The sequence below is a fragment of the Streptomyces sp. NPDC032745 genome (assembly GCF_055579465.1).
The window spans coordinates 196967-253811 of the sequence record NZ_JBVING010000005.1 but is presented as its reverse complement, the minus strand read 5'-3'; the positions used below and the strand labels follow the sequence as shown (position 1 = coordinate 253811).

Here is a 56845-nt window from a genome sequence, read left to right as displayed (position 1 = left end):
GGCCGATCGCAGCGAAGGCGGGCCCACGGCGGCCCCGTTGCCCCCCGAACGGCCCAGGGCCGCCTGTATCGGAGGAGGCGGAGCCGGTGCCGGTGGCTGCGGGAGCGGAGGGAGCGGAGGGAGCGGGTCGAAATGACCCCGCTCCCGGGGGCGTTGACCGAGGCCGGGGTCATCGGCCCGGTGAGCGAGGCGTAGCGCCGCCGACTGGCAGCGCTACGCGTCCCGGTCGGCTTCCTTCGCCGCGCGTTCCAGCCGGGCCCGGTGGCCCTCCCAGTAGGCCGCGTCCCCGGGGGCCACGCTTTCGGACCCGACGCGCAGCCCCACGGTTGCGTCGACGAGTTCCCGGACGATGTCCGCGTGGCCGGCGTGCCGGTCGGTCTCGGCGATCAGGTGGACGAGGGTCCGGTGGAGCGTCACCTCGCTGCGCGCCCCCCAGGGCACCCGGCCGACCGCGTCGAGGGCCAGCGAATCGATCGTCCGGTCCGAGTGGTCCCACACCCGGCGGTACAGTCCGACGATCTGCTCCCGCGTCTCGTCGGGCCTGGCCCACAGGTCGGAGTTCGGCTCGGCGTTGCCCGTGATCCACAGCCCCGGGGCCTCGAACGGCCGCCCGAAGGCCTCGCCGAAGTACACGGCCTCGGCGCTGGTCACGTGCTTGACCAGCCCCAGCAGATTGGTGCCGGTCGGGGTCATGGGGCGGCGGACGTCGTATTCCGACAGCCCTTCGAGCTTCCACAACAGGGCGTCGCGGGCGTCCTGCAGGTATACGCGGAGGTCGTCCTTGGGATCTGTTCCGGTCATACCGGCAGTCTGCCGCCCACGTGACCTGCGGTCACCGCAATTGTCCACGGCTCGAGACGACTTGGCGCGGCCGGCCCGGCCGGAGAACGCGTTCCGGCAGCACGGGCTGCGTCATGGGCGGCGTCGCAGCGAGGGGATTTCGATCACCCGGGGCTGCGAGGGGCTCGTGAGGTGAGTACGGTCTGCCCATGCAGATCGACGGAGCCGGCAGGCAGCAGCGGGGGCATGTTCTTCTCATAGCGGGCGACGCCGCCGTACGGCGGCGGGCGGTTCAGGTCGCGCCCAGTGCGAATCTGGCCGCGCTCGGGGTGCTGCCCGCGTCGGCGCTGCTGAACAGCCAGATCCCGACCGACACCACGTACCTCGACGGGGCCCGCGATCCGAACACCGTGCTCATGCGGCTGCGCACCGCCGCCGCCACGCCGGGGCCGCTGCTCGTCTACCTGTCGGGGCGGCTCACCCTCGACCGCCGCGGGCACCGCCTCCACCTCGCGCTGGCGGGGACCACGGCCTCCACCGTCCGCTACACGGCACTGCCTTGGGACTGGCTGGGCACCGAGCTCGGGGCCCGGTCCGCCGGGCCGACCGCGGTGGTGCTCGACCTCGTCGCAGACAAGTCCGCCTGGCCGGTGCTCCAGGAGTACGGGAGCCTGCCCGCCCCGCCCTCCGCCGAGGTGTACGGGGTGGTCGTCCCGCCCGCCTTCGTCGGCGGAGCGGACCGCGTGAGCCCGTACACCCACCACTGGATCGACCAGCTGCGCCGCAGCCCCACCCGCCCCGCCAACCTCCAGCTGCACGCCTTCGCCGTCGGAGCCGCTGCCCTGCCGCCCGGCACCCTCGTCCTGCCGGCGACGCGCGAGCTCAGCGCGTCCGCCCCCCAGGAGCAGCAGGTGCAGCAGGTGCAGCCGGAACACGTGTCGGATCCCCGGCCGCACATCCACGCCCTCGCCTCCGGCGGTCGGCACCAGGAGGCGGCCACGCTCGCCCAGGCCTGGGAGCAGCACGTCCTGCAGACCCACGGGTACACCTCGCCCGAGGCCACGCACTGGGCCGAGATCCGCGCCGACCTCGCCCGGATGGCCGGAAACTACCGGTCGGCGACCCAGCTGTGGATCAACGCCGGGCGCACCCGCCTGGAACACCAGCCGCCGGACGCCCCCGAGGTCCTCGCGGCCGCGGCGGGCGCCCTGTACTGCTGGACCCAGCTCAAGGACCAGGCGGAGGCCCGCGACGCCGGCCCCGAACTCGTCCGCCTGCTGCGCGCCCTGCCGAGCCTCGAACCGCGCCTCCTGCGGCTGACCCAGCAGCGGCTGGAGGTGCTGGAGGGCAGCCGCTGAGCGCAACACCCTTCAGAGCCGCTTGCGGGCCAGCAGGAAGCCCTGGGGGGATTTCTCGTGGTCCGCGGGCTGCCGCACCAGGCGGGCCACCTCCTCCAGGCCCGCCCCGGCGAGCAGGCCGGCGATCAGCTCCGGCGGGGTCCAGTACACGTCCAGGTCGACGGGGTGCCCGTACGCGTGCTCCAGCCGGATCTTCTCGTCGCCTGCCTTGAAGGCGATCAGCAGGTGGCCGCCCGGTGCGAGCACCCGGGCGAACTCGGCGAACAGCGGCGGCAGTCCACCCGGCGGGGTGTGCACCGTCGAGTACCAGGCCAGGACCCCGCCGAGCACCCCGTCGGCCACGTCCAGCGCCGCCATCGAGCCCACCTCGAAGCGCAGGCCCGGATACGTCCGCCGGGCCACCGCCACCATCGCCGGGGAGAGGTCGACGCCGAACGTCCGTACGCCGAGCCCGTCCAGATGGGCCGTCACGCGCCCCGGGCCGCAGCCCAGGTCCGCGACCGCCCGGGCCGCGCCGCCCTCCTCGCCGCGCACGCACTCGGCGAAGGCCGCCAGCATGGCCCGGTCCAGCGGCTTCCTGGCCAGCTCCGCGCCGAGGAGCCGGGCGTAGTCGACGGCGACGGCGTCGTAGGACGCCCGTACGGAGTTCAGGTCCGAGGTCTCCTTCATGCTCTGTGACACTAGCCCCGCCGCCCCCGCCCGTCGGCCCGGGCCAGCGGATTGTCCAGCTCCGCCCACTGGTCGCCGGGGATTCCGGGGCTCAGCCGCATCAGCGTCAGGGCCTTGGTCGGCAGCGGCGCCGTCAGCAGGGCCTCGGTGTCGGCGGTGGCCGGGAGGCCGGCGGCCTCTGCCAGCGCCTCGCCGAAGGCCGCCGCCGAGCCCGTCGTGGCTCCCAGGGTCCCGGTCAGCAGGGAACCGAACAGTTTGCGCCGCAGCAGCGTCACGTCGTCGGTGACCAGCCGGCCCGACAGCGGCGGCACCGGCAGACCGTGCCGGACGAGCCGGTCCGGGCTGATCCGGATGTCGGCGAGATCGCGGTAGACCAGCCGCAGCGGGGCCCCGGCCGGGGACAGGACGACGAGGAGGTTCTGGCCGTGGGCCTCCAGCGCCACCCCGAGATCCAGCACACGCAGACACACCGAGAGCGCGAGCCGGGCGAATTCGGCCCGCCAGGACGCCGAGCGCGCGAACGGCGACAGGGCCAGGGCCGCCACCGGCGCGATCCACTCGCCCGCAGCGGCGTCCGCGTACACCTCGGGCGGCTCGCGGAGCACCGCCGCCAGGTCCGGGCTGTGCGCGGTCGCGGCGCCGAGGGTCCGGGTGATGTGCAGCCGCCCGTCGAGCCGTTCGGACAGGGCCTGTGCGAACGCGGACACCGCGGCCGCCGTCTCGATGGAGTACTCCGAGATGTCCCGTACGGAGGAGGTCAGCCGGGTGCTCAGCGCCGTCTTGACGTGCGCACCGCCCGCCACCGGGGCCAGGGTGCGCAGGGCCATCAGAGGATGCGCCGCGAAGCCGGGGCGCAGGGCCCCCGGCCCCCGGCCCGCCTGTTTCAGGACGTGTTCCGCCTGCCAGGGGTGTACCGGCAGCAGGAGCCGGCCGCCCTCCCGCAGCTCGGCCGGCCAGGCGCCCGTGACCAGGCACTCCTCGGCCCGAACGGCGGCCAGCGCCAGCTCGACCACCGGCCGGTGCTCCGGCGCGTACGCCAGCTGCTCGGCCACCGAGAATCCGGGCCGGGAGCGGCAGTTGGGGTGGTACGGATGCCCGTCGACCACCCGCTGCTCCCACTCCCAGCAGGCCTGCGGGGCCGCTCCGTCCGCCGTCGGCCGTCCGGCCCGGGACAGCGCGAGCGAGGCCGTGCTGTCGTCCAGCTCGGCGGCGAAGGCGTCCCCGTGCGGCACCCCCAGCGCCGCCACCAGCCGCCCGGCCTGCCGGTACGGGGCGCCGTCGAGCAGCACCTCGGACACGTAGGGGTCGGTCGCGTACGGGTCCGGCAGAGGGCCCTCCAGCCGTCTGCCCCCGGACAGCAGGAGCGTCAGCCCGCCGGGCCCGCGCTCCCGGCGCTCCACCCACGGCAGCGGTTCGAAGGCCAGCGCCCGCCACAGCCGGGTCAGCACGGCGGCCCGGGCGCCGCCGAGCGCGGCTCCGTAGGCGGCACCGAGCGCGGGGCGCACCTCGGCCAGTTCGGCGGACACGGCCTCTTCGGCCGGGGAGGCGGGAAGGTTCATGCTGGGGTCCAGGGCCCTGTTCCTCTCACGGGTGACGTGATGATCACTTCATCATCGCGGATACTGAAGATCACGGCCGGTGGTACGCCCCGCGAACTCCCGGCGCATTGGATGGACCGAATGGAATCCGTGGACCTCAACGCCGCAGCCGACGCGTACGCCGGCACCCCTCTGCTGAACTGCCTGCTGCGGGAAGCGGCCGATCCCGCAGAGGAGCCCCATGCCACGACGGACGATGCCCGCGCGGGGCGCGTCCACCGGCTGCGCGGCAGCGGGCGGCTGCTGCGGGTACGGGGCGGGCGCCGGCCGGTACGCCCCGAACTGCGCACGGCGGAGGGCTGGCATCCGCTCAGCCACACCGAGCTGGTCAAACTGACCGCCGACGAGCTGCACCGGTACACGGGCGTGGCGAACGACGAGCTCCCGGTCGAGATCGCCGACAGCCGCGAGGCCGTCGCCGCGCTGCTGGCCGCCCGCGCCGCGGCCGCGCCCCCGCAGGACCCGTACGTGCTCTCCGAGCAGTCCCTGGTCATGGGACACCCGTACCATCCCGCCCCCAAGGCCCGGGGCGGCGCGCCCGCCGCGAGCTGGCTGCCGTACGCCCCGGAGGCGTACGCCCGGTTCCCGCTGGTCTTCCTCGGGCTGCGCGAGGACCAGGTGGCCGAGGAGGGCGGGCCGGCCGCGGCCGGCGCGATCGACGCACTGGCCGGGCTGCTCGACGGACCGCGCCCGCCGGCCGGGTACCGGCTGCTGCCCGCGCATCCGTGGCAGCTGGACCTGGTGGACGGCTCGGCAGCCGTACGCGAGGCCTTCGCCGACGGGCGGCTGCTGAGGCTCGGCCCGGGGCGGCTCCCGGCCTGGCCGACCGCCTCGATCCGGACCCTGTACGTACCCGGCGAGCACGAGCACGGCCGTGATCTCTTCGTGAAGTTCAGCCTCGACGTCCGGATCACCAACGACGTGCGCCGGCTGTGGCGGCACGACCTGCTGAAGCTGCGCCGTACGGACGCGGCGGTCGAGGCCGGGTTCGCCGGCCTGCGCAGCTCCGGGTCCAACGCCGTCTGGCTCGCCGACCGCGGCTACCGGACGGCGGCCTTCGCCTTCGAGGAACTCGCCGTCCTGGTCCGCGACGGCCTGCACGCGCAGGTGGAGCCGGGGGCCACGCCCTTGGCGTCCGCCGCGCTCGCCGAGGGCTTCGCGGGCAGCCCGCTGGCCGCGACGAGCGATCCGGCCGGCTGGTGGCGGGCCTATCTGCGCCATGTCGTGCCGCCCGTACTCGACCTGTTCGCCCGGCACGGCGTCGTACTGGAGGCGCACCTGCAGAACACCCTGGTCGCGGTCGACGCCCAGGGCATGCCGGTACAGGCCCTGTTCCGGGACGCGGAGGGGGTCAAGCTCCTGCCGGACGTGGAGCGCGAAGCCGCCTGGCAGCGGCTGGTCTACTGCCTGGTGGTCAACCATCTGACCGAGGTCGCCGGAGCCCTCGCCGAGGAGCATCCGGACGCGGCCGGGGCGGTGTGGCCGGCGGTGCGCGAGGAGTTCCTGCGCTACGACGCCGAACGCGGCCTTCCCGAGATCGCGGAGCTGCTCTCGGCCCCGGCCCTCCCGGCCAAGACGAACCTGCTGCTGCGCTGGACCCGCGCCGACGGCGCGGACGCGCGCTACATCCCGCTCCCGAACCCGCTGCGCGGTTAGTTTCCGGAGCCGTCGGCGGCACTGGCGTCGGGTGTCGCGGTGTCGCGGTGTCGGGGCGTCGGGGTGTCGGGATCCGGCCAAGGTGGGCCGGGATCCCGGAGCCATCTCACTGAGAGGTATAGACCAATGCCAGGTTGGGCGGGCAGACCGAGCAGTCCTTGACCACCCGTCAGAGGAGAAGCCATGCCCTCCCCTTCGCGGGGCGGCGGCCCGGCCGCCATGCCCAAGTACCAGCGGATCGCCGCAGCGCTGCGGCGCGAGCTCGAGCGCGCCGCGAACCCCGGCGGCAGACTGCCCTCCGAACGCACCCTGGCCGCCCGCTACCAGGTCAACCGGCAGACCGTCCGGGCCGCGCTCCAGCACCTGCGCGAGGACGGCCTCGTCGTCACCGAACGCCGGGGCACCCGCTCGGCTGTCGAGGCCCCGGCCGAGCCGCAGCGCAGAGCGGTCGTACACGCGGCCGCACCCGGCGCCGGACCGGCCGCCGCGTCGGCCGCAGCAACCTCTGCCGGGCACGCTGCCGCACCCGTTGCCGCGCCCGCCCAGAGCTGGCTCACCCTGGTCACGGTGCCGCCCTCGCTCGCCGCGCTGCTCGGCATGCACGGCGGGGACCGCACCCTGGTCCACCACCGCCGTGAGTGCGGCCCGTCGGGGGAGACGCTCCGGCACGCCGTCACGTACCTCTGCCCGCGCGTGATCGCCGAGAGCCCCGAACTCGCCCGCTACCGCGACCGCTCGGCCGTTCGCGACGAGGACCTCGGGCCGCTTCACCGGTGGCTCGAGCGGGCCGCCGGGCAGGGCCGGGTCGCCGAGACCCTCACCATGACCCGCAGCAGCCACCCGCCGGCCGCGGCTGCGATGTGCGGCCTGACCGTGCGCCGCACCCTGCACGACGGCACCGGCCGGCTGCTCGCCGTCACCGACCTGGCCTTCCCCACCTGGGACCGGCTGACCTTCCACCGGGACCGTGAGGCGGCCGGATTCCGCGTCACCTGAAACCGGACGCTCAGAAGCGCAGGGCCCATGCGTCGATGTAGCCGGTGTAGCCCGCAAAGGCGTCGTACACCCGCAGCTTCCACACGCCGTTGGCGGTCTCCGACGAGGCGTCGATCGCGATCACCCCTCTGAGGTCGGCGTTGCCCCAGCCGGTGTAGCTGTCCTTGACCGGGTACACCGTGCCGTCGGGCGCGATCACGTCGACCTGGAGCGTGCCGGAGTCCGGGTGCTTGATGTCGAGCTCCACATCCAGCTGTGCGGGCGCACGTCCGGCGATCCCGCTGACCGTGACCGGGGATTCGACCGGCTCCAGGTCCTCGACCGGGAAGTCCGAGGTGTTCGCGAAGCGCGGCCCGGGCACCCGGTTCGGCGCCGTCCCCACGTACAGGAGCCGGTCGGGCGAGCCCGGTCCGGAGTCGACCATCGAACCGGTCGTGGCCGCCGCGGTCAGGGCGCCCGTGACCTGGCCGGGCGTGGCCGTACGGTGGTCGGCGAGGTAGAGCGCGGCCGCACCCGCCACGTGCGGGGAGGCCATCGAGGTGCCGGACATGGTGGTGCTCCAGTCGTCTCCCCAGAAGACCGCCGAGGTGATCGAGTCGCCCGGGGCGAACAGGTCCACCAGGGGGCCGTAGTTGGAGTACGAGGCGCGCGCGTCGTAGTCGTTGCTCGCCCCCACCGTGAGCGCCGCGGGCTCCCGGGCGGGGGAGTGGGTGGAGGCGTCCGCGCTCTGGTTGCCCGCTGCCACCACGTACGTGATGCCGGAGGCGACGGAGTTCCGTACGGCGGCGTCCAGCACGTCGTCGGGGTCGCCGCCCAGGCTCATGTTCGCGACGGCGGGCTTCACGGCATTGCGGGTGACCCAGTCGATCCCGGCGACCACCTGCTCCGTGGTGCCCTGGCCCGACCAGTCGAGCACCCGGACGGACACGAGCCTCGCCTTCTTCGCGACGCCGTACGTCGTGCCCGCGAGGGTCCCGGCGACGTGCGTGCCGTGCCCTTGCAGGTCGTCGGCCTCGTAGTCGTCGTCGATGGCGTCGTATCCGTACGAGGCGCGCCCGCCGAAGTCCTGATGGCTGATGTTGACGCCGGTGTCGATGACGTACGCGGTCACGCCCTGCCCCGCCGAATCGGGATACGTATAGCTCCCGTCGAGCGGGAGCCTGCGCCGGTCGATCCGGTCGACACCCCAGGACGGCGGGTCCGGCTGGGTGGCGTCCAGCCGCAGTCTCCGGTTCTGCGCGACCTCGGCGACGGCGGGGTCCGCGGCGAGCCGCCGGGCCTGCCGCTCCGACAGTTCGACGGAGTACCCGTTGAGCGCGGCGTCGTAGGTCCGGCGGATCCTGCCGCCGAAGCGTGCGACCACCTCCCGGCCCTGCGTCGTACGGGCGCCGGCGCGGGCCGGGTTCAACAGGACGAGGTAGCTGCCGGCGACGGCTCCGGGTGCGCCGGCGTACCGGACGGTCCCCTCGGGCGGGCTCGCGGCGGAGGCGCCGGTGTCCGCGCCGAGCGCGAGCGCCGAGGCGAGCGCGAGGACGGCGCCGCACCGTCGCCATCCGAACCGCCGTAGTCCTCTTGGTCCGCTTCGTTCGCTTCGTCCGCGCGCTCCGAGTAATCGGTGCAGTCCGTGCGATCTCGTGATCATTCGGCTCGATCCCCCCTGGCGTCGTCCGCTCAGACTGGGGCGCCCCGGAGCCCCGCACAAGGGAGTGCACGCAGGTGGAATCCGACCCGCCGGTCGCGCGCGCACGCGGATGCGCCTCGCGTGCGCGCGCGAGTAAACGGACGGCCGCATTTCCGGCAATTCTTGACGTATAAGCTGAAAGAGACCACCATCTACGGCAGTCAAGGTCCCGCGCCGCAAGCCGACAAGCCCAAGGAGCGAACCCCATGCCCGCCCCTGCCCCGTCCTCCACTTCCGAAACCGTCACAGTCGTCCCCCGTCCGCGCCGCGGCATCCAGGCCGCCCGGATAGCGGACCTGCCGCGGATCGAGGAGCCAAGGGAGGTAGCCCCCGCCGATGCGAGGGAGCTCTCACGGGTGTTCTTCCGGCGGCTGCACGAACTGCCCGAGGGCACCCCGGAACACCAGTACGTGCGCAACGCACTCATTGAGATGAACGCCTCACTCGTCCAGTACGCCGTCCGCCGCTTCCGCGGCCGGGGTGACGGAGGCGACATCGAGGACATCGTCCAGGTCGGCACCATCGGCCTGATCAAGGCGATCGACCGGTTCGACCCGGCCCGCGAGAACGAGTTCGCGACCCTCGCCATGCCGTACATCACAGGTGAGATCAAGCGTCACTTCCGCGACACTTCCTGGGCCGTCCGCGTCCCGCGCCGGCTCCAGGAGCTGCGCATCGACATAGCCAAGGCGAAGGAGCAGCTGACCACCACGCTCGACCGCTCGCCCACCGTCGCGGACCTCGCCGACCACCTCAGCCTCTCGGAGGAGGAGGTCATAGAGGGTCTCGTCGCCGCCAACGGCCACACCAGCGGCTCCCTGGACGCCCCGCACACCGCGCATGCCGAGCGGGGTGACGGCTCGGCCGACGGCCACACCCTCGCCGACGTCATGGGCGAGGAGGAGCCGGCCCTGGAGCGCGTCGAGGACATCCAGACCCTCGCGCCGCTGCTGGAGCAGCTCACCGACCGCGAGCGCCGCATGCTGCAGATGCGTTTCGGTGAGGAGCTGACCCAGGCGCAGATCGGCGCCGCGCTCGGCATCTCGCAGATGCAGGTCTCGCGCCTGCTGACCCGTCTCCTCGCGCACCTGCGCACCTCCATGCTGGAGGACCCCGGCCCGGCGTGAGGTGGATCACCTCGGCGTTTACCCCGGAACGCCCTGGGCACCCGCGGATCCGGAGCGGACCCTTCCGCCGGCCGTGACACGGCCGGCGCGGGGGCGGGCGGATCCCGTACCGCTCCACGGCTGCGCCCGGCCCCACCGGCCGGGCGCGCGCCGTTCCCGGTACGACCCGCGAGGTGTATGTGTCCACGCTCCAGGCCGAGCACGTCTACAAGGTGTTCGGAAGACGACCCGGCGACGCCGCTGCTGCGGTCCGCGCGCTCCGAACCGGCGCCGGCCGCGACGAGCTGCGCGCCGACGGTACGACGGCCGCTGTGATCGACGCCTCGTTCCGCGTCGAGCCCGGCGAGATCTTCGTCGTCATGGGTCTGTCGGGATCCGGCAAGTCCACGCTGCTGCGCATGCTGAACGGACTGCTCGAACCCACCGAGGGGCGCATCCTCTTCGACGGCCAGGACCTCACCTCGCTATCCCGGCGTGAGCTGCGCCACGTTCGCTCCACCAAGATCAGCATGGTTTTCCAGCACTTCGCGCTCTTCCCGCACCGCAGCGTGCTCGAGAACGCCGCCTACGGGCTGGAGGTGCAGGGCGTCCCCCGCGCCGACCGCGAGCGCCGCGCCGCCGAGGCACTGGAGCTGTGCGGGCTCGCCGGCTGGGAGGCCTCCTGGCCGGACGAGCTGTCCGGCGGCATGCAGCAGCGCGTCGGCCTCGCCCGCGCCCTGGCCACCGACGCCGACCTGCTCCTGATGGACGAGTCCTTCAGCGCGCTGGACCCGCTGATCCGCCGCGACATGCAGGACCAGCTGCTCGAGCTCCAGCAGCGGCTCAAGAAGACCATCGTGTTCATCACGCACGACCTCAACGAGGCCATGCGCCTCGGCGACGGCATCGCCGTCATGCGCGACGGCCGCATCGTCCAGCAGGGCACCGCCGAGGACATCCTGACCCGCCCCGCGGACGACTACGTCGCCTCCTTCATCCAGGACGTCGACCGCTCCCGGGTGCTCACGGCCGACGCCGTGATGACCGCCCCCGTTGCCGGGAGCTGCGCCTGCGGCTGCCCCAGCGTCACCGCCGACACCCCGCTCGCCGACCTGTGCGCGGTCAGCGCCCGGGTCCCGCACCCCGTCGCCGTCACGGACGACGCCGGGGTCGTCGTGGGCTCCGTACCGCAGGACCGCCTCGTCGCCTTCATCGGCGACGAACAGCGCGCCCCGGTGCGCTGCGCGGAGGTGGCCGCCTGATGCCCCGCCTGCACCTCGGCTCCTGGGTCGACAGCGGAGTCGACTTCCTCCAGCGCCACCTCTCCTGGCTGTTCGACGCCGTCAGTGCGCTCGTCACCGGCCTGTACGACGGCATCCACGCCGTGCTGGACGCGCCCGCCCCGCTGCTGTTCGCCGGCATCCTCGCCGTCGCCGCCTGGTGGCTGCGCGGGCTGCTCGCCGCGCTCCTCGCCTTCGCCGGCTTCGCACTCGTCGACTCCGTCGGCCTGTGGGCCGACGCGATGTCCACGCTCTCCCTGGTCCTGGTCGCGACCCTCGTCACACTCGTGTTCGCGGTCCCGCTCGGCATCTGGGCCTCCCGGTCCGACCGGGTCAGCGCCGTCCTGCGGCCCGTCCTGGACTTCATGCAGACCATGCCGGCCATGGTCTACCTGATCCCCGGCATCATCTTCTTCGGCGTGGGCGTGGTGCCCGGCATCATCGCGACCATCATCTTCTCGCTGCCGCCCGGCGTCCGGATGACCGAGCTCGGCATCCGCCAGGTCGACACGGAACTCGTCGAGGCGGCCGACGCCTTCGGGACCACCCCGCGCGACACCCTCGTACGCGTCCAGCTGCCGCTGGCCCTGCCCACCATCATGGCGGGCATCAACCAGGTCATCATGCTCGGCCTGTCCATGGTCGTCATCGCCGGCATGGTCGGCGGCGGCGGGCTCGGCGGCGCCGTCTACCGGGCCATCGGCAACGTCGACATCGGCCTCGGCTTCGAGGCGGGCATCTCCATCGTCATCCTCGCCATGTACCTGGACCGGATGACCGGGGCGCTGGGCCGCCAGGTGTCCCCGCTCGGCCGGCGCGCCCTCGCCAAGGCGCAGGCCGCCACGAGCGGCGCCGCCAAACTGTGGAACCACCGCCCCCAGCCCGCCTACGCGGTCACCGGCGCCGTGGTCCTCGCCCTCGTCGCGGGCGGCCTGAACACCTTCGGCGGCTCCGGTCAGCCGGCTGCGGCCGGGGCCGGCGGCATCGGCAAGGGCCGCAAGATCAGCATCGGCTACATCCCCTGGGACGAGGGCATCGCCTCGACCTACCTGTGGAAGGAGCTCCTGGAGCGCCGCGGCTTCCAGGTGGAGGCGAAGCAGCTGGAGCTCGGCGCCCTGTTCACCGGGCTCGCGGGCGGCCAGGTCGACTTCCAGACCGACGCCTGGCTGCCGGTCACGCAGGCCCAGTACTGGGAGAAGTACGGGAACAAGCTGGACGACCTCGGCTCCTGGTACGGACCGACCTCCATCGAACTGTCCGTCCCCTCGTACATGAAGGACGTCACCTCCCTCGCCGACCTCAAGGGCAAGGGCGGCGAGTTCAAGGGCCGGATCATCGGCATCGAGCCCAGCGCGGGCGCGATGGGGATCCTGAAGGGCAAACTGCTGCAGGAATACGGCCTCGACGGCGAGTACAAGGTCGTCGACGGATCGACCCCCGGCATGCTCGCCGAGCTCAAGCGGGCCTACGAGAAGCAGGAGCCGGTGGCGGTCGTGCTCTGGTCGCCGCACTGGGCGTACGCCTCGTACGACCTGAAGAAGCTCGAGGACCCCAAGGGGGTCTGGGGCCAGGGCGACGGCATCCACACCCTGGCCCGCAAGGGCTTCGCCGCCGACGAGCCGGAAGTGGCCTCCTGGCTGCGCTCGTTCAAGCTGACCGAGGCCCAGCTGACCGGCCTGGAGGCGAAGATCCAGGAGGCCGGCAAGGGCAAGGAGCAGCAGGCGGTCCGCGCCTGGCTGACGGAGCACCCGGAGATCGCGAAGGCCGCGTGACCCCCGCGAGCCCGTGAAGACGCCGACGCCCGGTGGGCAGTACGCTCCACCGGCCGTCGGCGTCTTCGTTCGCCCGGGCGGACGGCTCCGCCGACGGACAAGCCGGCCGGTGTCTGCGACGCCGACGCGTCAGTCGTCGTGGCGTGCGCGCAGGCGGGAGCCGGGCCTCAGTGGCGGGAGCCGAGTCGGTTCGGCGGGTCTGCACGGGGAACGCACCCCTGACCAGCCGAGATCCTGGAGGATCGGTCCGTGCCCCGGAGGGGCGGTCCATGGCACAGTGCCAGGAGCACAACCGCCGGACCAGGGAGCCCCCATGCGCGAACCGCACCCCATGCCCCGGCTCGCGTCCGCCCCCGCGGGCCCGGCGGAGCCGAGCCCGCTGCCGCGCTGCCCCGAGTGCGCGAGCGCACCGGAGCGCATCTCCTGGCGCCAGCGCCCGGGACGGCCGGTGGTGCTGGTCTTCGACCCCTGCGGCCACCGGTACACCTCACCGGCCCCGCCCGTCCTGGCCGTCACCCCGCCGCCCGAAGCGTACGGGGGGCCCGTACCGGTCAGCAGGTGAGGAACGCGGCGATCCGCTCGGCGAACGCCTCCTCGCCGACGATCTCGATGCCCGCCTCCTCGGCCTTGGCCACCTTGCTGCCGGCCTTGGCGCCCGCCACGAGCAGCGTCGTCCGCCCCGATATGCCGCTCGCGGACTTCCCGCCGGCCCGCTCGATCAGCTCGCGCACCTTGTCCCGCGTGTCGTACGCCGCCAGCGCACCCGTCATCTTCCCCGTGACCACCACGCACTGACCGGCCAGCGGACCCTCGGCGCCCTCACCGCCGACAGGGCCCTCCACCTGCGGCTCGACGAGGTTGACCCCGGCCGCGGCCAGCTTGTCGATGACCGGTCCAAGCGATGCGACCTGGGCGACGATCCCGGCCGCCTTGGTGTCGCCGACCAGTTCGACCTCCGTCATCGCGGCGGCATCGGCCGCCCGGATCGCCTCCATCGTCCCGAAGTGGCGGGCGATCCGCCGGGACATGCCCCGCCCCGTGCCGACGACCCCGAGCGCGCAGAACACCCGGGCCAGCGGCCTGCCCTTGGCGGCCTCGATCTGCTCCAGCAGCTTCACCGCCCGCTTCTCGCTCCCCGCCGCCTCCGCGAGCGCCGCGTGGTCCAGCCCGAACAGGTCGGCCACGTCACGGACCCGGCCGGCCTCGACCAGCGCCCGTACGTACGTCTCGCCCAGGCCGTCGATGTCCAGCTGGTCGCGCCCGGCGGCGTACAGGATCGCGGCGATCCGCCCGCAGTCGGCCGGCTGCGCGCACCGCCACCGCTCCTGGCTCCGGTCGATCTCCCCCTGGCACCCGGGGCAGACGGCCGGCAGCTCGATGGCCCGCTCCCCGCCGGTGCGCAGCTCCACCACCGGGGCCTCGATCCGCGGGATGATGTCGCCCGCCTTGTACACGGTCACGGTGTCGCCCAGCCGCAGGCCGCGGCGCTCGATGTCGGCGGGATTGTGCAGCGTGGCGTGCCGCACCACCGAGCCGTCTATCTCCACCGGCTCCAGCACGGCGGTCGGCGCGAGCACCCCCGTGCGGCCCACGGCCCAGGTCACGTCCAGCAGCCGGGTGCGCCGCTCCACGGCCGCCAGCTTGTACGCGGTCGCCCAGTGCGGGTGGCGCGAGCCGGTCCCGGCCGCGGTCTGCTCGGCCAGGGCGTCCAGCTTGACGACGACCCCGTCGATCCCGAAGGGCAGCCGGGCGCGCAGGGCCGCGATGCGGTCGACGTGCTCCTGCACCTCGGCGACCGTGGCCACCACCGTCAGCCCCGCCGGGGTGGCCGCGGCCGTCTGGACGCCCGCGGCGGCGACGAAGGCCATCACCTCCGCATGCGTGCTCCCGGGCAGTACCGCGGGGCCGTCGGGGCCGTCGAGTTCGACCGCCCCGAAGGCCCAGAACGTCATCTCCACCGTGTACGGGCGGCCCTTGGCCCGGAGGGTGCCGGCCGCGCCGTTGCGCGCGTTGGAGAACGCCCCGGCGCCGTGCGCGGCGCGTATCTCGTTGGCCCGTTCGAACTGGGCCGTGGTCAGCAGGACTTCCCCGCGCACCTCGAACGAGACGTCCGAGGCCAGCCGCTCGGGCAGCCCGACGATGGTCCCGATCGCATGGGACACGTCCTCGCCGCTCGTCCCGTTGCCCCGGGTGACGAGCTGGACCAGCCGGCCGCCCTGGTACCGGGCCGCCAGCGAGGCCCCGTCGAGCTTCGGCTCGACGACGAAACCGCCCGCGACCGGTGCACCCAGCCGGCGAACCACCGAGGCCTCCCAGTCGAGCAGGTCCTGCGGGCCGAACGCGTTCGCCAGCGAGAGCATCGCCGCCGTGTGCGCCACCTCCCCGGCCGGCACCGCGCCCCCGGCCACCTTCCCGGTCGGCGAGGCCGGGTCGACGTGCTCCGGGTACCGGTCCTCGTACGCCTGTATCAGCGAGACGAGGAGGTCGAACGAGGCGTCGTCGAGCGGTGAATCGCCGGACCCGTAGTACGCGGCGGAGGCCCTGATGGCCGTACCGATCGCGTCGGCGTACTCGTCGCGGGTGGTGAGGGCGGGACCGGCAGGAGCGGTGGTGATCGTCATGCTCCGATCCTCGCGCAGGGGTCTGACAATGCCCTGTGCCCTCGAGAGCTACGGGCGGATGACGATCGTGCTGACGGTGCCGTTGCCCCAGACGGTGGTGTTCATCATCATCCGGCCGTCCAGCGAGGCCACGGTGAACTCCGGAACGAAGCGGTCGGTGAAGACCCTTGCGAACCCACTCCTCAAGAGAGCCACCTCGCTCCTGACCAGGTCCCAGCCATCGGTGAGCCGGATCCTGAACCACAGCAGGCAGGGCTCATCCTCCGGATCGCCCCCGATGGCCTCCAGGGTCGCTGCCAGGAGAAACTCGCGGTTGCCGTCCAGGAGCCCGTGGTCGGTGGCCATCCGGTACCAGCTTGAGTTGACCTTGTCGGCCATCTCCGAGGCATCCACATCGGCGACCTCGTCCGGGTGGGAGTCGAAGCGTCCGTGCTCGGGCCCGGCACTCGCGGGTGAGTGGTGCGGCGGCAGCGGTGGTAGCTGAACCTCTCCCCGGACCCGCTCGATCAAACGAAATCCGGCGGGCATGAGCAGGTTGCCTATCTCGGCATCAGTGAGAGTCACAGTGGCACGGTAGGTGCAGGTGACGTCGCTGGGGTCGGAATTCTGGCGCGGTCTCAGAGATGGGGCCGGGCTGGGATGATCTCCTGGTTCGCACGGACGCCGTCTCTCTGGAGGCGTGCCTGGAGGTCTGCGTTCCGCGACTGCGTGGGCTCGGCTTGGTGATTCCCGATAGACGGCGCGGTCCACGCGGGCAACGAGCCCTGATCGGGCTTCCCGAAGGGGCATGGTGGGACTGGTGAGGCACCTCCCGTACTCATGGCCTTCGAGGCCGATGCGGGCGGGCCGAGTCTCGCCTCCGGCCTGGTCGCGGCCGGGCAGCTCGACATCGTCCAGGGAACCGTCTTCCGGTACTGGCGCGAGAATCCGGCAGTCGGGGAACGTCTGGCTCCCTGGGTGAAACCTCCGGCTTGACCGGTCGAGAGGTCATCGTGCGTCGGGCTCTCCGCCCGACTGCGGCCGGCCGTCACCCTGCCACGGCACGCCGCAACTCGCAGGGGGGTTGACGGTCCGTCAACTCCGGGCGCAACTTATATCGGGAACCCGATATAAGTCTCCGGAGGCAGGCCACCCATGGCAATGGACCGCACCCCGCAGGCCCAGCGGAAGTCCGAGACCCGCACCCGCCTCATCGACGCGGCCGCCGAACTCTTCGCGCGCAAGGGCTTCCACGCCGTCTCGGCCGAGGCGGTCGCCGACGCGGCCGGCCGCACCACCGGCGCCCTCTACAGCCACTTCGGTGGCAAGGAGGGCCTCCTGCTGGCCCTCCTCGAGGTCTGGAAGGAGCGCACCGCCGAGGAACTCACCGCCGAGATCGCGGGCAGCCCCGACCCGGCGGACCCCGCCGTGCACTTCTCCGCCATGTGGGGCAGCCTCACCCGCCCGCACCCCGACCGCGGGGACTCCTGGCTCCTCCTCGAAGCGGAACTGTGGCTGCACGGCGCCCGGCGCCCGCTCATCGGCACCCAGCTCGCCCAGCGCTACGCCGAGATCCGCGCCCAGCTCGGCGAGGGCCTCGCAGACTGGGCCGCAGCCACCGGAACCCCGCTCACCCGGCCGCCGGAGGAGACCGGCGCCCTCGTCCTCGGTGTCCTCCTCGGCCTCGCCATGCAGCACCGGCTCGACCCGCAGGGCATTCCCGACGCCCTGGTCGTGGAGGCCCTCGGCGCAATCCTGAAATGAACCGAAGGCCGGAAACGAACCGAAGGCCTGAAGCGAACCGAAGGGAAGTGGATCGACCGTGACCCCCACCGGCGAGACGGACCTCCTGGAAGACACCTGGGCCCGCGAGGTCCCGCACGCGCAGTTCACCCGGCTGCGCCGGGAGGACCCCGTGCACTGGCACGAGGTGCCCGGCCGCCACCAGGGCTTCTACGCCGTCACGCGGCACGCCGACGTCAAGGCCGTGAGCCGCGACCCCGAGCTGTGGTCCACCGAGCTCGGCTCCTTCATGATCCGCGACCAGAGTCCCGAGTCCCTGCAGACCCTGCGCCTGGTCCTGCTCGGCATGGACGCCCCGCGCCACTCGCGCTACCGCTCCCTGGTCAGCGCGGGCTTCACGCCCCGCGTCGTACGCCGGCTCGCCGCCCGGATCGGAGAGCGGGCCGCCGCGCTGGTGGAAGGTGCGGTCGTGCCCGGCCGGGACATGGACTTCGTCACCGAGGTGGCTGCCTGGCTGCCGATCCAGACGATCTGCGAGATGGTCGGCGTACCGCCCGGCGACGAGCGGCTGATCTTCGACTGGAGCAACCGGATGGCCGGCGGCCAGGACCCGGAGCTCTCGGCGGGCAAGGATGACAGCGACTTGGCCGCCGCCGAGATCTACGCCTACTGCGACGCCCTGGCGGCCGAGCGGCGGGCGCGCCCCCGCGAGGACATCCTCTCGACGCTGGTGCACGCCGAGGTCGACGGGGACCGGCTCACCCCGGACGAGATCAACATGTTCTTCGTCCTGCTGTGCGTGGCGGGCAACGAGACCACCCGCAACCTGCTCTCGGCCACGCTGCTGGCCCTGATCGAACACCCGGCGGCCCGCGCCGAGCTGGCGGCGTCCCCGCAGGACGAGTCGCTGTGGACCTCGGCCACTGAGGAGTTCCTGCGCTGGGGCGGCTCGATCCACAACTTCCGCCGCACCGCCACCCGGGACACCGTCCTGCGCGGCCGCGCGATCGCCGCCGGCCAGAAGGTGGTCACGTACTACACCTCCGCCAACCGCGACGAGGACGTGTTCACCGACCCCTTCGTCTTCGACATCCGCCGCACCCCGAACGAACACCTCACCTTCGGCGGCGGCGGTCCCCACTTCTGCCTGGGCGCCGGCCTGGCCCGCACCCAGATCAAGGCCCTGATCCGCGAACTCCTGGCCCGCCACCCCGGCTTCGGCCTCGCGGGCGAGATCCGCCGCCTCCGCTCCGACTTCATCAACGGCATCAAGCACCTCCCCGTCCGCTTCGACTGACGCCGTCCGCAAGCGGCCCGGCGGATGCTCAAAGATGCTTGATTGAAGACTACTTCGAGCAGCATCCTTCAAGTGATCTCCGTGGGCCGCTATCTTGCCAGGCGCATGCCAAAGCGGTGTGTCCGCAATCCGGACCGCACGAGGAGCTGCCCCATGAGACTCATCCGCATCCCCAGCCGCACACACACCCGCACACACGCCCGCACACACGCCCGCACTCGCGCCCATGCCCGCAGCCTTGTCCGCGCCCACCCGCGCAAGAAGCAGAAGCAGAAGCGGCAGCGGGCGCCGCTGGCCGCGCTGCTCGCCGGGGCCCTCGCCGTCGCGGGGCTGGCCGCCGCCGGGCCGATGATCTCGCCGGCTGCCGCGGCGCCCGCTCCCGCCACGGCAGGCAACGCCACCGGCCTCACCCAGTCCGGGAACACCTTCACCGTCACCACGACCGCCGGCGCGAAGGCCCGCGTCGTCGTCGCCCGCGCCGACATCTTCCGGCTCTGGCTGTCACCCGACGGCGCGTTCACCAACGACCCGGCCGGCTCCGACCTCGCCCCGACCACCGACTTCGGTTCCGTCGACACCACCCTCACCGACGCGGGCGCGTACTACCGGATCACCACCGGAGCCCTGAACATCCGCGTCAACAAGACGCCCCTGCAGTTCTCCGTCTACCGCGCGGACAACTCCACGCTGGTCTGGCAGGAGACCCAGCCCACCTCCTGGACAGGTACCCAGACCACCCAGTACCTGGCCCGCGGCGCCGACGAGCAGTTCTACGGAACCGGCCTGCGCCTCGGCGAATGGGCGCTGCGCGGCAAGACCGTCCCCGTCGCCGTCGACAACAAATGGCGCGAGAACAACAACGCCAGCCCCGCCCCCTTCTACATGTCCACCAACGGCTACGGCGTCATGCGCAACACCTGGGCCCCGGGCTCGTACGGTTTCAACGCCCCGACCACCCTCACCCACGACGAGAAGCGCTTCGACGCCTGGTACTTCACCGGCGGTTCGCTCAAGTCCGTACTCGACGCGTACACCGATGTCAGCGGAAAGCCCTTCATGGCGCCGATGTGGGGCCTCGAGCTCGGCAACGCCGACTGTTTCAACGCCTCCAACCCCGACTACCAGGGTGATCACAACCGCCTGCGCCACCAGACCACCCCCGACGTGGTCGGGTACGCATCCGACGCCCGTGCAGCCGACATGCCCTCGGGCTGGTTCCTGCCCAACGACGGCTACGGCTGCGGCTACACCGCCCCGCTCAAGTCGACGGTCGACGCCCTGAAGGCGAAGGGCTTCCAGACCGGACTGTGGACCTCCACCGGCCTCGGCTCCATCGCCGACGAGGTCGGCAAAGCCGGAACCCGTGGCGTGAAGACGGACGTCGCCTGGATCGGCGCCGGCTACAAGACCGCCTTCACGGGCGTGCAGCAGGCCGTCGACGGCATCGAGAAGAACTCCGACGCCCGCCGCTACGTGTGGACCGTCGACGGCTGGGCCGGCACCCAGCGCAACGCCGTCGTCTGGACCGGCGACACCAACGGCACCTGGGACGACATGCGCTGGCACGTCCCCGCCATCGCCGGCGCGGGCCTGTCCGCCCTCAACTACGCCTCCGGCGACATCGACGGCATCTTCGGCGGCAGCCCCAAGACGTACACCCGCGACCTCCAGTGGAAGGCCTTCACCCCGGCCTTCATGACCATGTCGGGCTGGGGCGCGACCAACCCGGCCGCCGGCTACCAGGACAAGCAGCCCTGGCGCTTCGCCGAACCGTACCTCTCCATCAACCGCAAGTACCTCCAGCTCAAGATGCGGCTGATGCCGTACCTCTACACCATGAGCCGCACCGCCCACGAGAGCGGTGTGCCGAGCACCCGCGCCCTGGTCCTCGAGTACCCGGACGACCCGGTGGCCCGCGGCAACCTCACCAGCGGCCAGTTCATGGCCGGCGACTCCTTCCTCGTCGCGCCCGTCGTCTCCGACACCTCCGTCCGCGACGGCATCTACCTGCCCGCCGGCACCTGGACGGACTACTGGACCGGGAAGACGTACGCCGGCCCGGGCTGGCTGAACGATTACCAGGCGCCTCTCGACACCCTGCCGCTCTTCGTCAAGGGCGGTGCGATCGTGCCGATGTGGCCGCAGATGAACCACACGGGCGAGAAGCCCGTCTCCACCCTCACCTACGACATCCACCCGCGCGGCAACTCCTCGTTCAGCCTCTACGAGGACGACGGGCTCACCCGCGCCCACCAGTCCGGCGCGTACGCCCGCCAGCAGGTGGACGTCACCGCCCCGGTCACCGGCTCCGGCACGGTCAGCGTCTCCGTCGGCGCGCCCACCGGCAGCTACACCGGCAAACCCGCCGCGCGCGGCTACGAGTTCACCCTCCACGTGGCCTCCGCACCGGGCGCGGTGACGGCGGACGGCAGCGCCCTGGCCCGCCAGACGTCCAAGGCGGGCTACGACGCGGCCGCGTCCGGCTGGTACTTCGACCCCGCCGACCGCGGCGGCATCCTGTGGGTCAAGACCGGTACGAAGTCGGGCGCGTTCGGCATCACGGCCACCGGCACCTCCGTCCCGGCGGCCGACCCGGTCCCGGCGACCTCCGCCCCCATCCCGCAGTCGGCCTGGACCCTGGTCTCCGCCGACAGCCAGGAGACGGCCGCCGAGAACGGCGCGGCCGCGAACGCCTTCGACGGCAAGCCGGCCACGATCTGGCACACCGCCTGGTCCTCGGGCACGCCGGCCGCGCTCCCGCACGAGATCAGCATCGACCTCGGCGCCCGCTACGCGGTCGACGGCCTCGGCTACCTGCCCCGCCAGGACGGCGGGGTCAACGGCCGGATCGGCGGCTACGAGGTGTACGTCTCCGACACCACCACCGACTGGGGCTCCCCGGTGGCGACCGGTACCTTCGCCGACACCGCCGTCGCCAAGTCCGTGTCCCTGTCGGCGAAGACCGGCCGCTATCTCCGCCTCAGGGCCCTGACCGAAGCCGGCGGGCGCGGCCCCTGGACCAGCGCGGCCGAGATCAGCCTCACCGGGCGCGCCGCCCCGCTCCCGGCCGACGCCACCCTCGTGAACGCGGCCTCCGCCCGCTGCACCGACCTGCCGCACAGCGCGACCGCGCCGGGCACCGAACCCACCCTGTACACCTGCCACGGCGGCCCCAACCAGCGCTGGAGCCTGAAGGCCGACGGCCACGTCACCGGCTTGGGCGGGGTCTGCCTCGACGGTACGAGCGCCTCCCGGATCACCGTCCAGACGTGCAGCGGAGCCGCCGGCCAGAACTGGCAGCCGGGGCCGGACGGCAGCCTCCGTACGCTCGGCCAGTGCCTGGCGCCGGTCGGCGCCGGCACCGCGAACGGCACCGCGCTCACCCGCACCGCCTGCGACAACAGCCCGGCCCAGCGCTGGACCTTCACGCCCTGACGCCGGACACGGCGTCAGGGCGCGGCACCGCCGAGCACGGCCTGGCAGTCCCGCCAGGCCGACTCGGTCAGCAGGCCCCGCAGCCGGGCGAACAGGGCGAGGAGGCCGGGCCCGTGGGCCGCGCGGAACGCGGGGTCGATCTGCGCGAGGTCCAGTTCGTTCGCGGCGGACAGCTCGGCGAAATCCCGCCGCGAACGGCGGTCGGGGCAGTACACGTGACCGGTGAACCGGTCGCGGAACGCGGCCGCGCCCTCCTCGCCGGCGGCGAGCGCCGGATAGGAGGCCGCCCGGTCGCAACTGGCGTAGAAATAGACGATCTCCTCGGCCTCCGCCCCGATCACCGCCGCGAGCGCGGCCCGGCGGTCGACCGGCAGCAGGGCGGTGGCGAAGCCGTCCGTACCGTAGAACGCGTGGCACAGGCCCGCGAGTCGGAGCGCGGGCCGGGCACCCCACGCCCCGAGCCGCGCCTGTACGCGTTCCAGATGGGCGAGCAAGGTGCCGCCGGGGTGGTCGAGGCGCCCGGCGCCGAGCTCGCGCAGCCATGCGAGGGCGCGCGCCTCCGGCCCGTCGGGCTGTGCCGGTACCGCCATGGGAGTGGTCCTTCCTCGCGCGTCCGAAGGATCTGAAAGAGGGGTGCGGGTCGACACCCGTCCCCGCCTGCGCCGGGTCCGGACCGTGGCGCAGGCGGGGACGGGTTGCCGCCCTGGGCCCTGCAATGATCATGGTCCAGCCGAAAACCCAAGTCAATCCTCTGAATTCCTATCAAGACCCAAGCTGTAGCTTGGATCCCATGACTCTCGACGATCTCCGCGTCTTCGTGGCCGTCTGCCGGGCCGGCAGTCTCAGCGCCGTCGCCCGCGACCTCGGCTGCACCCAGTCGGCCGTCAGCCAGCACGTCCGCCGCCTCGAGAAGCAGACCGGCACCGACCTGCTGGAGCGGCACGCCCGCGGCGTCGTCCCCACCGAGGCCGGGCGCATCCTCCAGGCGGCCGCCGCCGACGGCATCGCCGGGCTCGACGGTGCCCTGCGCCGCCTCGACGACCTCGTCCGCGGGGACACCGGCTCGGTGCGCATCACCACGGGCGCGACGACCGTACGGCACTTCATGTCCGAGGCCGTCGTCGGCTTCCGGCGCCGCCACCCCCAGGTCAGCCTGGAGTTCCAGACCGAGAACTCCAGCCGCAGCTGCTTCGACGCGCTCGCCGCCGACGACCTGGACCTCGCCTGGATCACCATCGGCAGGCCCGTGCGCGGGATCGAACAGCGTCCGGTGATGGAGCTGCCCTGGGTGCTCGCGGTCTGTGCCGGCGACCCCCTCGCCGACCGGCCCAGGATCGAGCCTGCCGACCTCGCCGGCATCCGCCACATCAGGCTCCCGGAGAACTCCGCGTCCCGCGCCCACCTCGACGCCGCCTTCGCGGAATCGGGCATCCGGATACGGTCCGACACCAGCGTGGCCGACTGGGACACCGCGCTGCTGCTGGCCGAACTGGGCCTCGGCCACGCCGTCGTGCCCGCCCTGCCCGGCTGGCGGGTCCCCGGATCAGACGGCCCGCTGCGCCTCGTCCCGGTCCCGGCCCTGCCGCCGCTCGCGGTCGGCTGGGCCGTCCGCCGCTGGTCGGCCCTGTCCCCGCTGGCCCGCGTCTTCGCCGACGACGTCGCCCGCAGCTGTACGGCGCGCGCCGCGCGGCAGCAGTGAGGCCGGCAGCAGTCCCACGGCGGCCAGGGCCGCCAGTACGAACAGGGCCGTCGGCGAGGCCCCCGCGCCCGCGGCGACGGCGATGCCCAGGGTCGGACCGACGTTCATCGCCGTCTGCTTGAGCCCGCTGACGACTCCCGCGTACCCGGCCGGGGCGTCCCCGGCCACCGTGCCGGTGGCGGTCACCATGACCGCGGCGAACCCGGCGCCGAGCACCGCGAAGGCCGCCATGACCGCCGGGCCGGACCACACGCCCAGCCCGCCGACCCCGAGGACGACCAGGCCCGTACCGGTGAGCGCCGTCCGGCGCGGCCCGCACCGGCGCAGCGCCATCCCGGCCAGCGGCGCACCCGCGACCATGCTGCCGGTCAGCGGGAGCACCAGCAGGCCGGTGGCGAGCGGGTCGAGGCCCCGTACGTCCTGGAGCAGGAAGGTCGACACGAACAGCGCTCCGAACATACCGCCGGAGACGGCCAGCAGCAGCGCCATCGAGGCCGCGACCGGCCGCGACCGCGCCACGGCGGCCGGTACGAGCGGCTGTGCGGCCCGCCGTTCGTACCGTACGAGCGCCACCGCGAGGGCCGCGGCCCCGCCGAGCCCGAGCAGCGTCGGCGGCGCGGTCCAGCCGTGGGCGGGTACGCCGGCCAGCGCGTGGACGAGCACGGCGAGGGCCGCGGCCAGCAGCGCCGCACCGGTCAGCGCGGGCCGGTCCGAGGCCGGCCCGTCCGGTCCGGTCCGGGGCGGCGCGGGCACCCGTACGGCGAGGGCGAGCGCGGCGATCACGAGGGCGATCGGCACGTTCAGCACGAACACGGAACGCCAGCCCGACTGCGCGACCAGCACGCCCCCGAGCAGCGGACCGGCCGCGGCGGCCACGCCGATGGCACTGGTCCGGACCGCCACCGGGGTGGAGAGCCGGTCGGGCGGGTAGGCGAGGCGCAGCAGTGCGAGGGTCGCCGGTTGCAGCAGCGCCCCGAACACCCCCTGGGCGGCGCGCAGGGCGATGACCCAGCCGACCCCGGGCGCGAGCGCGATCCCCGCGGAGGTCGCGGCGAAGCCGAGCACGCCGACGAGGAGCAGCCGCGGATGCCCGTACCGGTCGCCGAGGCGGCCGGCGATGACGAGGAAGGCGGCCACGGTGAGGAGATAGGCGGTGCTGGTCCACTGGACCTGGGCCACGCTCGCCCCGAGGTCGTGGCGCAGGCTGGGCTGCGCCACGCTGAGGACGGTGCCGTCGAGCGCGACGAGCATCGCGCCGCCGACGCTGACGAGGAGCGCGACCCGCTGCCTGGGCCGGGTCATGCGGGGACCGCCCCGAGGTGGGCGTCGAGGGCGGCGTCGACGAGCCGTTCGACGCCGGTCCGGTGGTGGGCCGCGTCGCCGAGGACCAGGGGCAGGCTGCCCCAGGCCCACAACTGGGCCACGCCGTGCAGGTTGGCCCACAGGGCGGCGGCGGTGACCTCGGGATCCCCGCCGGCCCGGCAGCGGGAGACGAGCCCGACGAGCAGGCGGAACAAGGGGAGGGTGGACTCGCGCAGCCTCGGCTGCCGGTGCCCGGCGTCCTCCTGCCCGGCGTCCTCGTGCCCCGTGTCCGATGGCCCGGCGCCCTCCTGTCCCTCGCTGTCGAGCAGGTCGTGACGGAACATCAGCTCGAACATCCCGCGGTGCTCCAGTGCGTAGCCGACGTACGCGCACCCGAGCGCACGTACCTGCTCGCGCGGCGAGGACGCGCCGGCGGTCGCGGCCGCGAACCGGCCCCCGAGGTCGGCGAATCCGCGCCGGGCGATCGCCGAGAGCAGGGAGTGGTGGGTGGGGAAGTAGCGCCGGGGCGCGCCGTGCGACACCCCGGCGCGGCGGGCGATCTCGCGCAGGCCGAGGGCGGCGGTGCCCTCGGTCAGCACGAGGTCGACGCCGACGTCGATCAGTCGTTCCCGGAGCGGGCTGTGCTGTTCCATGGGCCGTGTCTACCAGTCCGAGTAGACACTGTCTACTCGCTGCTCGGCCGATGGTCCGTGCGCGCGCACCCCCAGTACCCCGCTGAGGGGCAGGCGCTACGCGTTCTGGATCGTGTGCACCAGCCCGGCAACGAGGTTCGCCCGTTCCGCCATGGCTTCGATCACCACGTACTCGTGGTCGGCGTGGGCGCCGCCTCCGACGGCTCCCAGGCCGTCAAGGGTCGGCACCCCCAGGGCGGCCGTGAAGTTGCCGTCGCTTCCGCCGCCGACCGACCTGCCTTCGAGGCCGGGGAGCAGCTGCCGGGCCACCGCGAAGAGACCGGCCGACGCCGACTCCGGCATCGGGGGCCGGCCGATGGATCCATGGACGGTGATCTGCGCGTCTTCGAGATGCGGGGCGAGCGCTGCGAACGCGGCTTCGATGCGTTCCTTCTCATCGGCCGACTCGACCCGGACGTCGACGACGACCGTCGCCTCTGCCGGAACGACGTTGTCCAGGGTTCCCGCGGACGCGACGGTCGGGGTGACGGTCGTACCGATCTCGGGCCGGCCCAGCGCCGCGATGTCCAGTACCTGGTGTGCTGCCTCGATCAGGGCGTTGACCCCCGCTTCGGGCTCGAGTCCCGCGTGCGAGGCCCGGCCCGCGACGGAGACCCGGAACGTGCCGCAGCCCTTGCGGCCGGTCTTCAGGGCCCCGCCGTCGGCGGCGCCTTCGAAGACCAGGACGGCGCCGCAGACGAGGGCCCGTTCCTCGATGAGGGCGCGGGAGGAGTGGGAGCCGACCTCCTCGTCGGCGGTGACCAGGATCTCGACGCCCGACCGGTCCTCGAGCGCCGCCAGACCGTGGATCGCCTGCACCAGACCGCCGAGCATGTCGAAGACCCCGGGGCCGGTCGCATGCCCGTCCTCGACCGCGAACGGGCGGCGTTCGAGGGTGCCGAGCGGGAACACCGTGTCGTGGTGACCGAGGATCAGCACCTTGGGATCACCGCCGGCCGACCAGTGGACGTGCGGTCCGGCTTCGCTGTCGATGAGGACGGCGTGTCCGCCGAGGCGGCTCTCGATGACACCGGCGACGGTTTTGGCCGATGCGGCCAGGGCCTCGAGATCACGCGAGGGAGACTCGGTTTCGACGAGTGTCCTGAGGTCCTCGATCATCGCGTCAACACTCACGTTGGCGGTCGTGCGCAGCGTCATGCGGCAAGGGTAGCCGGGACGCCGCGGCGGAAGGCCGCGGCCGGGACGAACGCGGCGGTGGAGGGGATGATGGAGTGGAGGAGGTGCAAGGCCATGGCGGAGCATGACGGCGGTCCGTCGGCAGGGAAGCTGGAGGAAGGCAGACTGCTCAAGGAGCTGGAGGCCATCCACCGGACCCGCCACGAGACCCTGCTGTACGGGTCGGACGAGGCTCTGGTCACCCATACGCAGCGGATGAACGAGCTGGAGCACGAGTACGTACGCCGGCACCCGCAGCGTGCCCAGACGCCGGGGCGGACCCGGTCGGGCGCGCGCGCCCGGACCGGCGAGGAGTGAAGGCCTGAGGACCGAGAGGTCCGAGAGGTCTGGGAGGCCCGAGAGGCCCGAGAGGCCTGAGAAGCCTGGGGGGCCTTACTTCTTGGCGTGCTCGCCCAGGTAGAACAGCAGCCAGACGAACCCGGCGAACACGTGCGTCCCGAAGATGTAGAAGAACGCGCGCAGTGCGACGCCCTTCTCCTTCCACTTCTCGTGCCTCGCCGCCGCAGAGGCGGGATCCTCGGTCTTGTCGTCCGGCACAGCGGATCTCCGTTCGGGGGCGGGGCGGCGGTAGGGGTGGGGCCGGGGCGGGTCGAAGAAACAGCGTACGCGGATCCCGGATATGAGCCTCCTTTGCATCGGATGAGACAAATTTGTATCATTCGAGGCGAGGGAGGCTCACTCTGATCTGATGCGACCGCCTCCTCGCCGCGCAACCCCGAACGGAACCCCATGCACGCCCGCCGCACCGCCGCTCCACTCGACCCGCGCCGGTGGATCGTCCTCGCCATCCTTTCCGGCAGCCTTCTGCTGATCTCGATGGACACCACGATCCTGAACGTGGCCTTCCCCTCCCTCGTCGGCGACCTCCAGCCCGGCGCCGTGCAGCAGCTGTGGATCATCGACGTCTACGCGCTCGCCCTTTCCGGCCTGCTCGTCACGGCCGGCGCCCTCGGTGACCGCTGGGGCCGCAAGCGGCTGCTGATGGCTGGCTTCGGGATCTTCTCCGCCGCCTCCCTGATCGCCGTCTTCTCCACCGAGGCCTGGCACGTGATCGCGGCCCGCGCACTTCTCGGCATCGGCGGCGCGGCGATCATGCCGTCGACCCTGTCGATCCTGCGCAGCGTGTTCACCGACGCCAAGGAGCGGGCCTTCGCGCTCGCCGTCTGGGCGGCCGTCTTCGGCGGCGGCATGGCCTTCGGCCCGGTCCTCGGCGGGCTCCTCGTCCAGGACTACGGCTGGCACTCCGCGTTCCTCCTGAACCTCCCCGTCGCCGCCGTCATCGTCGCGGCCGGCCTGTGCTACCTCCCCGAATCCCGCTCCGCGCGCAGCGCCGGCCGCTGGGACTGGTGGGGCGTCGGCCAGTCGATCGTCGGCATGCTCGCCCTCGCGGGCGGCATCAAGCAGCTCGGCAAGAGCGGTGTCGCCGATCCGCTCCCGTGGGCCCTGCTGGCCCTGGCCGCCGTCGCGCTGACCGTCTTCGTACGCCGCCAGCTGCGCGTGGAGAACCCGCTGCTGCAGGTACGGCTGTTCGCCAAGCCCGCCTTCAGCGTCGCCGCCACCGCCATCTTCCTGCCCATGGTGGGCATGGGCGCGATCCTCTTCCTCGTCACCCAGTGGTTCCAGTACGGCCAGGGCTACACGCCGCTCGAGGCCGGGCTGCGCCTGCTGCCCGCCCCGCTCGCGCTGATCTGCGCCTCGTTGGTGGCACCCCGGCTGATGCAGCGCTTCGCGATCCGGCACGTGCTGGGCGCCGGACTGGTCGTCCTGGCCGCGGGCATGGCCCTGCCCTGGACCTTCCAGCAGTTCGCCGACCCCGGCTACCCGGCGTTCGCCGTCGCCCTGACGGTCATGGGCCTGGGCGCGGGCATCGCCACCACCGTCGCCTCGGTCACGCTGATCTCGGCCGCGCCCGCGGACGAGGTCTCCAGCGCGGCCGCCATCGAGGAGACCTGCTACGAACTGGGCTCGGCCATGGGCGTCGCCGTCCTGGGCAGCACCGCGGCCGCCCTGTACCGCGGCAACCTGCCGGCCCTGGACCTGGACGGCTCCACCCTCGCCGCGGCCCGCGAATCCGTCGGCGAAGCGGCCCACATCGCCGAACAGCTGGGCGGCGCGGTCGGCAAGGGCCTGATCGAGGCGGCCTCCCAGGCCTACACCCTCGCCATCACACCGGCGTTCCTCATCGCGGGACTCCTCGCGGCCGCCGCGGCGGCCACCACCTGGACGATGATCCCGCACGACCTCCGGCCCACCGAGGACCACTGACAGGGGACGGCCCCGCTTTCAGCGGCCCGCATCACCGCCGCAGCGGTGATGCGGGCGCTGGGCCCAGCGTGGTGGTCCCCGGCGCCGCGCGGTGGCCCAGCCCCGTGCGGTAGGCGTCCAGCGCGGCCTCGATCCGGCCCGTACGCCGCAGCAGGTCGCCCAGCAGCCGGCACAGGTCCGCGAGATCGCCGCTGGCTCCGCTGCGCTCCAGCAGGGTCAGCGCCTGGACGTAGTGCTCCTCGGCGGACTCGGTCTCCCCGCGCTCCTCGGCCATCAGGCCGAGCAGCCGGTGCGCGCCGCCCGCATGAACGGCGCCGTGGCTGTCGCCCAGCTCCAGCAGTGCGGAGAGCAGCCGGGCGGCCTCATCGCACCGGCCGAGCCGGCGCAGTACGTCGGCGAGCTCCACCTCGACCTGCGCCGTGAACAGCGCGGCCCGCCGGGCGGAGAGCATGTCCCGGGCCGTGCGCAACTCCGCCTCCGCCGCAACGAGATCACCGTTCTGGGCCTGTACGTAGCCGCGCATCCAGTGACAGTGCGCCAGATCGGTCCGCAGCCGCAGCTGCCGGTAGATCGCCTGCGCCTTGGCGAGCGAGGCATCGGCGTCGGCCGGCCGGCCCGCGGTGAGGAAGGTGCGCGCGACCTGCCGGTGCATCCCCGCCACCAGCGCCGGGTCGGCCACCTGCGGAGCCAGCGCCAGGGCCAGTTCGGCGGCGTGCGCCGCCCGGGCGTGCGCGCCCATGTCGATGTACGGACCGATCACGGCGGCATAGAGCAGCACCAGCGCCTCCGGATCGGCCAGCCCGCTCGCGCCCAGCTCGTCGATGGCGGATTCCAGCAGGTAGCAGGCGTAACGGAGTTCCCCGGCGAGCAGATGCGCCACGGCCCGGCCGCGGATCGGGCGGGCGCGGCGGGGGAGCGGCTCGTCGGCCAGCAGCCGCTCGGCTGCCTCGAAGTGCGCGATGGCGTCCGGTAGTTCCCCCGATTCGATGGCGCAGTCGCCGAGGCCGAGCAGCGCCTCCGCCCGTTCCGCGTCGAGGCCGAGCCGTTCCGCGTCCGCGAGGAGCTGCCGGTAGCGGACGGCGGCCTCCGCGGCGTCACCGGTGGCCAGCGTCTGCTGGGCGTCGGTGAGGGCGAGGCGCACCTCGGTGGCCAGGTGGGCGGGCCGCCCGGTGGCCAGTTCCTCGTACGAGGTGCCGAGTCGCCCGGCCAGGAAGCGCAGCGCCGTCTCGGAGGGCCGGACCTTGCCCGACTCCAGAGTCGAGATGTAGGCGGAAGTGTACGAGGGCTCCGCCAACGCCCGTTGTGTCAGGCCGAGTTCCGCGCGCATGCGCTGAACCCTGCGGCCGATCTCGGCCGGTTCGTCCATGAAGACCCCCTGGTTGCTCCAACTCCCCATGGTGCAGGGGCGGCAGGCCATTGCGCACGTCCCGTGCGCCCCCTAGTTTAAGCAACCGGTTCAGCCCACTTATCAAGCCGCTTAACATGCGGCAATTTCCGGCTTCCCGGGGGAGAGAACTCCATGGACGCGTCCCTTCGCCTGACGCTGCGCGGCGCCCTCGCCGCGCTCGGTACGACGGCCCTGCTGCTGGCCGCAGGCCCCCTCGGCACGGCGGCCGCCGCCCCGCCGCCGATACCTTCGCCGACACCGGCGAAGACCGGGACCGAGGTGGAGATACCGGGGCCGGAGGACGGCACGGCCGCCGGATCCGGCCACACCCGCGTTCCCGTCGCCGGGCAGGCGAAGAAGGCCCCGCAGCTCTCCGAGGCCGAGCGGGCGGCCGACGGCGAGGTCGCCAAGATGGTCGACAACGGCCCGACCGCGGACCGCCTCGACATCGTCGTCATCGGGGACGGCTACACCGCCGCCGAGCAGGACCGGTTCCACGCCGACGCCCAGGCCAAATGGGCCGAGATCACCGCCGTCGAGCCGTACTCCACGTACCGCAACCTCTTCAACGTCTGGACGGTCGACGCCGTATCCCACGACTCCGGTGTATCCGGCGACCCCACACCGGCCACCGTCCGTGACACCGCCCTCGGCTCGTACTTCTGGTGCGAGGACATCGAACGGCTGCTCTGCATCGACCAGCCGAAGGTGGACGCGTACGTGGCGAAGGCGCCCGAGGCCGACCTGGTCCTCGTCCTCGCCAACAGCGCCAAGTACGGCGGGGCCGGCTACAACGAGCCCAGCGCCACCCTCGGCTACGAGGGGATATCGACCGCGTCGGCGGGCAACGCGAAGTCCGGCCAGGTCGCCATCCACGAGACCGGCCACTCCCTGGGCAAGCTCGCCGACGAGTACTTCTACCCCGGCACCCCGGGCTACGAGAAGTACGAGGGACCCGAGCCCGCCGACTCCAACACCTCCACCCTGCCCGCCGACCGGATGGCCGCCGAGCAGGCCAAGTGGTACCGCTGGCTCGGCGCCCCGTCACCCGACGGCGGCACGGTCGGCGCGTACGAGGGCGGCGGCTACTACGTCACCGGCCTGTACCGGCCCACCGACAACTCGATCATGCGCGTGCTCGGCAAGCCCTTCAACCTGCCCGGCACCGAGGCGATGATCGCCGGCTTCTACCAGCACGCGAAGCCCGCCGCCGCGCTCACCCCGACCGGCCGCACCCTGCGGCTGCGCAACACGGCCAAGGTCTCCGTACCCCGGCTGGCCGGCGCGGACGGCCGCCAGCTGGACGTCCGCTGGTACCTCGACGGGCGGGAGCTGAAGCGGTTCGCGGGCCGGACCGAGGTCGCGGTGTCCGAGCTGTGGCTCTTCGACCTGCGCACGCACAAGCTGTCGGTCACGGCCGAGGACCGCACGCCCTCGGTCCGCGACCCGAAGATCGCCCGCAGCCTCAAGTCCACCGTCGACTGGAACGTCCGCCTGTAGCCGGGGCGCACCCGGGAGCCTCAGGCGCCGGCCGCGTACGTCCAGAAGTCGCGCATCACGGCGGGCGGGGTCGGGCCGGTCATCTCCCGCTGGGTGAGCAGGACGGAGACGGCGCCGGTGGCCGGGGTGATGTGGGCCGCGGTCCCGGTGCCGCCGACCCAGCCGTACCGCCCCGGCACGTTCCACGGATCGCGGAGCGTGACGTCCACCGAGCCGCCGAACCCCCAGCCCTGCCCCTCCAGGAACAGTTCGCCGCCGGACCGCTGGGCGGGGGTCAGCCAGTCGGTGGTCATCTGCCGCACCGACCCGGCCGACAGGAGCCGGCCCCGGTCCCCGTCCAGCGCCCCCTGCGCGAGCATCATCCGGCCGAACGCGTACAAGTCGTCGGCGGTCCCGACCAGGCCGCCGGTGCCGGAGGGGAAGGCCGGGACGCTGCTCCACTGCCCGTGGGGGGCGTCGACCAGTTCGAGGCCGCCGTCGCCCCCGCGGTAGTAGCTCGTGAACCGGCCCATGTCCGCGGGCAGGACGGCGAACCCGGTGTCCGCCATCCCCAGCGGCTCGAAGATCCGCTCGGCCAGGAACTCGGGCAGGGCCTGCCCCGACACCCGGGCGATCAGCACGCCCAGGATGTCCGAGCAGGTGTTGTACAGCCAGGCCTCGCCCGGCTGGTACAGCAGGGGAATGTGCGACAGCGTCTTCATCCAGGCATCCGGCCCCGCGATGCGCTGCGGCTGCGGCGGCCCCTGCTTCAGCTCGCTGAACAGCAGGCCGACCGCAGGCAGCGAGAAGTCGGACGGGAACCCGTACCCGGCGCGGGACGTGAGCAGGTCGAGCACGGTGATCGGGCGGGCCGCGGGCACCACGTCGTCGACCGGGCTCGCGGGCGTACGGACGACGACGCGCGAGGCCAGCTCCGGCAGCCACGGCTCGACCGGGTCCTCCAGCGCGAACCGGCCCTCCTCGACCAGCATCATGACCGCCGCGGCCGTGACCTGTTTGGTGAGCGAGGCGATACGGAAGACCGAATCCCGGACCATCGGAGCCGTGCCCTCGATGTCGGCCGAGCCGACGGCCTCGACCTCCACCCGGTCGCCACGGGCCACCAGGCCCACCGCCCCGGGCAGAGATCCGCTGCTCACGTGCCGTTCCAGGATGTCGCGCAGGCCGGTCATCACTCCACCTCTCCCGATGCCTCTCCCGATGCCTCTTCCGATGCGGGGGCCTGCCGAACGGGCCGGCCCCCGCAGACAAAGACTCCCGCAGCGGGGTGGATTCATCGGCCGGACGCGCGGCGCACGACAGGGCGAATGCGCTCGAGGCGGCACGGAGGCGGGGTGGTCAACCGCCGCCCCGGCCTCGCGCCTGGCCCTGGTACGGCCGGCGCAGACCGGATACGACCCGGTCCGCCGGGTGTGCGAGGGCCGCCCCGGGGGAGGGATACGGATACGGGAAGGACGAAACATGACGACGCACGCCCACGGCGCAGAGGTGCACGAGACGAAGGCCCACGGCGCAGGGGCCCACGGCACCGAGCCGCCCGGCACCGAGGCGCCCGGCTCCGAGGCGCCCGGCTCCGAGGCGCCCGGCTCCGAGGCGCCCGGCTCCGAGGCGCCCGGCTCCGAGGCGCCCGGCCCCGAGGCGCCCGGCCCCGAGGCGCCCGGCCCCGAGGCGCCCGGCATCGAGGCGCCCGGCACCGAGGCACCGAGGGGCTCCGACCGGGAGACCCCGCCCCCGCCCGCCCCCGCCGCGGGCGGTGAGCCGGCCTGCCTGCTCCACCTGGTCTGCCCCGACTGCGGACGGCTCGCCTCCGAACGAGGAGCCCGGACCTGCTCCCGCTGCGGCGGCCCGCTCCCGGACCCCGGCCCCTGACGGCTCCGCGCCCGTCCCGGATATCCGCTGGCCCGGGCACGGTGCGCCGACCTAGGGTTCCGCCCATGACGATCATGGGCTCCGACGCCGTAGACCGATCCGTGTCCCTCACCGCACAGGCGCTCCGACGGGTGGCGCACCTCGACTGGTCCGCCCCGGCCGCCGACCTCGAGTGGAGCTGTTACGACACCGCCGTCCACGTGGCGAGCGATTTCACCGGGTACGCCACCCAGCTGACCGGGCGCTCGACCAGCGGATACGCCCCCTTCGACATCAGCGCGGACCCCGGCACCACCCCCACCGGCCTGATCCAGGTCATCGAGGCCACCGGGGGCCTGCTGTCCGCCGCCGTGGCCGTGACCGACCCCGGGGTCCGGGCCTGGCACCCGTACGGCATGGCGGGCCCCGACGGCTTCGCGGCGATGGGCGTCGTCGAGACGCTGCTGCACACCCACGACATCCTCGTCGGCCTCGGCGTCCACGACTGGGAGCCCGACGCCGACCTCTGCGAACAGGTCCTCGACCGGCTCTTCCCGCAGGCTCCGCGCGGCATCGCCGCTCCCTGGCCCACCCTCCTGTGGGTGACCGGCCGGGCCGGACTCCCGGGCCTGCCCCGCCGCCGGGCCTGGCGCTGGTACGCCGAACCCATCGCCACGGAGCGCGTCGTGCTCTGCGAGATCTCCCCGCTCGTCGCCGGCGATCTCCACGACGGCGGCACCGGCGGCTTCGCCTGGGCCGAGGACGGCCCCGGCGACGGCACCCGGGGCGCCGCCGGGATGGTGGCCAAGGCGAAGGAAGAGGGAACGTTCCGCCCGGGGTGGAGTGCGTACGCCATCGTCCGTGCGCAGGACCGGCGCGCGATCGGCGGGATCGGCTTCCACGGCGCCCCCGACGCCGAGGGGAACGCTGAGGTCGGCTACGACCTCGTACCGTCGGCCCGCGGCAACGGGTACGCCACCGAGGCGTTGAAGGGCCTGGCCGGCTGGGCCTTCAGCCAGCCCGGTGTGACCGCGCTGCACGCCCGGGTCGACGCGGACAACGCCCCCTCCCACGGGGTGGTCGTCCGGGCAGGGTTCGAGCGGACCGGCTCCACCGAGGAAGGCGAAGCCCGCTACACCCTGCGGACCACCGCAGTCCAGTAGCCGCAGTTGCGCCGGTCGGTGTCACCGCCGCTCCGGCCGTCCTGGGCGATAGCCTCGGAGGCGGACGCCCGACACCGGCTCGGAAGGCAGGCCCCGATGGCGAGTTCAACCAATCCACCGAGTTCACCTGGCGCGCCGAGTTCTCCGAGTGCGGCGGGTTCTTCGAGTTCCCCGCCGTCCTCCGCCTCCGCCCGTTCCCAGGTGCCGGTGATCGACCTCGGGCCGTGGCGGTCCGGCGAGCCCGGGGCCCGGGAGCGGATCGCCGCCCGCGTCGACGAGGCCCTCCAGGCCGCCGGGTTCCTGCTGATCACCGGGCACGGCGTGGACCCGGAGCTGCCCGCGCGGATCCGGGAGGCCGCCAAGGAGTTCTTCCGGCTGCCGGCGAAGGCGAAGGAGCCGTACGCGGTCGCGGTCGGCGGCCGCGGCTGGCTCGGCCCGGGCGCCGAGGCCAACAGCTACGCGGAGGGGGCGGCCTCGCCGCCCGACCTCAAGGAGTCCTGGTCCTGCGCGGCGGACGAGCCCACCGGGGACCCGTCCGTGGACGCCGAGTGGTTCCGCCCGAACGCCTGGCCGGCCGAGGTGCCCGCGCTGCAGCCGCTGGCCGTCGAGTACATCGCCCGGATGCGGGCCCTGTCCGACGAGCTGCTGGAGCTCCTCGCCACCGCACTCGGCCTCGCCGCCGACCATTTCACCCGCCACACCGGCCACCCCACCTGGGGGTTCAACCTCAACTGGTACCCGGGCACCGAGGTGCTCGGCGAACCCCTGCCCGGCCAGTTCCGCATCGGCGCGCACACGGACTTCGGGACGGTCACGGTCCTCGACCGCGAGCCGGGCTCGGGCGGGCTCCAGATCCACACCGACGCCGACGGCTGGCAGGACGCCCCGTACGACCCGGCCGCGCTGACGGTGAACATCGGCGACCTGATGGCCCGCTGGACCGGGGACCGCTGGCGCGCGGGCCGCCACCGGGTGCTGCCGCCGCCCGCCGACGCACCGGCCGAGGAGCTCGTCTCGCTGGTCTACTTCTACGAATGCGACCCGCACACCCGGGTCGAGTCCCTCCCCGCACCGGTCGGCCGGGTGGTGCACGACCCCGTGGACTCCCACACGTACCTGCGGGGCAAGCTGGACGCGATCACCGTGTCCTGACGACTCCTACCGGAGGGGGAGGCGGCGCCCTCCGGTAGGGGGAGGCCCCGTCCTCCTGCGAGGTGACGATCAAGCAGGGGCGTCCGCATAGGTTCGGCGTCATGAATCGACGCCGAACCGCTGCATCCCTCGCCTTACTCGCCCTCCTCCTGCCACTGCCGCTCGCCGCCGCGGGCACGGCCGCGGCCGCCGAGCCGGCGACCGCGTCGGCCGCCGCGGACACCCGTGTGGTGCTGCCGGAACTCCCGCGCCCCACCGGGAAGTTCGCGGTCGGCCAGGAGACGCTGCACCTGGTGGACCGCAGCCGCACCGACCCCTGGGCGGGGTCCGGCCCGCGCGAGCTGATGGTGACCATGCGCTACCCGGCCCACCGCGGCACCGGCGGTCCGGTCCGCCCCTGGCTCACGCACGAGGAGGCCCGGCCGAGACCTCCGGGACGGCCTTCCCCGGCGGGCGTGTCCTGACCTGCCTGGCCTGCGGGAAGGCCGACAGCGAGGCGGGCGCCAAGCAGGTCACCGACAACCGCGCCCGAGACGTGTCCTTCCTGCTGGACCGGCTCACCGGCCGCCACCCGGCCTGGCGCAACGCCGGCCTGATCGACCAGAGCCGGATCGCGATGGCCGGGCACTCCATCGGCGGCTCGGCGGCGGTCGCCGCCATGGCGACCGACCCGCGGATCCGAGCCGGGATCGACATGGACGGCGGGGTGTTCTCGCCCGTGCCTGCGGACGGGCTCGGCGGCCGGCCCTTCATGCTGCTCGGCGCGCTGGCTTCCCGCCCGGGCCAGACAGGAACCGGAGAGGCGGCCTGGGACCCCAACTGGAAGCGGCTCGACGGCTGGAAGCGCTGGATCACCCTCGACGACTCGAACCACTTCACCTTCACGGACTGGCCGACCATGAGCGACCAGCTGGGGCTGCCCCCGCTGTCGCCGCTGCCCGGTGCCCGTTCGGCCGACCTGACCCGGCGCTACGTCGGCGCCTTCTTCGACCTGCACCTGAAGGGCGTGCCGCAGCCGCTGCTCGACGGCCCGGGCCCCGAGGCGCCGGAGGTCCGCTTCCACAATCCGTGACCCGGGCCACGGGGGGTGCTGACCGGGTGCGTGCCGCCCGCCCGGGCCGACCCGATTACCGCTGGTCGGCGGTGTTCGGCAGGATGGGGGCATGACCGAGATCCGTACCCCCCGACTCCTCCTCCGCCGCTGGACCGACGACGACCTCGTCCCCCTGTCGGAGATCAACGCCGACCCGGACGTGATGCGCTGGATCGGCGACGGCTCCACCCTCGACCTGGAGCAGACCGCCGAGGAGATCGAGCGCTGGGAGGACGAGTGGGACGAGGAGGGCTTCGGCCTCTTCGCCGTCGAACTGCTGGCTTCCGGGGAGCTGATCGGGGCGGTCGGCCTCTCCGTGGCGCAGTCCCCGGCGGAGGCGCGGGACTTCGTGGCGGTCAGCTGGCGGCTCGGCCGGCAGTACTGGGGCCAGGGCTACGCCTCCGAGGCCGCGCAGGCCACCCTGGAGTTCGCCCTCCAGGACCGCGGCCTCGACCGGGTGATCGCGGTGAACCGGTCGGGCCACGAGGAGTCCGAGAACGTGATCCGCAAGCTAGGCATGGTGCTGGACCTCGACACGACGGACCCGGAGCACGGCCACCTGCTCCAGCTCCACAGCATCGACCTGTCGGAGTACGAGGGCTGACCAGCGGCTCCGTCCCCGGCCCGGGGCCCGGGTCAGGCTGGGGCCGTGCCCGGGGCCTCGGCCGCGTGGCCCGCGCGGACCGCGGCGAGCGTGGCGGCGTGGACGGCGGCCGGGTCGCCGTGGTGGGGGACCGGGCTTCCGGTCAGGGTGTACCACTCCTCCGCGTCCGTGTACTGGATCTCGATCCGGACCCGGCCGCCCGCCACCGCCGTCGTCCGCACGGTCAGCGGGCCCGTGATGACACCGACCTCGTCGGTCATCGCCCCGCCGGGCCCGGCCAGGACCCCGTCGTACCACTGCTGCCGTCCGGTCATGCCGCGCAGCTGTCCAGCATCGCCCCGAGCATCTTCTTCTCCGCTTCCGTCACGGTCAGGCCGTACGTCGATTTCACGGTGGTCCAGGCCCGCCCGTACTGGCACCAGCTCGACTTGTCCGGCGGCTGCCACAGGTCCGGGCTCTGGTCGCCCTTCGACCGGTTCGTGGCCGCGGTCACCGACAGCAGCTGAGGGTGGGTCAGGTCGTTCGCGAAGGCCTTGCGCTGCGCGGCGTCCCAGCCGGCCGCACCCGAACGCCAGCCCTCGGCGAGCGGCACGATGTGGTCGATGTCCATCTTCGACGCCTCGGTGACCACCATCCCGTCGTACAGGCTCTTCCAGGTGCCGGAGACCGCCTTGCACTCGGAGTCCTGGGTGACGTCCTTGCCGTCGCGCTTGAGGACGACCTCGCGGGTGTCGCACTTGTTGCCCTGCTCGGCCCAGTGCGTGAACTTGGCCCGGCTGTAGCCGGCCATGGTGCCGGGCGGCGCGACCTTCAGCGCGGCGAGCTGGGTCCGGGCCACCTGGACGGTGACCATGCCGGGCAGCACGTCCCCGGCGGCCGGTTTGGCATCGCCCGCCCCCGGCGCGGACGGCGACGTGCCCGCCGAGGCCGGCGGCGCCGAGGGCTTCGCGTCCTTGCCCGTCGTGCCGGTTCCCGAGCACCCGGCCACGGCCAGCAGCACCGACGCCGCCAGGACCGCACCGCGTACACGTATCTGACGTCCCATGAACCCCACCCCGAGCCGGCTCCGCACCCTGTCCGGGAAAGACTACCCAGAACCGGACATTCAACCGGCAGCGCCCACGCCGACGTCGAGCAGGGCCCCCTCGTGGGGCGTTGTCAGTGGCTCTCGCTAGTCTCCCCGCATACCGCAGCTCAGGGGGTCTTTTGCCCCTGGTCGACGCTGCGCGCATCCGGATCGGGCAGGCGGAGGGGCACGTACTGATGGCATGGCTGGCGGCGGGCGAGGGGTACGAGATCGCCCTGGTGGAAGGGAAGGTGGCGGCGCGGTCCGCCACCGGCCGCACGGCGGGACGGCAGTTGAAGACGCTGCCCAAGGCACTGCGCGACCACCCCGAGGTGGACCGGCTGCGCCGGCTCGCCGAATGGCTGGACCGGCACGAGGCCGCCTGCATCGCCCAGGTGGACACCTGGATGGTGTCCTCGCTGCCCGTGCCGACGGCGCTGCTCGCGCAGGTCTGGCCGGACGAGGCCTGGCAGAACGCGCTGCGCGACATGGCCGTCGTCGGCGAGGACCCGGACGAGGTGGGCTTCCTGCGGGACGCCACCGCCTCCGGCGAGCTGAAGGTGGTCAACCTCGACGGCGAGACCGTACGGCTCTCCCCGCGCACGGTGACGCTGCCGCACCCGGTGCTGCTGCCCGACCTGGACGACGTACGGGACTTCGCGGCCGAACTCGGCATCGTCCAGCGCGTCGAGCAGATCCACCGGCCGACGTGGCAGAAGCCGGAGGGGCTGGCGGCCACCGCCACCGAGGTACGGGACTACGCGGGCGGGGTCTTCGCGAGCAGGTTCGGCCTGGCCGCCCGGGCGACGGGCCTCGGCTACCGGGTCTCCGGCGGCTACGCGACCTGCAAGGTCCGCGACACGGGCGGGGGTACGGAAGCGGCGGTCTGGATCGGCGAGCCGTACTACGAGGACGAGACGAGCACCGGCGCCCTGAGCTGGCACGACGAGAACGGCCGGGCGGTGCGCCTGACGGAGGTCGGACCGGTCGCCTGGTCCGAGGGAATGCGGATGGCCGCGGCGCTGTACGCCGGGCGCAAGATCGAAGAGGGCGGGGACGCGCGATGAGCACCACCACCGGCACCACCAAGGCAACCGACACCGCGGCCGACGCCGAACTGCTGCTCAAGGCGGGCGCCGTGCTGCCGAGCGGCACCGGGGGCGCAGGACCCTCCGCCGTCGACCTGACCGCGCGCACCTACCGCCACCCCGCCCTCGCAGACGACCGCGTCGTCGTCCGGCTGGCCGCCGCCGAACTCGGTCCGGCCGAGGACCTGGCCGCCGGGTTCCTGGGACTCGTACTCGACGCGGGCGAGCCGCCCGTGGTCGGTCTCGGCCAGCGCCAGGCCCTCGGCTTCCCCGAATGGGTCCTCGTGCACCACCCGGAGGACGGCCACCACGCCCTCGCCGTCGTCCCCGAACTCGACCGGCTCGCCCGCCAGGCCAAGACCAAGCCCAAGGCCGCCCTCGACGCCTGCCACGAACTGGCCGGCCGGCTCGCCGCCGCCGTCCCGCACTTCCTGCCCGTCTTCTACGAGCAGGCCGCCCGCGTCTTCCTCGCCGTCGAGAACACCACCTACGCCGCCCAGCTGTTCGGCCGCGCCCGGACCAGCGAGGCCCAGCACGGCCTCGCCGTCGACGAGGACCGCCTCGACGGCGTGTTCCTCGAATTCGCCCTGGTCGGCGCCCTCCCGGTGAAGGTGCTCACCGGCTACGCCAAGGAACTGTCCGGCCGCGTCAGCCCCGCCGAGGCCCACGAGCGCTTCCGCCGCCTGTGCGTACGCCGCACCGCGGGCGGACTGCCGCCCTCCGCACAGGCCGCGACCGAGCTGCGCCGCCTCGCCCGGGCCGCCGGCCTGACCGGCACCGAGGCCGAGCAGGACTACCTCGCCGAGCTGCTGCCGCTGCCCGCGACCCTGCGCGCCGCGTTCGGCTGGTGGAAGGCCCACCGCACGGCCCTGGTCGCGCTCGCCCGCCGGGTGCCGGCCGTACGGGGCACCCTGCTCGGTCTGATGCCGCCCGGCGGCGACGGCGAACTCTCCGCCCTCTGGCTGGGCCTGCTCGAGGAATCCGGCGCCACCGCCGGCCTGATCGCGGACGAACTGCCCGCCGAGCAGCGCTGCTCCGACGGCGCCGCCGGCTGGCTCGAACGCTTCCACGCCGCCCGCCACACCGGCTGGGGCTCGCGCCCCACGCTGCCCGCCCTGCTCGACCTCGTCACCCGGGCCGCCGACCGGCTGCGCACCGAGCTCGCCGAACCCGGCCGCGAAGCAGGCCTGAAGGTGGGCGTCGAGGACGCCGACCTGCTGGACCTGCTGCTCTCCCTGGACATCCCGGTCACCGACCCCGAGACCGACTCCAGGTCCCACCGGCGCCACGACCAGCTGAACCTGACCGACTGGGCCGGCTCCGACGGGCGCCGGGACCTCCTCGCCATCGCCGCCGACCCGCGCTTCCGCCCCGCCTTCCGGCGCGCCGCGTACGGCCTCGGCGGTGACGCCGACTCGGTGAACGTCATGCGGCTGCTCGCCGCCTCGCCCGGCGGCCGCCCCATGCTCACCGAGTGGATGCGCGATGTGGCCGGTGCCTCCACCGCCGCCGGTCTGCCCGGCCTGCCCGAGGCCATCCGCCGGCTGACCTGGCTGCCCGCAGAGGCCCTCGAACTCGCCCGCGAGGAGGTGGCCGCCGCGGCCGCCGCCGACCTCGGCGAGACCCTCGCCCGTACCCTGCGCGCCGGCCTCTTCGAGGAACTGTCCTGGCCCGCCTGGGAGTCCGCGATCGCCGAGCTGAAGCCCGCCCAGGGCGGGAACGCGCTGACGGTCGTCGAGGCCTGGCCGTACCTGATCGTCGCCAACTCCACCCAGGTCCGCGTCATCGACGCCGACTCCACCGTTCTCACCCACGACCTGCGCGCGCCGAGCGGCAACTCGCACCGGTACGGATTCCACTACGTCGACGGCGAACTGCTCGTCTTCTGGTCCTCCCACTGGGGCGGCGGGGGCATCGAGGGCTACTGGCACACCGCGCCCGGCACCGTGTTCACCCTGGACCACTCCGGCAACCACTGGAACCTGCGCTCCGACGACATCAGCCTGCCCCTGCCCGGCGGCGGCCGCACCACCGGCGGCGGCGTCCTGCACGCGGGAGACACCAGGCTGCCGAGCGAGCAGCCCCTGCTGCACGACGGGACCTCGTACTGGCTGTGGCAGCGCCGCGACCAGGACAACGACGGCGGCTGGCGCGAGTACGACCCCTCGGACGGCGCCCTCGGGCGGCTCTCGCAGCCCGGCTTCCTCGCCGACGCCCTGCGCGCGCACCCCGCAGACGCCACCGTGCCCGCCCACTCCGCCTGGCTGCGGCCCGCGCCCACGGTCGAGGGCTCGGTCCTCGGCGCACCCGTGGACGGCCTGCTCGGCTGGCGCACCGTACGCCTCCCCGGCCGGGGATGGGAGGGCTGCGACACCGGCGGACGCACCGTCAGCGTGCCCGAGGGCGGCGAGATGCCCGTCGCCGCGCTCGCCTTCCCCGGCGACGAGCGGCCCCGCGCCCTGACGCACCGCTGGCGCGAGCTGAGCATCAGCGACCCGGACGGGGTGGTCACCGCCCAGTCGCGTAGCGACTACCGCAACGCCGCCTTCGCCACCGGCAGCGTGGACCTCCCGCCGCTGGCCTTCTGGTACGCGCTGCGCCCGCGCGACCCCGAAGCCTCGGCCGCCCTGCGCGCGGCGGACCGGGCCACGATCGGCGCCCTGCTCGAGGCGGCCGCCGCGGCCGAGGCGGTCACCGACCTGCCCGAGGTGGTGAGCGCCGCGCTGCCGCAGGTCACCGCCCCGAAGCTGGTCGGCGGCATCATCGAGGTCCTCCGCTTCGCCCTCGTCCAGCAGAAGTCGCTGGACGAGGTCGCCGCCCGGCTGGACCCCGACACCGGTGCCGTGGCCGATCGGCGGCCGGCAGGCCCCACCGACGAACTGATCGCCGACGCGCTGCACGGGCTCGTCGGCACCGGGTACTACCGCTGGGGCGCCCAGACCGACGCCGCCCACCGCTACCTGCGCGGGCTGGCCGACGCGGCCGCCGACACCGGCGCCGAGGCGGTCCCCGGCCGACTCCACTTCGACCTGCCCGCACTGCCGTACTCGGCCCTCCCGTTCACGCGGCTGCTGGACGAGCCGGCCGCCGTCGCGTACCGCGCCGTCGCCGTCGGGACCACCGACGAGCAGCGGGCCGCGCTGTGCACCGTGCTCGGCCAGGTGGACGAGCTCGGGCTGGCCTCGGCCGAGGGCTCCGCCGACCGCTGGCGCCGGGTCCTGGTCCACCTCGACCAGCGCCATCTGCGCACTCCCGACGGCGTCGAGCGGAACATCTCATACCGCAGCCTGCTCCCGCTCGGCGGCGGATCCGTCCTCGGCTTCAGCGAGCACTACGCATCGGTCCCCGACGGATGCGAGTTCGGGGCGCTGCTGTACGACCCCGCCGGCTGCTTCGCCGTGCCCGGCCCCTACGCCGTGCGCGGCGAGGCCCCGCTCGGTGACCGGGAGCGCGGCCCCGGCTGGCTGACGGCCTTCCTCGCCGAGGCCGCCGACCGCGGCCAAGCGCCGTTCTTCCCCGAGGCCGCCGACGAGTTCGCCCGCCTCACCGGCGTGTCCGGCACCCTGGCGCGGCTGCTGCTGGCCGGCCTTCCGAACATCGACAGCTACGAGCACCACTTCCTTCCGGCCGACCTTCGCACCGCCCTGGGCGTCAAGGCGGCCGACGCGAAGCACGCCCGTACCGAGCTCAAGGCCCTCGACGCAGAGGTCCGGCGTGCGGTCGTCGCCGCGCTGCTGCCCGCCGACCCGGCACGGCTGTGGACCGACGGCCCTGACGTCGCCGCCGCCGCGCAGGAGTGGAACCGGCGCGTGGGCCGCCGCACTCCAGTGCCCGAATGGCTGCTCGCCGAGGCCACTCGCACCGTGAGGAGCACCTGGACCACGCACCGGGCCCTGCCCGCGATTCTCGGGGCCGAGACGTCCCGGCCGCTCGGCGTCGACGTCGCCTGGGAGGTCAAGGGCGACCACGTCGAACCCCGCGAACCGGCCACCGAGCCCTTCACCTCGGCCGTCCTGACCGGTGCGCTCGCCATGGCGGCCTGGATGGCCCACCGGCTGCCCGCCGGAGACCCCCTGCGCTCCGCCCTGCCGCCCGCACTCACGGCCGTACGACAGCGGCTCGCGGCGCCCGAGCTGCTGCTCGAAGTCGGGTACTACACCAGCCTTCCCGACTTCCGGAAGGCGGCGGGCACGCCGACCGAGACGGGCGAGGGCTACGAGCGGTACGGCGCGGTGGTCATGGCCACCCAGGACGACCGGCCCAAGCCCGCACTGCGGACGGCCCTGCTCGACTCCACCGGCTCCGACCCGTACCTGCCGGCGCTGCGCGGCGACGACCAGCAGCCGTCGTCGGCGGAGACGGCGCTGCGGGCCGCCCACGATCCGCGCTTCGCCGCACTCCTCGCCGACCCGGGCGCCCCGGCGGCCGGGACCGGCGCCGTCGACAAGGACGGCACGTGGTGGCCGCAGGACCCGAGCCGCTCGGTGCCCGAGCTGGTGGCGGAGGTCTGCGAGGCCCACGGCCTGGGCGCGGACGCGGCCGCCGTGTACCTGGCGCTGCTCGCCATGCCCGACCCCACCGACCGCAACGTGGCCCGCTGGACGGGCTGGAAGCCGGCCCGGCTGAAGGCCGCCCGCGCCGAACTGGCCGCCACCGAGCTGGTGGTGACGGCCTCCCGGACCCGGGCGGGGCGCTCGCTGTTCCTGCCCGGCGGCTGGGCGGAGATGTCCTCGCCGGTGCTGCCGGTGGAGCAGTGGAAGCTCCCGATGTACGGGCTGGCCCCCGGCGGGCGGCCGGTGCTGGGCGTGCTGGTCCCGGACGAGCCGGCCGCGGACCTCTACCGGCGGGCCTGGCAGCGGGTCCGCGAGGGCGACGTACCGCGCTTCGAGGCGCTGAAGGTCAAGCGCACCCGCACGCGCCGCCGCTGACGGCCGACCGGTGAGCCGGCCGGGCGGCGGCGCAGTGCGCCGCCCGGCCCCCGCGCACACATCCCACTGACTCCGCACATACCCCGAAGGGCACGACACACCTCATGACCGTGACCGAGACAGCCGCCCCGGCCGCCACCCGACAGGCCCTGCCCGCCGAGGAGCGGTACGCCGCCGAACTCGCTTTCCTCGCCGCCCAGGACGCCGGCCCCCGCCCGCCCGGCTGGGCGCTCACCCCGCGCGCCGTCGTCACCTTCGTGTGCGGCAGCGAGGGCGTGGAACTGGCCCTGCCGGGACGCCGCCGCGCCGGGCTCCCGGCCAAGCTGGCCATCGCCCCGAAGTTCGTCGGCGAACGGGCCCTGGTGGAGCGCTGCGTCGTCACCCTCGCCGGCGAACGCGGCCTGCTCCTCACCGGCGAGCCCGGCACCGCGAAGTCGATGCTCTCCGAGCTGCTGGCCGCCGCCGTCTGCGGTACCAGTGCGCTGACCGTGCAGGGCACCGCCGGCACGACGGAGGACGCCTTCCGCTACGGCTGGAACTACGCCCTCCTGCTCGCCCAGGGCCCCACCTCCCAGGCGCTCGTCGACTCGCCGGTGCTCTCCGCGATGCGGACCGGGCGGGTGGTACGCGTCGAGGAGATCACCCGCTGCCTGCCGGAGGTGCAGGACGCGCTGGTGTCGATCCTGTCCGACCGGCGGGTTAGCGTGCCCGAACTGACCGCCACCGAGGACGCGGTGGTCTCCGCGGCCCCCGGGTTCACGGTCATCGCCACCGCCAACCTGCGGGACCGCGGGGTCTCCGAGATGTCCGCCGCCCTCAAGCGGCGCTTCAACTTCGAGACGGTCGCGCCGATCGCGGACGCGGACGCCGAAGCCACGCTGATCCGGCGCCAGGCGGTGGCCGCGGTGCAGCGGGCGGGCGCGGCGTTCGCCGTGGACGACGCGGTCCTGGACGCGCTGGTCACGGTCTTCCGGGACCTGCGCTCCGGGCGCTCGGCGGAGGGCTGGGACGTGGAACGCCCCGGTACGGTCATGTCCACCGCCGAGGCCGTCCAGGTGGCTGCCTCGCTGGGCGTCGCCGCGGCGTACCTGCCGGGCGGTGACGTACTGGACCTGCTGCCGGGCCACCTGCTCGGCGTAGTACGCAAGGACGACCCGGCCGACCACGGCCGCCTGCTGGGCTACTGGGACGGCCCCGTCCGCCGCCGCGCGGAAGACGGCTCGGCGATGTGGCGCCGCCTCTGGGACCTCCGCGGAAACCTCCGATGACGGCGCCGATGCCGGGCGCCCGGCCCGGGGAGTCCGCCGTCCCCGCCGACTCGGGCACGGGGGCCACCGCAGATGCCGACCCGCGGGACGCCGTGGGCGCGCTCGCCGCGTCCCGTGCGCCGTACCTGCTGGGTGTGCGCCACCACAGCCCCGCGCTGGCGGCGGTGGTCCCGGCGCTGCTGGACGCCTCGGAGGCGGAGGTGGTGTGCGTCGAGCTGCCGACCGACTTCCAGCCGTGGCTGGAGCACTTGGCGGACCCGGAGACCACGGCCCCCGTCGCCCTGGCCGGCACGGGCCGGGACGGCGGGCTGGCGTTCTACCCGTTCGCGGACTTCTCCCCGGAGCTGGCCGCGATCCGCTGGGCGCGTGCGCGCGGCGCGGAGGTCCGCTGCTGCGACCTCCCCCTGACCGATCCCGGCTGGACCCTGCGCCCCCGGGACCCGGACGCGTCCGAGGAGCCGGCGCACGGCCGCCGGCGGTTGTTCGCGGACGCGCTGACCGCGTCCGGTACCGGCCGCGACGGTGACGACCTGTGGGACCGGGCCGTGGAGGTGCTGGCCCCCGGTTGCACCCCGGAAGCCGTCCGGCGGGCCGCCCTCGGCGTCGGCTGGGCCCTGCGCCAGGACGGCCCCGTCCCCGCGACCGACCTGGCCCGCGAGGCCCACATGCGCAGCGTCATCGACGCCGCCGCCTCGGGGGGCCGGAAGGTCGCCGCCCTGATCGGCGCCTTCCACGCCCCGGCCCTGCTGGTCGCCGACCCGGCCCCGGAGGGTGACGCGGGCGCCCCGGAGCCGGCTGCAGCCGCCGCGGACGCAGCTTCGGCGGCCGTCGACGCAGACCGGCCGGACGCCGGGGCGGACGCCGCCGGCACGGGCCGGACGCCGGGCAGGGAACCCGCGGCCGCCGCAGCGTCGGACCATGCTCCCGGGACGGGGAACAGTGCCACGGCAGCGGACGAGGTGCCGGTACCCGGTCCCCGGACAGGCGCCGCTTCCGCGCGCGGGGGGCAGGCCGTCGTCAGCCCTCCCGCGGCGGGCTCGGTGCTCGACTCGGCCGCGGCCGTCCGTGGAGCGGCCGCCGGGTCGGCCCTCGTGCCCGGGGCGGATGCGGGCGAGGGGGCCGTCACCTCGTTCGTGCCGTACTCCTTCGATCTGCTCGACTCCCGCTCCGGGTACCCCGCCGGGATCCGGGATCCGCTCTGGCAGCAGGCCGTGCTCGAGGCCGGTGGGCATCCGGAGCGGCTGCGGGACGCCGCCTCCGTCGCCGTCACCGGCATCTGCCGCGAGCTGCGCCGTGCCGGGCACACCGCCGGGACCGGCGAGGCCGCCGAGACGCTGCGGCTCGCCTGCGACCTGGCCGTCCTGCGCGGGCTCCCCGCCCCCGGCCGCGGCGAACTCCTCGAGGCCGTCACCACCGTGCTCGGCCAGGGCGAACCCCTGGGCCGGGGCCGGGCGCTGGCCCGCGCACTGGAGGCCGTTTTCGTCGGCACCGCCCGTGGCCGGATCACCCCGCACGCCCCGCGCTCCGGACTCGGCCCCTCCGTCGAGGCCGAGCTGGCGGAGCTGCGGCTGCCGGGCCCCGGGGAGCCCGCCTCCCGCGAGGTCCGCCTCGACCCGCTCCGCTCCCCGCTCGACCGGCGCCGCGAGGTCCTGCTCCAGCGACTGGCCGTCTGCGGGGCCTCGTACGGGGAGCCCCTCGACGTGGCCGCGACCGGCGACGGCACCGCCCTCGGCACCAAGTGGCGGCTGACCTGGACGCCTTCCGTCCCGGCCCGCCTCGACCTGGCCGGCGTCCGTGGCGTCACCGCCGCCCAGGCCGCCGCCGGGACGCTGCGCGACACCGCCCGCCGGGCCGCCGCCGACGGCGGTCCGACCCCGGCCCAGATCCTCGGCGGGCTGGCCGCCGCCGCGCGGTGCGATCTGCCGGAACTGGTCGACGTACGGCTGGACGAGGCTGCCGAGGTCCTTCCGCAGACCGCGACCCTGCCCGAACTCCTCGAGTCGCTGGATCTCCTGGAGGGGCTCGCCCGCGGGCACTTCCCCGGTACCTCCGACGGCTCCCGCACCGCCGCGGCCGCGCTCACCGGCCGGCTGCTCGAAGCCGCCGTACGGTCCCTGCCCGGCCTCGCCGGCAGCGAGGACCACGCCGACGCGCGCGCCCTCGTGGCCCTCGCCGACCGGGCCGCCACCCTGCACCTGGGCCTGCGGATGGACACCGCTCTGGCGGAACTGACCGCCACCGCATCCCCGTTGATGCAGGGCGCGGCACTGGCCGTACGGGTCCTCCTCGATCTCGATCCGGCCGCCGGTCTCGGCGACCGGGCCGCCGGATGGATCGACGGCGCCGCCGCCCCCGACGGCCGGCGCGCCCTGGCCCGCCGCCTCGGCGGCGTCCTGGCCGCCGCCGGACCACTGCTCGACTCCTCCGCGGCCGCCCTGACCCCGGTCCTCGACCGGATCGACGGCCTCGCCGACCAGGAGTTCCTGGACCGGCTCCCGGCCCTGCGCGGCGGCTTCGACGTACTGGCCCCGGCCGCCCGCGACCGGCTGCTGGACACCGTCACCGAGCGCCTCGGCGACCGCCTCGACCTGTCCCTCGACGCGCCGCCCGCCCTGCTCGCCCTCTGGGCCGCCGCCGACGCCGCCGGCGCCGCGGCCCTCAAGGCCCTTCCGCTGCCGGCCGGGGACACCCCGGCTCCCGAACCCGGCCCCGATCCGCAGGTGCCCGTACCGCCCGTACCCGCACCCCTGCGCGCAGAGCACCGGCTGGCCCCCGCCGACCGCTGGCGCCTGCTGCTCGGCCGCCAGCGCGACCGGCTCCCCGCGGGCGCCCGCCGCTACGCCCACGCCCTCGACGAGCTGTACGGCAACGGCCGCGGCGAAGGCGCCGGCGACCTCGAAGGCGGCCGGGGCCACGGCGGCAACGGCGGCGGACAGGAGCCCTCGTTCCCCACGGCCCGCGAATGGTCGCAGGAGCTCGAAGCGCTCTTCGGCGCCGACGTACGCGAGGAGGTGCTCGCCGACGCGGCCGACGCGGGCCGCAGCGACGTGCTGAGCCAGCTCGACCCGGCGGCCGTCCGCCCTTCCGTGGAACTGCTCGGCTCGGTCCTGTCGCTGGCCGGCGGCATGCCCGAAGCCCAACTCGCCCGGCTGCGCCCCCTGGTGAGGCGACTGGTCGACGAGCTGGCCAAGGAGCTCGCCACCCGGCTGCGCCCGGCGCTGTCCGGCCTGGCCACCCCGCGCCCCACCCGCCGCCCCGGCGGCAGGCTCGACCTGGCCCGGACCCTGCGGGCCAACCTCGCGCACACCCGCCGCCTCGGCGACGGCCGGGTGGTCGTCGTCCCGGAACGGCCCGTGTTCAGCACCCGGGCCAGCCGCGAGGCCGACTGGCGGCTGATCCTCGTGGTCGACGTCTCCGGCTCCATGGAGGCCTCGGTCATCTGGTCGGCGCTCACCGCCGCCGTCCTCGGCGGTGTACCGACCCTGTCCACCCACTTCCTGGCCTTCTCCACCCAGGTCGTGGACCTCACCGACCGCGTCGAGGACCCGCTCTCGCTGCTCCTGGAGGTCCGCGTCGGCGGCGGTACGCACATCGCAGCGGGTCTGGCCCACGCACGGTCCCTGATCACCGTGCCGAGCCGCACCCTCGTCGTCGTGGTCAGTGACTTCGAGGAGGGCGGGCCGATCGGCGGACTCCTCGGGGAGGTCCGCGCGCTGGCCGCGTCCGGAGCCCATCTGCTGGGCTGCGCCGCGCTCGACGACGCCGGAGCCCCCCGGTACTCGGTCCCCGTCGCCCGGCAGCTCGTCGCGGCCGGCATGCCGGTGGCCGCCCTCAGCCCGCTCGCCCTCGCCCGCTGGGTGGGCGACCGCCTCCGTGGAGAACCCCGTTGAGTACCGAGACGAGCACTGAGTTGAGTACCGAGCCGAGTGCCGAGTCGCACACCGACCGCCTCCTGCCGCCCGTCGCCCCCGAAGTCCTCGCCGAAGCCGTCGAGAACCTCACCGCCCGGCTGCGCAAGAAACTCGACGCCGCCATCGAGGGCTGTGCCGCCGGCGCCGCCCGGGCGGATGACGGGAGCGTCACCGTCCGCTTCGGCGAGGACGCCCTGGTCACCCTGCGGCCGGGCCCCGCCGGTACGGTCACCGCGGCCGAACAGGCGGTCTGCACCTGCCTGCTGGCGCCGCGCTGCCTGCACCGGGCCGCGGTGCTCGGCGCGGCGCCGCTCGCAGATGCGGGGCAACTGCCGCCGCCGGAGCCCGATCCCGAGCTCGGCTCGGAGCCGGGTTCTGCTGCCGCTGCCGCTGCCGTTCCCGGAGCGGCGGCCGAAACCGCCCCGGGGCTTGCGGCCGTTGCCCCGCCGAGCACGCCCGAACCCGTCCCGGCCGCCCTCACCGCCGCCCAGCTCGGCGCCGCCGCCGCTCTCTGGCAGGCCGCCGCCGAGGCTCTCGCGGCCGGCGTCACGGCCGGCGGCGCCGTGGTCCAGGCCGAGCTGCTGCGGGCCGCCCACACCGCGCGCCTCGCCGGGCTGCCCCGGGCCGAGGCCGCCACCCTGCGCGTCGTACGGGGCCTGCGCGCCGCCCGGGAGCGCAACGGCGCCCACCGGCTCGGCGACCTCACCGGAGCCTTCCGCGAACTCCTGCACACCGCCGGACTGCTGGCCTCCGGCACGGCCGACCCGGCGCTCACCGCCGCCGTACGGCGTGCCTACCAGCCGGGCGGCAGCCTGCGGGTGTACGGCCTGTGCCGGGAGCCGGTCCTCTCGGCCACCGGCTACGGGGGAGTGGTCACCCACCTGCTCGCCCCCGACGGCGCCCGCTACTCGGTCTCCGACGTCCGCCCCGGCGGCCTCGCCCGTGCCCGCGGCGCCGGCTCCGCCTCCGTGGCTCTCGGCGGAGCCGCCCTCGACCACGCGGGCCTCGCGCGCGGGGGGCTCCGTATCGCCGGGGCCACGGTCTCCGCCGACGGCCGCCTCGGGGCCGGACGCGGGGTCCGGGCGACCCCGCTGCGAGGAGTCCCGTGGACCGAGGAGCCGGCCGCCGCGCTCTTCGCCCGCCCGGCGGCCGAGGCCGTGGCCGCCCGGCTCGCCGACCGGGACACCGACCCGGACGGAGCCGCACCCGCCCTCCTCGGCTGCGAGGTCACCGTCGTCGGGGCGGCCGGCGAGGACCTCCTGGTCCGCGAGGTACGAGCGGACGCGCCCCTGCTGCGGCTGCGCGCCGCCCACCCCCACCCGGAACTCCCGCACACGGCCAACCTGCGCCGCATCGCCGCCCATCCGGGGCTGGTGCTCCGCGTCCTGGGCCGGCCCGACCTGGACCGCGCCGCCACCCTGCGGCCGCTCGCCGTCGGGCCGGTGCCCGGCGCGGAGTACACCCTGCGCCTGCCCGAGGAGTGGCTGGGCCGCGCCGACCTCGGCTACGACCTGCTCCAGGGCAGCCACTTCCCGCCCGGGACGGCCGCGGCCCCCGTCCCCGCTGCCGCTGAGGGCCCGGACCTGCTGGCCGACTCACCGCTGTGGCGGGTACGCCGACTGCTGGAAACCGGGGTCGCGGGCGGCCGACGCGCCGTCGCCGAGGCGGCACGCACCGCCGAGCCGCTCACCTCGTACGGGCCGCTGCGCCGGGCCGGCTTCACCGCGGCGGCGGAGCTCGCCACGGCCCTCGCCGCGGAGGCGGACCGCCGCCCCCGCGACTCCTTCGGCCGCCTGACGGACCCCTCACCCGACGCCTACGCCTGGGCCTGGCTCGCCGCATCCACCCACCTGGCCGCGGCGGAACGCTCCCTGGTCGCCGCGTCCTGGGCCTGAGTGGCCTCGGCTCCGCAGGGACCGGGGCCGGTGCAGCCCTTCGCCGCCCCGGTCCCTGCTCACGGTCCGGTGTGGGCCGGCCCGCGCAGCCATGCGGCGAGTGCGGCGAAGTCCGCGGGCCCGAGGCCGAAGCGGGGGTCCACGCGGTGGAGCAGGGACCGGCCCGGGTGGTGTGCGGTCACCCAGGTCCGGTCGGCGTCGGTGATCTCGTCGTCGACCCAGGCGAACGGGCGGCCGGCGGCGCAGTCGACGAGGGCGCGGGTCTTCCAGTGGATCCGCTCCTGGCGGCCCTCCTCCTGGTACGGGTCCGGCCACGCCACCACCGGCAGATCCGGCAGTCCGATCCGCGGCGCGACCCATTCGTTCGCGTCGTCCATCCAGGTCGTGGCCCACACCAGTTCGCACGGCAGCGCCAGCAGGCGGGGTCCGAGCGCGGGATCGAGCCTGACGAGGAGGGGGTTCGCGTCGGGCCGCGTCCCGTAGGCCGGATAGCCGTCCGGCATCTCGTCAGGTGTGGCCCCGAACGGGATGAGCGGTCCGTCGACGTCGAGGAAGAGGAGAGGGCGCTGCCCGGGGCCGTTCATGGCGGCACGATAGCCGCCCCCGGACGGGGAACCGCGGGCGGCGTGATGCCCTCTCCATGGGCAAAGGGGGACGACCATGACGAGGACAGCTGTGTCCATGGCCGGGAGAGCGGCGGTGGCGGGGCTCCTGTGCGCCGCGCTCGCGGCCTGTGGAACGAGGCATGCCGGGGAGGCCGCCGCGCCGCCCGCGCCGGCGAAGGAGACCTGCGGCCTCGACCGGACGACGGGCGGCGGCACGGGTCTGCCGGATCCGCCGACGGAGGAGCAAGGCGGCGGCTATGCCGGTCCGCCGACGGACCAGGAGACGGGTGGCTACGCCGGGCCCCCGACCGATCAGGAGACGGGTGGCTACGCCGGGCCGCCCACCGATCAGGAGACGGGCAGTCCCGCCGGTCCGCCCACGGACCAGGAGACCGACGGGTATGCGGGGCCGCCCACCGATCAGGACACCGGGGCGCCGAATCCGCCCACCGACGGGGACATCACCAACGGCGCCGGCCCCTGCGGCGGTGCGGGCTGGTTCGACATGACCCGGGACTTCAACGCCTACTACGCCGAGCGGCGCACCAGAGCAGACCTCTTCCTGCCCGAACAAGCCGTCAGGGAGGCCCGGGTCCGCAAGGGGCGGGACGCCGGCGAGGCGCTCGTGACCTTCACGACCGGATCCGTCGGCAAGGGCCTCGCCGAGGACGGCCGCCGGGTGGCGCAGATGTTCGTGTCATGGCGGCGGCAGGTGTACGGGGACCACGGCACGGTGTCCGTCCGGACGCCGGACGCGTACGTCGTCACCGCCGAGCCCTGGTGAGGCGGCGTCAGGGCCACTGCACGTCCCAGAACGCGCAGTGGTGCTCCGCAGGCCCGTCCACCACGTGGATCCCGCCCGGCCCCGGCGCGAACGACAGTACGGATCCGGTGGAGCCGAACCGCGGCCATGCGGCGGGCGGCCTGCCCGTGCGGGCGAACGCCGTCCAGTCGCCGGTCATCCGCTCCGACAGCTCACGCTGCGGCGCGGTCAGGGCGGCGTCCATCGTGAACAGGTAGGGCAGTTCGAAGCCGTGCGAAGCACCGTACGGGAAGCCCGGCACCTCCGGCAGCCCGGTGAAATTCGGGGCGTCCCGGTCGCTGAACCTGTACACGTACGTCGGCACGTGCCGGGCCACCGCCCTGCCGTCCCGCAGCGCCGGGCAGGTGAACGAGGCGTCGGACAGTACGGCGGCCCAGGCCAGCGCCGGCGACGGGTACGCCGTCACCGGGTACTGCGCCTCGACGGCCGGGACGGCAGCCGCGCCGAACGACTGCTCCACCCGGGCCCGGTAGGCACCCGCGTCGGGGATGGGGAACGCCGCCAGGCCCTGCGCCAGGAAGATCCGCATCTCGTCGCGGGTGGCGCCCTCGATCACCGGCACCCGGTGGAAGCGGCCGGCCTCCAGGGCCCGCCGGGGTTCCTCGGGCAGCAGGCGGTTGCCGTAGGAGACGAGCGAGAACCGCATCATCAGCTCCGGGGTCGCGAGCGTCGCCGCGTCCCTCCCGCGCAGGCAGTCCAGTACGGCGCCCGGCTCCGGCCGGTCACAGCCGAGCCCGGCAGCCGCCGACACCCCGTCCGCGACGGTGCGCTGCTCGGGCACGAAGGGCTCGTACCGGCCCAGGGTGGGCAGCAGCGAGCGGGGCGGCATGGTGGTGGAGCAGGAGCCGCTCTGCAGGATCACCCGCTGGAACAGGCCTCCCGAGGCCGGTGAGGTGAGGTGCGCGCAGACGCTGAGGCCGCCCGCAGATTCGCCGAACAGCGTCACGTCGGACGGGTCGCCGCCGAAACGCGCGGCGTTGGCCCGCACCCAGCGCAGCGCCGCCTGCTGGTCGGCGACGGCGAAGTCGGGGGCACCGCCGAGCGCCGGATGCCCGAAGAGGCCGAAGATTCCGAGCCGGTAGTTGACCGTGACGACCACCGCATCGCCCTGGACGGCGAGCCGCTCGGACGGGTAAAGGTCCCCGGCCCCGTTGACGAAGCCGCCGCCGTGGAACCACACCATGACGGGCCGCCGCTGCCCGCCCGGGTGCGATGCGTTCGGCGAGGTGACATTGAGGTACAGGCAGTCCTCGGAGCCGCTCGGCCCGCCCGGTCCCACCGGTGGCAGCTGTACGCAGCGCGCCCCCGGGGCCCCGGCGTCGCGTACGCCCGTCCAGCGCGCCGCGGGCTGTGGGAGCCGCCAGCGCAGCGGCCCGGTCGGCGGAGCCGCGAACGGGATCCCCTCGAAGGTGCGGTACGCGCCGTGCGCCGTGCCGCGGACCGGACCCCGGTCGGTGTCCACCACGGGTCGGTCCGTGGCGGGCGCGCCCGCCACGGCGGACGCCGGTGCGGCGCCGGCGGCGAGCAGGAGGAAGGCGCACCACACGGCGCTCCACACGGCGCTCCAACGCCGTGGGCAACGGGCACGGGACACGGGCGACCGCCTTTCGTCTCTGCCATGCATTCCCCGCCGCCGACGGGAAATCCGGTCAACGCGCAGGATGTACGGGGGCGTTCGGCTCCGGACGCTACCGCCGCTGCAGCGCGCCCCGTACGTAGGCCGCCTGGCCGGCGTGCTGGAGGTCATCGGCGATGACGCTGACCAGCCGCACCCCCAGGGTGACCGGCGGGTCCCAGCGCTCGTCGACCACGCGCTCCAGGTCGGCGGCGGCGAGTCCGCGGATGAACGCGGTGCTCTGCTCGTGGACGGCGTCGTAGTACCCCAGCAGCAGTTCGCCCGACTCGACCACGACCTTCCCGGCCTGCGTCGCGGTGTGCCCGAAGCCGGTGGCCTCGGCGGGCATGGGCAGGGCGAAGCGGGTGAACCAGTCCTGTGCCGTCCAGACCTGCTCCCGGCCCGCCGCGTCCGCCACGTGATCGTCCTGCACCCGGGCCAGATGCCACACCAGCCAGGTGATCGAGTTCGCCTTCGGGTCGATCCGCGCGTTCAACTCCTCGGCGGAGAGCCCCTCGACCGCGTCGTGCACGACCTCCCGGATGCGCCCGTACGCATCCGCCAGTACCTCCGTAGCCTTCATCCAACGTCCCCAGACGTGTTTGCGAAACCACCGATATGACGTGACGTACGGCATCGGCCGGTGCCCGTGGCCACCGGCCGATGTGTGAGGCGACGCGGGGCTACATGGGATCCATGCCCCGGTCGTCGATCTTGCCTTCCTTCTCGCTCTGTTCCTGGAGTCGGCGGGCCTTCTCCTGGAGCCTTCGGCGCTCTTCCGGATCGGTGGAGCGTTCCGCCGCCTTGCTCAGCTCCTGTGCCTTCTCGCGCAGTTGCCGGACCCGGCCTTGGGTTTCGCCAGCGCTCATGATCACTCCTCGGGTGTGGGGGGTAAGGAGGCCGGATTCAGCGAACCAGCAGCGCCGCGCGGGCGCATCTCGAACCGGCTGCACCGGTGACCGCGGGGAGGCCGGCTCCCCCGTTTGCCCGCCCCGAATGGCGCAGCGGAGCGGGGTCCCGCTGAATGTGACTGAGCGTGCGCTTCTCATGGCGCACGTTGACCGGCGTGCGATGCGTGGACCCGCGCGTCGGCGAACGGGGAGGCCGCAGAGCCCGTTCCGGCCGTCCGGTCCGCGCACCCCGCCTCGGCGGCGCGGACCGGACGGCCCGCCCGCCGCACGGATCCCGCCGGGCCGCGCCCGGCCGCACCGCAGGCGCGGTACGAACAGCGGAACGAGCCGCTCTACGAGGAAACGTGGACGAGCCCTACGACGACGAGCCGTACGAGTCCGTCGAGCAGTACCGGCGGCGGCCGTACGGGCACACCGCGAACGGCAGCCCGGCCGCCCCCGCCCGGTCCGGGGCGCTGCGCCACGTGCTGCGCCGGCCGGTGGCCGCCCACCGCTGGTCTGCGGCGTCCTGCACCTGCCGGGCGGCGACCTGACGGCCCTGTCGTCCCGGACCCCGACCGCCCTCCTTCCCCTCCTCGCCACCGTGCTACGCCTGGGGCCGGGCGCCCTGCCGGCGGTGCGCGACACCGCCGCCGTGTGGCGGGCCGGTGCGGCGAGCGCCTCCCCGGCCTGGGCGGGGGTCGCGGCGGTGCTCTGCGCTGCGGGCGCCGCCGGCCTGGCCGGCCTGGCGCTCTTGAACCGGTCGCCGCAGGCCCGGGCGGGCGCCGGCGGCTGACCGCGCGACGGGGGCGGGGGGGGGGGGGGGGGGGGGGGGAGGGAGGGGGTGGGGGGGGGGGGGGGGGGAAGGCGGAGGAGGGGAAAA

General features: G+C 74.2%; 46 protein-coding genes and 2 pseudogenes. 29 read left to right on the top strand and 19 right to left on the bottom strand.

Annotated features, from left to right (window positions below; all coding sequences use genetic code 11):
- Nucleotides 1-213: 213 nt before the first annotated feature.
- Nucleotides 214-801 (bottom strand): DinB family protein, encoded by a 588-nt coding sequence (locus ACZ5WG_RS15175; protein WP_468723338.1) that lies wholly within the window; start codon nt 799-801, stop codon nt 214-216.
- A 188-nt stretch (nt 802-989) separates the two neighbouring features.
- Here ACZ5WG_RS15175 and ACZ5WG_RS15170 point away from each other — a divergent pair, with 188 nt between their 5' ends.
- Nucleotides 990-2138, top strand: coding sequence for a hypothetical protein (locus ACZ5WG_RS15170; protein WP_468723336.1), 1149 nt, complete (start codon nt 990-992; stop codon nt 2136-2138).
- 12 nt (nt 2139-2150) lie between these two features.
- Here ACZ5WG_RS15170 and ACZ5WG_RS15165 read toward each other — a convergent pair whose 3' ends face one another.
- Together ACZ5WG_RS15165 and ACZ5WG_RS15160 are read right to left on the bottom strand one after the other, a co-directional pair.
- Nucleotides 2151-2807: a class I SAM-dependent DNA methyltransferase gene (locus ACZ5WG_RS15165; RefSeq protein WP_468723334.1), complete on the bottom strand. Its 657-nt coding sequence runs from the start codon at nt 2805-2807 to the stop codon at nt 2151-2153.
- An 11-nt stretch (nt 2808-2818) separates the two neighbouring features.
- Nucleotides 2819-4366, bottom strand: a complete 1548-nt coding sequence (locus tag ACZ5WG_RS15160) for an IucA/IucC family protein (protein WP_468723332.1) — start codon at nt 4364-4366, stop codon at nt 2819-2821.
- A 111-nt stretch (nt 4367-4477) separates the two neighbouring features.
- Between ACZ5WG_RS15160 and ACZ5WG_RS15155 the strand changes: the two genes are divergently transcribed.
- Both ACZ5WG_RS15155 and ACZ5WG_RS15150 read left to right on the top strand, forming a co-directional pair.
- A complete protein-coding gene (locus ACZ5WG_RS15155; protein ID WP_468723331.1) occupies nt 4478-6061 on the top strand; it encodes an IucA/IucC family protein in 1584 nt (527 codons plus the stop codon).
- A gap of 183 nt (nt 6062-6244) precedes the next feature.
- The gene (locus ACZ5WG_RS15150; protein ID WP_468723329.1) at nt 6245-7057 is read left to right on the top strand and encodes a GntR family transcriptional regulator; all 813 of its coding nucleotides are present in this window, start codon (nt 6245-6247) and stop codon (nt 7055-7057) included.
- A 10-nt stretch (nt 7058-7067) separates the two neighbouring features.
- Here the strand turns inward: ACZ5WG_RS15150 and ACZ5WG_RS15145 are convergent, their stop codons facing one another.
- Complete coding sequence (locus tag ACZ5WG_RS15145) at nt 7068-8699, bottom strand: S8 family peptidase (protein WP_468723327.1); 1632 nt, start codon at nt 8697-8699, stop codon at nt 7068-7070.
- 245 nt (nt 8700-8944) lie between these two features.
- Between ACZ5WG_RS15145 and ACZ5WG_RS15140 the strand changes: the two genes are divergently transcribed.
- The 4 genes from ACZ5WG_RS15140 to ACZ5WG_RS15125 all read left to right on the top strand — a co-directional run bounded on the left by ACZ5WG_RS15140 (nt 8945) and on the right by ACZ5WG_RS15125 (nt 13458).
- Nucleotides 8945-9865, top strand: a complete 921-nt coding sequence (locus tag ACZ5WG_RS15140; protein WP_468723325.1) for a SigB/SigF/SigG family RNA polymerase sigma factor — start codon at nt 8945-8947, stop codon at nt 9863-9865.
- 179 nt (nt 9866-10044) lie between these two features.
- A complete protein-coding gene (locus ACZ5WG_RS15135; RefSeq protein ID WP_468723915.1) occupies nt 10045-11106 on the top strand; it encodes a quaternary amine ABC transporter ATP-binding protein in 1062 nt (353 codons plus the stop codon).
- Nucleotides 11106-12896, top strand: coding sequence for an ABC transporter permease/substrate binding protein (locus ACZ5WG_RS15130; RefSeq protein ID WP_468723323.1), 1791 nt, complete (start codon nt 11106-11108; stop codon nt 12894-12896). The genes ACZ5WG_RS15135 and ACZ5WG_RS15130 overlap by 1 nt, the downstream gene beginning before the upstream one ends.
- A 313-nt stretch (nt 12897-13209) precedes the next feature.
- Nucleotides 13210-13458: a hypothetical protein gene (locus ACZ5WG_RS15125; protein ID WP_468723321.1), complete on the top strand. Its 249-nt coding sequence runs from the start codon at nt 13210-13212 to the stop codon at nt 13456-13458.
- Here ACZ5WG_RS15125 and ligA read toward each other — a convergent pair.
- Together ligA and ACZ5WG_RS15115 are read right to left on the bottom strand one after the other, a co-directional pair.
- Entirely contained in the window at nt 13448-15517 is a 2070-nt protein-coding gene (gene ligA / locus ACZ5WG_RS15120; RefSeq protein ID WP_468723320.1) for an NAD-dependent DNA ligase LigA, read from the bottom strand. The two genes, ACZ5WG_RS15125 and ligA, sit on opposite strands and share 11 nt — an antisense overlap.
- A gap of 48 nt (nt 15518-15565) precedes the next feature.
- Complete coding sequence (locus ACZ5WG_RS15115) at nt 15566-16081, bottom strand: hypothetical protein (protein ID WP_468723319.1); 516 nt, start codon at nt 16079-16081, stop codon at nt 15566-15568.
- A 570-nt stretch (nt 16082-16651) separates the two neighbouring features.
- Between ACZ5WG_RS15115 and ACZ5WG_RS15110 the strand changes: the two genes are divergently transcribed.
- The 3 genes from ACZ5WG_RS15110 (at nt 16652) to ACZ5WG_RS15100 (ending at nt 21971) form a co-directional block, all read left to right on the top strand.
- Nucleotides 16652-17260 (top strand): TetR/AcrR family transcriptional regulator, encoded by a 609-nt coding sequence (locus ACZ5WG_RS15110; RefSeq protein WP_468723317.1) that lies wholly within the window; start codon nt 16652-16654, stop codon nt 17258-17260.
- A 58-nt stretch (nt 17261-17318) separates the two neighbouring features.
- Nucleotides 17319-18536, top strand: coding sequence for a cytochrome P450 (locus ACZ5WG_RS15105; RefSeq protein ID WP_468723315.1), 1218 nt, complete (start codon nt 17319-17321; stop codon nt 18534-18536).
- A gap of 153 nt (nt 18537-18689) precedes the next feature.
- Nucleotides 18690-21971 carry a TIM-barrel domain-containing protein gene (locus tag ACZ5WG_RS15100; RefSeq protein WP_468723313.1) on the top strand — a complete coding sequence of 1094 codons (3282 nt, stop codon included), beginning with the start codon at nt 18690-18692 and terminating at the stop codon, nt 21969-21971.
- A 14-nt stretch (nt 21972-21985) separates the two neighbouring features.
- Here the strand turns inward: ACZ5WG_RS15100 and ACZ5WG_RS15095 are convergent, their stop codons facing one another.
- Nucleotides 21986-22561: a DUF6817 domain-containing protein gene (locus ACZ5WG_RS15095; RefSeq protein WP_468723312.1), complete on the bottom strand. Its 576-nt coding sequence runs from the start codon at nt 22559-22561 to the stop codon at nt 21986-21988.
- A 200-nt stretch (nt 22562-22761) separates the two neighbouring features.
- Between ACZ5WG_RS15095 and ACZ5WG_RS15090 the strand changes: the two genes are divergently transcribed.
- Nucleotides 22762-23670, top strand: coding sequence for a LysR family transcriptional regulator (locus ACZ5WG_RS15090; RefSeq protein WP_468723311.1), 909 nt, complete (start codon nt 22762-22764; stop codon nt 23668-23670).
- Here ACZ5WG_RS15090 and ACZ5WG_RS15085 read toward each other — a convergent pair.
- From ACZ5WG_RS15085 to ACZ5WG_RS15075, 3 genes and pseudogenes are all read right to left on the bottom strand, one after another.
- Nucleotides 23653-24972 (bottom strand): annotated as a pseudogene (locus tag ACZ5WG_RS15085) (MFS transporter); the annotation flags it as partial. The gene ACZ5WG_RS15090 and the pseudogene ACZ5WG_RS15085 sit on opposite strands and share 18 nt — an antisense overlap.
- Complete coding sequence (locus ACZ5WG_RS15080) at nt 24969-25625, bottom strand: TetR/AcrR family transcriptional regulator (protein WP_468723309.1); 657 nt, start codon at nt 25623-25625, stop codon at nt 24969-24971. The gene ACZ5WG_RS15080 and the pseudogene ACZ5WG_RS15085, both read right to left, overlap by 4 nt.
- A 96-nt stretch (nt 25626-25721) precedes the next feature.
- Nucleotides 25722-26822, bottom strand: a complete 1101-nt coding sequence (locus ACZ5WG_RS15075) for a M20 family metallopeptidase (protein ID WP_468723308.1) — start codon at nt 26820-26822, stop codon at nt 25722-25724.
- Between the two features lie 93 nt (nt 26823-26915).
- On the opposite strand from ACZ5WG_RS15075, the gene ACZ5WG_RS15070 reads away from it, so the two are divergent.
- Nucleotides 26916-27158 (top strand): DUF6158 family protein, encoded by a 243-nt coding sequence (locus ACZ5WG_RS15070; protein WP_468723306.1) that lies wholly within the window; start codon nt 26916-26918, stop codon nt 27156-27158.
- A 75-nt stretch (nt 27159-27233) separates the two neighbouring features.
- Here the strand turns inward: ACZ5WG_RS15070 and ACZ5WG_RS15065 are convergent, their stop codons facing one another.
- On the bottom strand, nt 27234-27398 hold the full coding sequence (locus tag ACZ5WG_RS15065; protein WP_468723304.1) for a DUF6126 family protein: 165 nt from the start codon (nt 27396-27398) through the stop codon (nt 27234-27236).
- A 192-nt stretch (nt 27399-27590) separates the two neighbouring features.
- Here ACZ5WG_RS15065 and ACZ5WG_RS15060 point away from each other — a divergent pair, with 192 nt between their 5' ends.
- Nucleotides 27591-29126, top strand: a complete 1536-nt coding sequence (locus ACZ5WG_RS15060) for an MFS transporter (protein WP_468723302.1) — start codon at nt 27591-27593, stop codon at nt 29124-29126.
- A gap of 31 nt (nt 29127-29157) precedes the next feature.
- On the opposite strand, the gene ACZ5WG_RS15055 is transcribed toward ACZ5WG_RS15060, so the two are convergent.
- Nucleotides 29158-30492 (bottom strand): helix-turn-helix domain-containing protein, encoded by a 1335-nt coding sequence (locus ACZ5WG_RS15055; RefSeq protein ID WP_468723301.1) that lies wholly within the window; start codon nt 30490-30492, stop codon nt 29158-29160.
- A 153-nt stretch (nt 30493-30645) separates the two neighbouring features.
- Here ACZ5WG_RS15055 and ACZ5WG_RS15050 point away from each other — a divergent pair, with 153 nt between their 5' ends.
- Nucleotides 30646-32013 carry a M64 family metallopeptidase gene (locus ACZ5WG_RS15050; RefSeq protein WP_468723299.1) on the top strand — a complete coding sequence of 456 codons (1368 nt, stop codon included), beginning with the start codon at nt 30646-30648 and terminating at the stop codon, nt 32011-32013.
- Nucleotides 32014-32033: 20 nt separating this feature from the next.
- Here ACZ5WG_RS15050 and ACZ5WG_RS15045 read toward each other — a convergent pair whose 3' ends face one another.
- Nucleotides 32034-33185: a serine hydrolase domain-containing protein gene (locus tag ACZ5WG_RS15045; RefSeq protein ID WP_468723297.1), complete on the bottom strand. Its 1152-nt coding sequence runs from the start codon at nt 33183-33185 to the stop codon at nt 32034-32036.
- Nucleotides 33186-33320: 135 nt separating this feature from the next.
- Here ACZ5WG_RS15045 and ACZ5WG_RS15040 point away from each other — a divergent pair.
- The 7 genes and pseudogenes from ACZ5WG_RS15040 to ACZ5WG_RS15010 form a co-directional block, all read left to right on the top strand.
- Nucleotides 33321-33602: pseudogene (locus ACZ5WG_RS15040) on the top strand (hypothetical protein); the annotation flags it as partial.
- Entirely contained in the window at nt 33502-33882 is a 381-nt protein-coding gene (locus tag ACZ5WG_RS15035) for a hypothetical protein (RefSeq protein WP_468723913.1), read from the top strand. The pseudogene ACZ5WG_RS15040 and the gene ACZ5WG_RS15035, both read left to right, overlap by 101 nt.
- Nucleotides 33883-33947: 65 nt before the next feature.
- Nucleotides 33948-35024: a GNAT family N-acetyltransferase gene (locus ACZ5WG_RS15030; protein WP_468723296.1), complete on the top strand. Its 1077-nt coding sequence runs from the start codon at nt 33948-33950 to the stop codon at nt 35022-35024.
- 207 nt (nt 35025-35231) lie between these two features.
- Complete coding sequence (locus ACZ5WG_RS15025; protein WP_468723294.1) at nt 35232-36176, top strand: isopenicillin N synthase family dioxygenase; 945 nt, start codon at nt 35232-35234, stop codon at nt 36174-36176.
- A gap of 101 nt (nt 36177-36277) precedes the next feature.
- The gene (locus ACZ5WG_RS15020; protein WP_468723293.1) at nt 36278-36640 is read left to right on the top strand and encodes a hypothetical protein; all 363 of its coding nucleotides are present in this window, start codon (nt 36278-36280) and stop codon (nt 36638-36640) included.
- Nucleotides 36641-36711: 71 nt separating this feature from the next.
- Entirely contained in the window at nt 36712-37248 is a 537-nt protein-coding gene (locus tag ACZ5WG_RS15015; RefSeq protein WP_468723291.1) for an alpha/beta hydrolase, read from the top strand.
- A gap of 91 nt (nt 37249-37339) precedes the next feature.
- Nucleotides 37340-37873: a GNAT family N-acetyltransferase gene (locus ACZ5WG_RS15010; protein ID WP_468723290.1), complete on the top strand. Its 534-nt coding sequence runs from the start codon at nt 37340-37342 to the stop codon at nt 37871-37873.
- Between the two features lie 32 nt (nt 37874-37905).
- Here the strand turns inward: ACZ5WG_RS15010 and ACZ5WG_RS15005 are convergent, their stop codons facing one another.
- Together ACZ5WG_RS15005 and ACZ5WG_RS15000 are read right to left on the bottom strand one after the other, a co-directional pair.
- Entirely contained in the window at nt 37906-38187 is a 282-nt protein-coding gene (locus tag ACZ5WG_RS15005) for a hypothetical protein (RefSeq protein ID WP_468723289.1), read from the bottom strand.
- On the bottom strand, nt 38184-38918 hold the full coding sequence (locus ACZ5WG_RS15000; RefSeq protein WP_468723288.1) for an HNH endonuclease family protein: 735 nt from the start codon (nt 38916-38918) through the stop codon (nt 38184-38186). The genes ACZ5WG_RS15005 and ACZ5WG_RS15000 overlap by 4 nt, the downstream gene beginning before the upstream one ends.
- A gap of 218 nt (nt 38919-39136) precedes the next feature.
- Between ACZ5WG_RS15000 and ACZ5WG_RS14995 the strand changes: the two genes are divergently transcribed.
- The 5 genes from ACZ5WG_RS14995 (at nt 39137) to ACZ5WG_RS14975 (ending at nt 52029) form a co-directional block, all read left to right on the top strand.
- Nucleotides 39137-40006: a DUF4132 domain-containing protein gene (locus ACZ5WG_RS14995; protein ID WP_468723911.1), complete on the top strand. Its 870-nt coding sequence runs from the start codon at nt 39137-39139 to the stop codon at nt 40004-40006.
- On the top strand, nt 40003-44955 hold the full coding sequence (locus ACZ5WG_RS14990; RefSeq protein WP_468723287.1) for a DNA-binding protein: 4953 nt from the start codon (nt 40003-40005) through the stop codon (nt 44953-44955). The genes ACZ5WG_RS14995 and ACZ5WG_RS14990 overlap by 4 nt, the downstream gene beginning before the upstream one ends.
- A gap of 104 nt (nt 44956-45059) precedes the next feature.
- Nucleotides 45060-46223: an ATP-binding protein gene (locus ACZ5WG_RS14985; protein ID WP_468723286.1), complete on the top strand. Its 1164-nt coding sequence runs from the start codon at nt 45060-45062 to the stop codon at nt 46221-46223.
- An 8-nt stretch (nt 46224-46231) separates the two neighbouring features.
- Nucleotides 46232-50113 (top strand): vWA domain-containing protein, encoded by a 3882-nt coding sequence (locus ACZ5WG_RS14980; protein WP_468723909.1) that lies wholly within the window; start codon nt 46232-46234, stop codon nt 50111-50113.
- A 20-nt stretch (nt 50114-50133) separates the two neighbouring features.
- Nucleotides 50134-52029 (top strand): hypothetical protein, encoded by a 1896-nt coding sequence (locus tag ACZ5WG_RS14975; protein WP_468723284.1) that lies wholly within the window; start codon nt 50134-50136, stop codon nt 52027-52029.
- Between the two features lie 59 nt (nt 52030-52088).
- On the opposite strand, the gene ACZ5WG_RS14970 is transcribed toward ACZ5WG_RS14975, so the two are convergent.
- Nucleotides 52089-52613, bottom strand: coding sequence for an HAD domain-containing protein (locus ACZ5WG_RS14970; RefSeq protein ID WP_468723282.1), 525 nt, complete (start codon nt 52611-52613; stop codon nt 52089-52091).
- Nucleotides 52614-52689: 76 nt separating this feature from the next.
- On the opposite strand from ACZ5WG_RS14970, the gene ACZ5WG_RS14965 reads away from it, so the two are divergent.
- Nucleotides 52690-53418 (top strand): hypothetical protein, encoded by a 729-nt coding sequence (locus ACZ5WG_RS14965; RefSeq protein ID WP_468723280.1) that lies wholly within the window; start codon nt 52690-52692, stop codon nt 53416-53418.
- 7 nt (nt 53419-53425) lie between these two features.
- Here ACZ5WG_RS14965 and ACZ5WG_RS14960 read toward each other — a convergent pair whose 3' ends face one another.
- From ACZ5WG_RS14960 to ACZ5WG_RS14950, 3 genes are all read right to left on the bottom strand, one after another.
- Nucleotides 53426-55015, bottom strand: coding sequence for a carboxylesterase/lipase family protein (locus tag ACZ5WG_RS14960; protein ID WP_468723278.1), 1590 nt, complete (start codon nt 55013-55015; stop codon nt 53426-53428).
- A 130-nt stretch (nt 55016-55145) separates the two neighbouring features.
- Nucleotides 55146-55655, bottom strand: a complete 510-nt coding sequence (locus tag ACZ5WG_RS14955; RefSeq protein ID WP_468723277.1) for a mycothiol transferase — start codon at nt 55653-55655, stop codon at nt 55146-55148.
- Nucleotides 55656-55755: 100 nt separating this feature from the next.
- Nucleotides 55756-55944: a DUF6381 family protein gene (locus ACZ5WG_RS14950; protein ID WP_383513136.1), complete on the bottom strand. Its 189-nt coding sequence runs from the start codon at nt 55942-55944 to the stop codon at nt 55756-55758.
- 383 nt (nt 55945-56327) lie between these two features.
- Here ACZ5WG_RS14950 and ACZ5WG_RS14945 point away from each other — a divergent pair, with 383 nt between their 5' ends.
- Both ACZ5WG_RS14945 and ACZ5WG_RS14940 read left to right on the top strand, forming a co-directional pair.
- Nucleotides 56328-56516 carry a hypothetical protein gene (locus ACZ5WG_RS14945; protein ID WP_468723275.1) on the top strand — a complete coding sequence of 63 codons (189 nt, stop codon included), beginning with the start codon at nt 56328-56330 and terminating at the stop codon, nt 56514-56516.
- Between the two features lie 50 nt (nt 56517-56566).
- On the top strand, nt 56567-56758 hold the full coding sequence (locus tag ACZ5WG_RS14940) for a hypothetical protein (RefSeq protein ID WP_468723274.1): 192 nt from the start codon (nt 56567-56569) through the stop codon (nt 56756-56758).
- Nucleotides 56759-56845 lie beyond the last annotated feature (87 nt).

Bases quoted from the DNA above. Each gene is read 5' to 3' on its own strand.
- ACZ5WG_RS15175 (WP_468723338.1), bottom strand. From the start codon at position 801: ATGACCGGAACAGATCCCAAGGACGACCTCCGCGTATACCTGCAGGAC.
- ACZ5WG_RS15170 (WP_468723336.1), top strand. From the start codon at position 990: ATGCAGATCGACGGAGCCGGCAGGCAGCAGCGGGGGCATGTTCTTCTC.
- ACZ5WG_RS15165 (WP_468723334.1), bottom strand. From the start codon at position 2,807: ATGAAGGAGACCTCGGACCTGAACTCCGTACGGGCGTCCTACGACGCC.
- ACZ5WG_RS15160 (WP_468723332.1), bottom strand. From the start codon at position 4,366: ATGAACCTTCCCGCCTCCCCGGCCGAAGAGGCCGTGTCCGCCGAACTG.
- ACZ5WG_RS15155 (WP_468723331.1), top strand. From the start codon at position 4,478: ATGGACCGAATGGAATCCGTGGACCTCAACGCCGCAGCCGACGCGTAC.
- ACZ5WG_RS15150 (WP_468723329.1), top strand. From the start codon at position 6,245: ATGCCCTCCCCTTCGCGGGGCGGCGGCCCGGCCGCCATGCCCAAGTAC.
- ACZ5WG_RS15145 (WP_468723327.1), bottom strand. From the start codon at position 8,699: ATGATCACGAGATCGCACGGACTGCACCGATTACTCGGAGCGCGCGGA.
- ACZ5WG_RS15140 (WP_468723325.1), top strand. From the start codon at position 8,945: ATGCCCGCCCCTGCCCCGTCCTCCACTTCCGAAACCGTCACAGTCGTC.
- ACZ5WG_RS15130 (WP_468723323.1), top strand. From the start codon at position 11,106: ATGCCCCGCCTGCACCTCGGCTCCTGGGTCGACAGCGGAGTCGACTTC.
- ACZ5WG_RS15125 (WP_468723321.1), top strand. From the start codon at position 13,210: ATGCGCGAACCGCACCCCATGCCCCGGCTCGCGTCCGCCCCCGCGGGC.
- ligA (WP_468723320.1), bottom strand. From the start codon at position 15,517: ATGACGATCACCACCGCTCCTGCCGGTCCCGCCCTCACCACCCGCGAC.
- ACZ5WG_RS15110 (WP_468723317.1), top strand. From the start codon at position 16,652: ATGGCAATGGACCGCACCCCGCAGGCCCAGCGGAAGTCCGAGACCCGC.
- ACZ5WG_RS15100 (WP_468723313.1), top strand. From the start codon at position 18,690: ATGAGACTCATCCGCATCCCCAGCCGCACACACACCCGCACACACGCC.
- ACZ5WG_RS15095 (WP_468723312.1), bottom strand. From the start codon at position 22,561: ATGGCGGTACCGGCACAGCCCGACGGGCCGGAGGCGCGCGCCCTCGCA.
- ACZ5WG_RS15090 (WP_468723311.1), top strand. From the start codon at position 22,762: ATGACTCTCGACGATCTCCGCGTCTTCGTGGCCGTCTGCCGGGCCGGC.
- ACZ5WG_RS15080 (WP_468723309.1), bottom strand. From the start codon at position 25,625: ATGGAACAGCACAGCCCGCTCCGGGAACGACTGATCGACGTCGGCGTC.
- ACZ5WG_RS15075 (WP_468723308.1), bottom strand. From the start codon at position 26,822: ATGACGCTGCGCACGACCGCCAACGTGAGTGTTGACGCGATGATCGAG.
- ACZ5WG_RS15070 (WP_468723306.1), top strand. From the start codon at position 26,916: ATGGCGGAGCATGACGGCGGTCCGTCGGCAGGGAAGCTGGAGGAAGGC.
- ACZ5WG_RS15060 (WP_468723302.1), top strand. From the start codon at position 27,591: ATGCACGCCCGCCGCACCGCCGCTCCACTCGACCCGCGCCGGTGGATC.
- ACZ5WG_RS15055 (WP_468723301.1), bottom strand. From the start codon at position 30,492: ATGGACGAACCGGCCGAGATCGGCCGCAGGGTTCAGCGCATGCGCGCG.
- ACZ5WG_RS15050 (WP_468723299.1), top strand. From the start codon at position 30,646: ATGGACGCGTCCCTTCGCCTGACGCTGCGCGGCGCCCTCGCCGCGCTC.
- ACZ5WG_RS15045 (WP_468723297.1), bottom strand. From the start codon at position 33,185: ATGACCGGCCTGCGCGACATCCTGGAACGGCACGTGAGCAGCGGATCT.
- ACZ5WG_RS15030 (WP_468723296.1), top strand. From the start codon at position 33,948: ATGACGATCATGGGCTCCGACGCCGTAGACCGATCCGTGTCCCTCACC.
- ACZ5WG_RS15020 (WP_468723293.1), top strand. From the start codon at position 36,278: ATGAATCGACGCCGAACCGCTGCATCCCTCGCCTTACTCGCCCTCCTC.
- ACZ5WG_RS15010 (WP_468723290.1), top strand. From the start codon at position 37,340: ATGACCGAGATCCGTACCCCCCGACTCCTCCTCCGCCGCTGGACCGAC.
- ACZ5WG_RS15005 (WP_468723289.1), bottom strand. From the start codon at position 38,187: ATGACCGGACGGCAGCAGTGGTACGACGGGGTCCTGGCCGGGCCCGGC.
- ACZ5WG_RS15000 (WP_468723288.1), bottom strand. From the start codon at position 38,918: ATGGGACGTCAGATACGTGTACGCGGTGCGGTCCTGGCGGCGTCGGTG.
- ACZ5WG_RS14995 (WP_468723911.1), top strand. From the start codon at position 39,137: ATGGCATGGCTGGCGGCGGGCGAGGGGTACGAGATCGCCCTGGTGGAA.
- ACZ5WG_RS14990 (WP_468723287.1), top strand. From the start codon at position 40,003: ATGAGCACCACCACCGGCACCACCAAGGCAACCGACACCGCGGCCGAC.
- ACZ5WG_RS14985 (WP_468723286.1), top strand. From the start codon at position 45,060: ATGACCGTGACCGAGACAGCCGCCCCGGCCGCCACCCGACAGGCCCTG.
- ACZ5WG_RS14980 (WP_468723909.1), top strand. From the start codon at position 46,232: ATGCCGGGCGCCCGGCCCGGGGAGTCCGCCGTCCCCGCCGACTCGGGC.
- ACZ5WG_RS14970 (WP_468723282.1), bottom strand. From the start codon at position 52,613: ATGAACGGCCCCGGGCAGCGCCCTCTCCTCTTCCTCGACGTCGACGGA.
- ACZ5WG_RS14965 (WP_468723280.1), top strand. From the start codon at position 52,690: ATGACGAGGACAGCTGTGTCCATGGCCGGGAGAGCGGCGGTGGCGGGG.
- ACZ5WG_RS14955 (WP_468723277.1), bottom strand. From the start codon at position 55,655: ATGAAGGCTACGGAGGTACTGGCGGATGCGTACGGGCGCATCCGGGAG.